Here is a 55375-nt window from a genome sequence, read left to right on the forward strand (position 1 = left end):
CCCGGAGGGCCTGAGCCCCTCCTCAGGGCTTGGTGGCGTCGTTGTCCGGCGGCGCGATCCCGAAGGCGTCGAGAATGCGGTCGAGCGCCTGCTCGACCGCCTCGGTGCCCTCTTCGTGGGTCTTCAACCGGGTCTCCAGCCGACGGATCTGCGGCTCGAATTTCGGCGGCACGGCCGGCTGCTCGTCGCCGAGATAGCGCGGTTCGGGCACGACCTCGGTGAGGACGCCGCGCAACTCGTGGCCGAGATGGTCGCGTACGGATTCCGGCAGGGGCGGGCTGTCGGAGGCGTTCTCGGGCGTCGGATCGGGCGTGGTCATCGTCTGTCCTGATCGGGGCGCGAAGGTCTCGGTCACTTCAACGATTGAAGACGGACAGCGTTGCGAGCGATCTCACCGGGACGATTTTGCAAAGGTGCGAGACGACACCGAAACGCGCAGGCTCGAACACTCGGCGTCGGTCGAACGGATACGAAAGGGCCGGCCTCCTCAACAAAACGGCCCCGGCACACAGGGTGCCGGGGCCGGATCGAACCGCACCAAGACGTGCGGCACATCATCGATCGTTAGTCGAGCACTTCGATGACCCGGTGGCGGCCATCGACCAGCACCGGCCGATCGTTCACGACGGTGTAGCGGGTGCCGCGGGTGACCTTGTACTCCGAGGGAACCTCGTAATAGGTCACGCCGGAATCGGGCAGGGTGCTGCCGACGGCGAGGCGACCGTCGTAATCGTAGGAGCGCACGTTGCGCTCGCGGACGTAGGAGCGGAAGCGCGGACGATCCTCGACGCCGAGAATGCCGCCGATCGTGCCGGTCGCCGCGCCGACCGCGCCGCCGACGATTCCGCCGATCGGGCCGGCCGCCGCCGCGCCGTCCTCGGCACCGCGCTCGGCACCGCGCAGGGTGCCCTGAGCCTGAGCCGCCATGGGCAGGGAGAGGGCGAGGGCAGAGGCGGCGAGAAGGGTCTTGATCTTCATTCGTGGATCTCCGTCGTTGCGACGTTCACCGCACCGTGAATGCGGCGAAGCATGCCCCAACAACGCCCGATCGGCGGATAGGGATGCACGAAAAGGTGAGAAAGGCCGAGATTGCTGCCGTTCCCACAAAGCGGAGATGAACCTTCGCGGATCGCCTCCTTGCAGCGGCGCGTATCTTTTCCGCTCAGGCGGGGCGCGTCCGCGCGAGGAACTCGGCCACGCGCGCCAGGGCGCTTTCGATGTTCTCGGCTGAGTTGGCGTAGGAGAGGCGCAGATAGCCCTCGCCGTGGATGCCGAAATCGGGTCCGCCGATCACGGCCACACCCGCGTCCTCCAGAAGCGCGGAGGCAAGTGCCTTCGCCTTCCAACCGGTCCCGGCGACGTTCGGGAAAGCGTAGAAGGCGCCCTTGGGCACGATGCAGGACAGGCCGGGAATGGCATTGAGGCCGTCCACGATGAGGCTGCGGCGGCGGTCGAAGGCAGCCATCATCTCGGTCACGCAGTCCTGCGGGCCGTCGAGCGCCGCGACCCCGGCCCACTGCGCGGCGGCGTTCACGCAGGAGAACGAGTTCACCGCGAGCTTGCGGGCGGCGTCGTAGAACGGCTTCGGCCAGACCGACCAGCCGAGACGCCAGCCCGTCATCGCGTAGGTCTTCGAGGCGCCGTCGAGGGTGATCAGCCGGTCGCGGATCTCGGGATAGCCGAGCAGCGAGACGTGCGCCTGCCCGTCATAGGTCATGGTGCCGTAGATCTCGTCCGAGAGCACGGCGAGATCCGGATGGGCCGCGAGGCCCTTCACCAGGGCATCGACTTCCGCCTTCGGCGTCACGCCACCGGTCGGGTTGGCCGGCGAGTTGACGATCAGGAGGCGCGTGCGCTCCGTGACGAGGGATAGGGTCTCCTGTGCCGAGACGGCGAAGCCGTTGGCCTCGCGGATCGGCACCGGCACCGGGGTGGCCCCGGTGAACTCGATCATCGAGCGATAGATCGGAAAACCGGGATCGGGGTAGAGAATCTCGGCGCCGGGCTCGCCGAACATCAGGATCGCCATGAACATGGTGACCTTGCCGCCCGGCACCACCATGACCGAATCGGGCGAAACCTCGACGCCGTGGCGCCGAAGGATGTCGCGCGCCACCGCCTCGCGGAGCGCAGGAATGCCGACGGCCGGGGTGTAGCCGTGATGGCCGTCGCGCAGCGCCTTGACGCCCGCTTCCACGATGTGGGGCGGCGTCGGAAAATCCGGCTGGCCGATGCCGAGATTGACGATGTCCCGGCCCTGGGCCGCCAGAGCGCCCGCACGGGCGAGGACGGCGAAGGCGTTCTCCTCGCCGATCCGGCCGAAGGCGGGGACGGTTCGCATCACGACCTGCGGCCCTCGCTCAGGAGCGCGGACGGGTGCGCGCCGCTTCAGGCCTGGGAGCGCTCGGCGAGCCGGCTCGCGGCGAAGGAGATCGCGCCGCCGACGACGAACAGGATCGCGAAGGTCTTGACCGAGGCCCAGAACAGGGCCGGCTCGATCCCCGTATCCAGGAAGAGCACGGCGAGGACCGCGCCGATGGGGAGGAGCAGCAGGGACAGGAGCGGAACCAGCGGGTTCATTCGACGACACTCGCGAAGCGTGAGGGGCCGCGGCGCGGCCCGAACGAAAATCAGGCAGCGGCGGTCTTAGCATCGCCGTTCCGCCGGAGGAAACTCCCGCCGGCTCAGAATCTCGACGCTCACGCTTCGACGACGGCCAAACAGGCTTCAGGCGGGGATCCGCACCGTCGCCCGCAGGCCGCCCAGCGGGCTGTCCTGCAGCGCGACATCGCCGCCATGCGCCCTGGCGATGTCGCGGGCGATGGCCAGGCCGAGACCCGAGCCGCCCGCATCCTGGCGCGCGTCGTCGAGACGCACGAACGGCTTGAACACCTCCTCCCGGCTCTCGACCGGGATGCCCGGTCCGTCGTCGTCGATCGAGACGAGGAAGGAGCGGTGCTCGCGCTTGCCCGAGATGGCCACGGTGTCGGCGTAGCGCGCGGCGTTGGCGGCGAGGTTGAACAGGCAGCGCCGGAAGGCGTCCGGCCGCACGGTCACCGTCGGGTGCCCGTCGAGCTCGACCGCCTCGACATGGGCGCCCAGCCGCTCCACGTCGCTGCGCAGATCCTCCAGCATGGTGCGCATGTCGGTCTCGGCGGCGGTCTCGGCGGAATCCCCCCGGGCGAAGGCGAGGTAGCCCTCCAACATCCGGCTCATCTCGTCCACGTCGCGCTGGAGATCCTCCACCTCCGGTGTCTGCTCGACCAGGGCGAGCGAGAGCTTGAAGCGGGTGATGATGGTGCGCAGGTCGTGGCTCACGCCGTTGAGCATGGCCGTGCGCTGCTCCATGGCGCGCTCGATGCGCCGCTTCATCTCGATGAAGGCATGGCCCGCCTGCCGGACCTCGCGGGCGCCGCGGGGCTTGAACTCGATCTCCCGCCCCTTGCCGAACCCCTCCGCCACCGCGGAGAGCCGCAGGATCGGCTTGATCTGGTTGCGCAGGAACAGGATCGCCACGCCGAGCAGCACCAGCGAGGAGCCGGTCATCCAGAGCAGGAAGATGTGCGAGTTCGAGGCGTAGGCTTGGTTGCGGCGGGCGGTGATCCGCATCACGCCCTCAGGAATCGCGACCCGGATCTCGATCAGGTTCGAGCGGCCCACGGTGTCGATCCAGAACGGCCGGCGGATCTGGCGGCGGATCTCGTCGGAAAGCACCTCGTCGAGGATCGAGAAGAACGGCCGCGGCCCCGGACTCGGCAGCTTGGCCCCCTTCAGGATGTCGAGATCGAGGTTCAGGCGCTCGCCGGCGATGCGCCCCAGCGTCTCGGCGTTCTTGTCCTGCGGATAGGACTCGTAGATGTCCATGAGTGCGGCGACATCGGCGGTGACGGCCGCCGAGAGGCGCCGCGTCACGAGCTGCCAGTGCCGCTCCATGAAGGTGTAGGCGATCACCGATTGCAGCAGCACCATCGGCGCGATGATGATGATCAGCGAGCGGGCGTAGAGGCCCTTGGGCAGCACGTCGCCGACGGCGCGGCTGACCCGCCGCCAGATCTTTCGGATCCGGCCGAACGGCCCCGTCAGGGCGCCGGTCGGGCGGGATGCGGTCGCGGAGGGGCCGGCGGGGGCCGCCATGGCATGCCTCAATCGAGGGCGAGGCGGTAGCCGACGCCGCGCACGGTGTGCAGGAAGCTCGGATTGGCCGGGTCCGGCTCGATCTTGCGGCGCAGGCGGTTGATCTGCACGTCGATGGTGCGCTCGGCCGCCAGACCGCCATTGCCGGCCAGGGTCTCGCGCTCGACATTGCCGCCGCGCGCCTGCGCCAGCATGGTCAGGATCTCCCGCTCGCGCTCGGTGATCTTCAGCGGCTCGTTGTCGCGGCGCAGCTCGCCCCGGTCCGCGCGGAAGCTGAAGGGGCCGAAGCTCACCGCCTCGTCGCCGATGGGGCGGCTCTGCGGCGCCGAGGCGTGGCGGCGGATGATGTTGTTGAGCCGAAGGATCAGCTCGCGCGGCTCGAAGGGCTTGGGCAGGTAGTCGTCGGCGCCGATCTCCAGGCCCGTCACCCGGTCGTTCGGGTTGGAGCGGGCCGTCAGCATCAGGATCGGCACCCGCGAGGTCTCGCGCACGGAGCGGGCGTAGTCGAAGCCGCTCTCGCCCGGCATCATCACGTCGAGCACCAGGGCGTCGAAGACGAAGCACTGGCCGCGCGAGCGCGCCTCGGCCGCGCTCGCCGCGGCGGTGACGCGGAAGCCCTGCTCGCAGAGGAAGCGGGAGAGGAGTTCGCGCACCCGGCGGTCGTCGTCGACGAGCAGGATGTGCGGCGCGTGGTCCGGCAGTTCCGGCCGGGCCCGGAGGGCATTCCCCGCCGACATCAGGCGCGCACCGTGGCGCGGCGGGCCATCAGACGACGGATGGCGGCGCGCTCGGCCGGTTCGATCATCGCGAGCAGGAAATCCTGGGCCGAGGCCGCGCGGGCGTCGCGGTTGCGCTCGCCCTCGTCCTCCTCGGCCGGCGCGTCGAGCGCCCGAACGATCCGGCGGACCTGGACGCGGGTGAGGTCGGCCGTCAGCGCCCGCCCGGACGGCGTGCAGAACAGGAGCCGCTGGCGCCGGTCGCTGGTGCCGGTCCGCTGCTCGACATAGCCCTGATCGATCAAGTCCTTCAGCACCCGGTTGAGACTCTGCTTGGTGATGCGCAGGATATCGAGGAGTTCGGCGATGGTGAGGCCGGGATAGCGATCGACGAAATGCAGCACCCGGTGATGTGCCCGCCCGAAGCCGTACTGCGCCAGGATCCGGTCGGGATCGGCGACGAAATCGCGATAGGCGAAGAACAGAAGTTCGATCAGGTCGTCGCTCTCGCCGCCCGCCTCCGCCAGGCCCGGGAACGGGTCCTCGCCGGCCGGCTGAACGGCCATCTCGGCGCTTCTCGTCATCACGCGGGTCACGTCGGGGACACCTCGGTCGGCGGCGGATGGAGGGGCTTCAGCCGGGTCGGGAAGATAAGTCAGTGTTGTTGACATATCTCAGCCTCGTTGCTACCCGTCAACCCGTCCGGCTATGCCCGCTCCCCGCGACGACGAGCGGCGGCGCGCCGGTTATCCGACCACCTGCGACCCTGCGGCCCTGGCTCCGCTGAAGGCCGCGCAGAGGAACTTCGAGAGATGTCCGTGATCCCGTTCGACGAGCGCGAGGGCACGATCTGGTTCGACGGTGCCATGGTGCCGTGGCGCGAGGCGAAGATCCACGTTCTCAGCCACGGCCTCCACTACGGATCGGCGGTGTTCGAGGGCGAGCGGGCCTATGGCGGCCGGATCTTCAAGAGCCGGGAGCATTCCGAGCGCCTGCGCCGCTCGGCTCAGCTGCTCGACTTCGAGATCCCGTTCTCCGTCGACGAGATCGAGGCGGCCAAGGCGCAGGTGCTGGCCACCAGCGGTCTGACGGACGCCTATCTGCGCCCCGTGGCGTGGCGCGGCTCCGAGATGATGGGCGTCGCGGCGCAGAAGAACACCATCCATCTCGCCATCGCCGCCTGGGAATGGCCGAGCTACTTCGACCCGGCGACCAAGATGAAGGGCATCCGCCTCGACATCGCCGATTACCGCCGCCCCGATCCGCGCACGGCCCCCTCCACCTCGAAGGCGGCGGGCCTCTACATGATCTGCACGATCTCCAAGCACCGGGCCGAGAACAAGGGCTACGCCGACGCGCTGATGCTCGACTGGGAGGACAACGTCGCCGAATGCACCGGCGCCAACGTGTTCTTCATCGCCGACGGCGTGATCCACACGCCTCAGGCCGACCGCTTCCTCGACGGCCTCACCCGCCAGACGGTGATCGAACTGGCCAAGCGCCGCGGCGTCCGGGTGGTGGAGCGGCGCATCCGGCCCGAGGAAATGGCCGATTTCTCCGAGTGCTTCATCACCGGCTCGGCGGCCGAGGTGACCCCGGTGGCCGAGATCGGCCCCTACCGCTTCACGCCCGCCGCCCTGACCAAGACGCTGATGGATGATTACCTCGCCGAGGTGCAGCCGCAGGCCGCGGCCGCCTGAGGCCGATCGAGGTTCCGGGTGGCGAGCCACGTGGAACCTCGCCCGCCGCGCCGCGTTCCTGGACAGAACATTCCATGAACGATGTGAGCGCGTCGATGACCGGCAAGACCACGAAGAATCAGGCTCAGGCCGAGAACCCGAAATCCGATCCGACGGACGAGTCGAACCGGATCAAGGATCCCGACGAGTGGACGACCGGGGCCGAACCGATGACCGGCGCCCAGGCTTCCTATCTCAAGACGCTGTCCGAGCAGGCGAAGTCCCCGGAGGCCTTCGAGGCCGATCTCGATAAGGCGGAAGCCTCCAAGCGCATCGACGCCCTGCGCAAGGAGACGGGCAAGGACTGAGGCCGCTTCACGAAACGCCCGGCGATGGTCACCCTCCGTCGCCGGCCCGCCGCACAGGGCTCGGAGGCGGCCCATCCTGAGGGCGATTGCCGCGATCCGGCTTTCCCCACGTTCGCGATGGTGTGAGCCAAATTTCGGGACGATGTTAAGCCCGTCGCAAGTTCAAGCCGGCAGTCTCGGCGGGTTGAAACCTTGCCGGAATGATGCGCCGTGCGTCCGCTCCCCTCAGTTCGGCGTCACGCGCCCCGCCTCTCGGTGCGAAACCTTCGGCGGTTCGTTCGGCACGAGGGCGGCGCGACCGCACTCGAATTCGGGTTGGTCGCCGCGTTCATGGCCATCGCGACCTTGGCGGCGATGAGCATCTTCGGCAACGCGCTGACCGAGTTCTTCGCCAAGCTCCCGCTGCTCTTCCCGTCGTAGCGGGCCGGGCTTCCTCGCCCTCGGACGGCGCGGCGGCGAACGACAGACCGATATTCCATCTGCCGGCCGACCCGGCCGCGAGAGCCGCCTTCTATTCTTTCGCGTCTATTCCTTGGTGCTGGGCCTGCGCTTCGGGGCCGGGACTTCCTTCGGAGCGGGCCGCTGCACGGCCGGTGCGGGCGGTGTCGCGGCCTCGCCTGAGGACTGACCCGCGGCTTGGCTGCCCTGGCTCCAGAAGGCGTCGAACACCTCCCTCATCGCCTTGACGTTCTGTTCCTGCACCTCGGCCCCCGTCTGGAGCATCTGCTGGATGGCATCCATCGAGGCTTTGCTCGCATCCGGCACCGCGCCGGTCTCCGGCTTCCGGCCGACGGCGCGCGGGTCCGGCCGACGCTCGGGGGCCGGGGGCGCCGACGGAATCGCCGCGGCGGTGAGCCCGTTCAGCCAATCCGTCCAGAGCGTCCCGACGGGATAGGGCGAGGACGCCGGCTGGGCGGCCGGGGCGGGGGCGGGCGCGTTCAGGAGCAGGTGGACGATGCCGGCCACGATCATCCCCGCCATGATCGGAAGCATCTGTCGCAGGGCCTGGGCGCCGACGCCGCTCGTCGACGCGGCCTGCTGGATCACCGCCTGCGACAGCATCGGTGAGCCGAACAGGCTCGTCAGGAAATCCGGCCCCGCGGGGGGCTGCGCCATGCCGCCTGCGCCGAGGCCGAACAGGCGCCCGAGCCCCATCGGGTCGGTCGCGGCGTTGCGCTGCATCCCCATGGTCAGGGCCGGCAGCAGGGCTTCCATGGCGCGGCGCGTCTGCTCGGGCGTCAGGCCGAATTGCTGCCCGAACGCCCGCACGCTCGCGTCGCCCTGGCTCTGCAGGATGTCGAACATGTTGAACATGGCCGGGCGCCTCACGGGAGCAGCAAAGGACCGGATGCCGGACGCTCCGGGGCTCCGTCATGGCATCGTTCGCATGACATGGGCCCGCTCTCGTCCCGGGCGGCGCCCACCGGCCCGTCCCGCCGCTGCCCGCACCCGGAGGCTCGCCGGAACGGCCTCACCTTACGAATGTGTCGCATCCGGCCGGGGCTGACCAGCCGAAAGCCCGATTTCGCGTCGATTTCCCTAGGGATAGCCGGCCTCATACCGCCTCGCGAGGCGAATCCGGGGCCTCAGAGCGACAGGCCGCTCGACGGGGCCGCCTGCACGGGCTCCTCGGCGGCCGGTCGTTCGGGTTTCGTCGCGGTCAGCGGCGGGGTGGCGCCCTCCAGGCGTCCCACGGTGCGGAAGGCGAAGACGAGGCCGGCGACGCCGAAGGCGATGGAGCCGAGACCCGTGCCCGCGATCACGCCCTCCGGCCCGTACCAAGCCGCGCCCGCCAGCGCGGGCGGAATGGTGCCGAGCGTCGCCCGGCCCCAATTCAGCCCGGTCGAGACGAAGGGGAAGCCGAGATTGTTGAACGCGGCGTTGGAGAGGAACAGCAGCCCGTTGAAGAACCAGATCGCCCCGCTGGCGAGGCAGAAGAAGCCGAACAGCTCGGCGGCCACGCCCTGGAGTTCGAAGGCGCGGGCCAGCGGCGCGCGGGCGAGCACGAGGATCAGCCAGACGGCGGCGACGTAGAGGGCGGTCAGCAGCGCGCCGCCGCGCAGCACGCCGCGCATCCGGTCGAACCGGCCCGCGCCCCAGTTCTGGCCGAGGATCGGCCCGATCGAGCCCGACATCGCGAACAGACCGCAGAAGGCGACCGGGGCGAGGCGCTCGATCACCACGTTGCCCGCGATGGCCGGGGGGCCGAAGCGCGAGAGCGCGTGGGCCACGAAGGCGCTCGCCACCGAGGGGGCGAGGTTGGTCAGCACGGCGGGCAGGGCGATGCGCGCCACCAGCGGCAGGTCTTCGAGGATCGCCGGCAAGCTCGGGGCCTGCAGCAACCGGTAGCGCCGCACCCCGGCCCAGCCGACGGCGATGAAGGCGACCCGCGCGACGCAGACCGCGAGCGCCGCCCCGTCCACGCCGAGGCCGAACCCGAAGATCAGCAGCGGATCGACGAACACGGTGATGACGGCGCCCGCAAGCGTCACGTACATCGCCTCCCGCGCCGCGCCGACGGCGCGCAGCAGGCCGGTGAACAGCATGCCGGGGCCGAGCAGCAGGTTGGTGGGCAGGCTGATCCAGAGGTAGCGCTTGGCCACCTCCAGGGTGTGCCCGTCCGCGCCGATCGCCCGCAGCAGCGGGTCGAGCAAGGCGAGCAGCAGCGCGGCCAGAAGCCCCGAGGCGATCAGCCCGTGCACCGTGACGGAGGTCGCGATCCGGCGTCCGCCGGCGCGATCCCCCGCGCCGATCGCCCGCGAGACGAGGGCGCCCGCCGCGATCATCAGCCCGATATTGATGGCGATGGCGAAGAACTGGACGATCGAGGCGAAGCCGACGGCGGCGGTAAGCGAGGGGTCGCCGAGCTTCGAGACGTAGAACAGGGACAGGAGATCGACGGCGAAGATCGCGAGCAGCCCGACCGAGCCGGTGGCGCTCATCACCACCACGTGGCGCAGGATCGATCCCGTGACGAAGCGCGCCGCGTCGTCTCCCGCTCCCGTGCCGGCCGCCCCGGCGGAGGCCGCCTCAGGCATCCGGCTCGGCATCCTCGTGTTCGAGCGCGCGGGCGGCGGATTCGTGGGGCTGCGCCGCGATCAGACCGCGGGTCTCGGCGCTGAGCGCGCGCGACGGGCTCTTGGGCGCCGTGAGCGGCTCGGGCCGCACCTCCGGCGTGCCGCGCAGCCAGCCCGAGCCGTCCGGCATCGCGCCCGCCTGCTGCAGCACGAGCCGGGCGACGTCGCGCTTGCGCACGTCCTCGGCCCGGCGCGCGGCGGCCTCCGCCGGCAGCCCGAGCCCCTCCAGGGTGGTGCGGCCGAAGGCGAGGGCGGATTCGACGGTCTCGCGAAGCTGGAAATCCACGTCCCGGTTCATCAGTTCGAGGGCGTGGGTGCGATCGTAGGCCCGCACATAGGTGCGTACGTTCGGGAATTCCTCGTGCACGATGTCCACGATCTTGAGCGCGGCCTGAGCGTCATCGATGCAGACGCAGATCAGCTCCGCCTTGGCGAGGCCTGAGGCGCGCAGCACGTCGAGCCGCGTGCCGTCGCCGTAGTAGATCCGGAAGCCGAAGCTCGTCGCATTGCGGATCTGCTCGACATCCTTGTCGATCACGGTGATGTTGATGCCCTCGGCCAGCAGCACCTGCGCCAGGATCTGCCCGAAGCGGCCGAAGCCGACCACCAGCACCCGGGCCTCGCCCGATTCGGTCGATTCCCCGACATCGCTGGGCGGTTCGGCCTCCGGCGAGCGCCGGGCGATCAGAGCGTCGAGTCCCTTGGCCGCGACCGGCCCGACCAGCATGGTCAGCGCGGCGAGCGCCACGCAGAAGCGGGTCACCTCCGAGCCGAGAATGCGCAGGTCGCCCGCCGCCGGCAGGATCACGAAGGCGAACTCGCCGGCCGGCGCCAGCACGGCGGCGCCGCGCAGGGCATCGAGCCAGGGCGAGCCGAACAGGCGGAACAGCAAGGCCACCAGCACGATCTTGACCGCGATCGCGGCGACCGTGGTGGCGATCAGCGCCAGCCAGTGGTTCGTGAGCAGGCCGCCATCGATCGACATGCCCACGCTCATGAAGAACAGGCCGAGCAGCATGCCGCGGAACGGCTCGATATCGGCCTCCAGCTGGTGGCGGAAATTCGATTCGGCGAGCATCACGCCGGCCAGGAAGGCGCCCATCGCCATGGAGAGGCCGGCCTTCTCCATCACCATGGCCGTGCCGAGCACCACGAGGAGCGCGGCCGCGGTCATGACCTCGCGCCCGCCGGCGGCGGCGAGCAGGCGGAAGAACGGATTGAGGCCGTAGCGCCCGACGATCACGACGCCGGCCACCGCGATCGCCGCTCGGGCGGTGGAGCGCAGGCCCTCGTCGAGCCAGCCGTCCTTCGGGGTGGCGCCGGCCGAGGCGAGCAGCGGCAGCAGCGCCAGGATCGCCACCACCGAAATGTCCTGGAACAGCAGCACCGCGAAGGAGCGCCCGCCATAGGGCGCGCCGAGATCGCCTCGTTCCTCCAGAAGCTGGAGCGCGACCGCCGTGGCCGAGAGCGCGATGGCGATACCGACGACGCCCGCCGCGGCCGGCGTCAGGCCGTAGGCGAAGGCCGCGCCCGCGATGACCAGCGAGCACAGGGCCAGCTGCGCGGCGCCGAGGCCGAAGATGTCCCGCCGCATCGAGACGAGGCGCGAGATCTCGAGTTCGAGCCCGACGATGAACAGCAGCAGCACCACGCCGATCTCGGCGACGCTCGCCGCGGTCTCCGGCTCGGCGATCAGGGAGAAGCCGGCCGGGCCGATCACCACCCCCGCCACGAGGTAGCCGAGCACCGCGCTCTGCCCGAGCAGCCGCACGAGCGGCACGCCGATCACCGCCGCCGACAAGAAGGTCAGCACCGGCGGCAGAAAGCTGGCGTGGTCCGTGGCACTCGCCATGAAAGCCCGTTGCCTCGCTGGTCCTGAAGGGGGAACGGCCTCCCCTTAGCCCGCCGCTCCCGCCATCGCGAGGCCGATTCGCGTGTCGTTCGTCACATGGCCCGGCCGGGGCCGGGTCTCATCCCCTCGTGAGAGAAAGGCGGCGGGGGTCACGCTGCGGCCCGAATGTGCTATGTAAAGGAGATGGACAGGCCGCAAGCCTGTTGCGGCTTTCGGGCTGGCCGCTGTTGACAGACCCGGCCATCCCTCTCCACATCCGCCGGATCATGAGCGCCGACACCATCAACCTCACCGCCGACCCGAACCGGGTCCCGCAGCCGGCCGTGACGGGGGAGAAGCCGCCCCTGGAGATCCTGCTGTGCGCCCCACGCGGATTCTGCGCGGGCGTCGTCCGTGCCATCGACGTGGTGGAGCGCGCCCTCGCGATCTACGGCGCGCCGGTCTACGTCCGCCACGAGATCGTCCACAACAAATACGTGGTCGAGACGCTCAAGCGGAAGGGCGCCGTCTTCGTGCGCGAGCTGGACGAGGTGCCCGATAGCGGCGCCCCCGTCATCTTCTCCGCCCACGGCGTCGCCAAGACCGTGCCGCAGAACGCCGTCTCGCGCGGGCTGACCACGATCGACGCGACCTGCCCGCTGGTGACCAAGGTCCACCGCGAGGCCGAGATCCATCACAAGCGCGGGCGCCACGTGCTGCTCGTCGGCCATTCCGGCCATCCGGAGGTCGTCGGCACCATGGGCCAGCTGCCCAAGGGCTCGATCACGCTGGTCGAGGACATCGACCAGATCGACGCGCTGAACCCGCCGGCCGATCAGGCGCTGGCCTGGGTGACGCAGACCACGCTGTCGATCGACGACACCAAGCACATCGTCGAGGCGCTGAAAGCCAAGTTCACCGGCATCCACGGCCCCCATAAGGACGACATCTGCTACGCCACAACCAACCGCCAGGAAGCGGTGAAGGAAGTGGCGCCGCGGGTCGACGCGCTGATCGTGGTCGGCTCCTCGAACTCTTCGAACTCTCAGCGCCTGCGCGAAGTCGCCGAGCGGGCCGGCTGCCCGATCACCCGCCTCGTCCTGCGCGCCGAAGAGATCGACTGGGACGCCTTCAAGGACGTGCGCCGCCTCGGCCTCACCGCCGGCGCCTCCGCGCCGGAAGTGCTGGTGGAGGAGATCATCGATGCCTTCGCCGCCCGCTTCGACGTGACGGTGGATCAGGTTTCGGTCACAATCGAGGACATGTCCTTCCCGCTGCCGCGCGAGCTGCGCAGCGAGGCCGCCGAGTAGCGCGGCCTCATCCGCCGGACGGAACCCGGCCGAACGACCATCAGGGGCGCCCTCGGCGCCCCTTTCCTTTGCGCGAACCGGCAGCAGCACCCGTGGCGGTCTACACCGACGTTTCCGACGAGGCGCTGCGCGCCTTCCTCCGCGAGTACGAACTCGGCGAACTGCTCTCCTGCAAGGGCATCGCGGAGGGGGTCGAGAACTCGAACTTCTTCCTGCACGCGGGGGCCGGCAACTTCATCCTCACCCTCTACGAGAAGCGGGTGAGCGAGACGGACCTGCCGTTCTTCATCAACCTGATGGGGCATCTGGCCCGGGCCGGGCTCGCATGCCCGCAGCCGGTGCGCAACCGCTCCGGCACCGCGCTCGGGCGCCTCTGCGGCCGGCCGGCGGCGATCGTGACCTTCCTGGAAGGCGTCTCTCTCAGCCGTCCGAACGCAGAGCATTGCCGGGCGCTCGGCGCGGCGCTGGCGGGCCTTCACGAGGCGGGCCGCGACTTCCCGATGACGCGGGAGAACAACCTCTCGGTGGCCGCTTGGCGCCCGCTCTTCGCGCAGGCGGAGGCCCAGGCCGATACGGTGGCGCCCGGCCTCGCGGCCCGCACCCGCGCCGATCTCGACCAGCTCGAAGCCTCCTGGCCGCAGGGCCTGCCGCGCGGCGTGATCCACGCCGACCTCTTCACCGACAACGTGTTCTTCATCGGCGACGCGGTGTCGGGCCTGATCGACTTCTACTTCGCCTGCACCGACAGCTTCGCCTACGATCTGGCGATCAGCCTCAACGCATGGTGCTTCGACGCCGACGGCCGCTTCCATCGCGACAAGGCGGGCGCGATGATCGCGGGCTACGACGCGGTGCGCCGGCTGGAGCCCGCCGAGATCGCCGCCCTGCCGGTGCTCGCGCGGGGTGCCGCCATGCGCTTCATGCTGACCCGGCTCGTGGACTGGCTGAACGTGCCACCCGGCGCGCTCGTCCAGCCCAAGAACCCGCTGGAATACGACCGGCGGCTCGCCTTCCACCGCACGGCCGAGAGCGCGCGCGACTACGGCTGGGTCGGGTAAATCCTTCCCCCCTCTGCGGTGGAGGGTGGCCCTCCCGTCAGCGAGGCGGGAGAGGGGGCGACGTTTCCGGAGAGGTCGCCCCCTTCACCCGACCCCCTTTCGGGGGCCACCCTCTCCCGCGCAGGGGAGAGGGCTCCGCTCGATCGCTCAGAGGACCTTGCGCTCAGAGGACCTTGAGCAGGGCCTCGGCGCCGGAGACCTCCGCCTTCGAAGGCGAGTCCTCGACGTTGAGCAGGCGCACGACGCCGTCGTCCACGAGCATGGCGTAGCGCTGCGAGCGCGGGCCGAGGCCGAAGCCGGAACCGTCCATCTCCAGGCCGATCGCCTTGGCGAACTCGGCATTGCCGTCGGCCAGGAACTCGATGCCCTCGGCGCCGCTCTGCTGCTGCCACGCATTGAGCACGAAGATGTCGTTGACCGAGGTCACGGCGATCGCGTCGATGCCGCGGGCCAGGATCTCGTCGCGCTTGCCGACATAGCCCGGCAGGTGGTTGCGGTGGCAGGCGGGCGTGAAGGCGCCGGGCACGCCGATCAGCACGACACGCCGGCCCTTGAACACGTCATCCGTCGTCCGCGCCTGCGGACCGTCCGGCCCGTTCACCCGAAAGGTGACCTGGGGCAGGTGATCGCCGACCTGTATCGTCATCCGTAGGGTCTCCTCGCAATGGCGCCGAACCGTTAGACCCGCCCAAGCTTCCTGTCGAGCGATGGCCGGTTCGCGCGCGCCTTTGGCTTATGGATCAATGCCCGCTGCCGGATTAGCATAGGGCCATGCAGACGCCCGAACCTCCGCTCACCGACACGGCCTATCTCGACGGCCAGTTCCTCCTGGCCATGCCGGGAATCGGCGACGAGCGCTTCGCACGCTCGGTCATCTATCTCTGCGCCCATTCGGCGGACGGGGCGATGGGCATTATCGTCAACAAGCCGGTCGCCGACCTGAGCATGCCGGATCTGCTGATCCAGCTCGACATCGCCAGCGAGGCGGACGCGATCCGCCTGCGCGAGCGGGTCGGGCACATGCCGGTGCTGATGGGCGGGCCGGTCGATGCCAAGCGCGGCTTCGTGCTGCACACCGCCGACTTCCACATCGATCAATCCACCCTGCAGATCGACGAGGGCGTCTGCCTCACGGCGACGGTGGAGATCCTGCGGGCCATCGCCGACGGGCGCGGGCCCTCGAACGCCGTGCTGGCGCTGGGCTATGCCGGCTGGCAGGCGGGCCAGCTCGAGAGCGAGATCCTCGCCAACGGCTGGCTCAACTGCCCGGCCGATCCGGAGCTGATCTTCGATCCCGGCCTCGGCAGCAAGTACGATCAGGTGCTCAAGGCCATCGGCATCGAGCCCGCGATGCTCTCCTCCGACGCCGGCCGCGCCTGAGGCATGCCCCCCGGTATGCGGGCTCAGACTCGGCCGTGGACGAGGTCGTGGATGAAGCCGAGCTTCGTCACCACCGCCGGGGCCAGCACGAAGGGATAGAGGTCGCCCTCGCCCATCGCCCGGCTGACGCTGTTCATGGCGAAGACGAAGGGCAGCCACGCGTCGATGATCCGCTCGACGGTCTCGGCCCGGTAGGGGTCGAAATCGACATGCGCCGCGAGTTCGCCCTCGACATCGGCCTTGGGCTTCACCTGCATCCCGAAGGCGCTCGCCATCTCCAGCGTATCGACGATGTGGAGGTAATGCGCCCAGGTCTCGGCGAAATCCTCCCACGGGTGGGTGGTGGCGTAGGCCGAGACGAAGGTCTCCTGCCAGTTCGGCGGCGGCCCCTGGTCGTAGTGGCGCTGGAGCGCCGCGCCGTAATCCTGCGAATCGTCGCCGAACACGGCCCGGCAGGGCGCCAGCTTGCCCGCGTCGCGCACGAGGATGTCCCAGTAATGGTGCCCGACCTCGTGCCGGAAGTGCCCGAGCAATGTCCGGTAGGGCTCGCCCATGGCGGTGCGGCGCTTCTCGCGCTCGGCCGGGTCGGCCTCGACCAGGGCAATGGTGATGATGCCGTTCTCGTGGCCGGTCATCACCTTGGGCGCGTCGGCGTTCGGCGGATCGGCCAGGAAATTGAAGATCAGGCCGTGCTCGGGATCCTCCGCGCGGGTCGTGAGCGGCAGGTTCCAACGCAGCAGGGTGTAGAACAGCCGGTGCTTGGCGTGCTCCATCTCGCGCCAGCGCTCCAGATTCACCGGGTCGCTCACATCCGGCACGGTGCCGTTGTGGCGGCAGGCGAGGCAGAAGGCGTCGGTGGAGCCCGGCGGCACTAGCCAGTTGCAGGTGTCGTGCGCGGCGTTGGTGCAGAGGAAGCTGGAGGTCCCGGGCGCCGCCAGCGGCGTCCAGGCGTTGTTGGCGCCCGCCGGCTCCAGGGCCGAGATCTGCCCGAGTTGCGGCAGGTAGGCGAGCCGGTGGCCGCAGCGCTCGCAGGTTCGGTTCTCGAAATAGAGAACGTTGTCGCAGGATTGGCAGCGAAAGAGTTTCATCGCGTCACGGGCGGTTGGCGTCCGACGCCCGCGCCCATGCAGTGTGCGTGCAGGGCCCGGACGGGGACGGCTCGGCGGCGGGCCGGGCAGGAGAGGAGATCGCGGCCAACCAAGCCGCGATCCGCCTCACCGTTCCGCGAGCGCAGAGCGATTTCTCCCGACAAGCGTGCGGCGATGTTATTCCGTCACGCCGCGGCGAGCGCCTCGGCGATGGCCGAGAGCGCGGCATCCGCGCCGGCCCCGTTCGGGCCGCCGGCCTGGGCCATGTCCCGCCGCCCGCCGCCGCCCTTGCCGCCGAGATGGCCCGCGCCGGCCCGCACGAGGCCGACGGCGTCGTAGCGCTCCGTCAGATCCTCGGTCACGCCGACCACCAAGCCGGCCTTGCCGTCGGGAGCGACGCCGACGATGGCGACGATGCCGGATCCGAGCCGGCTCTTGCCCTCGTCGGCCAGGCCCTTGAGGTCGCGCATCTCGACGCCCTCGACCACGCGGGCCATCAGCCGAACGCCGTTGACCTCGCGGGCCTCGTCGCCTCCGCCGGCCGAACCGCCGCCCATGGCGATCTTCTTGCGCGCGTCGGTCAGTTCCTTCTCGAGGCGGCGGCGCTCCTCGATGAGCGCGGACAGACGCTCGGGCACGTCGGTGACCGGCGCCTTGAGCAGGCTGGCGAGCTGGCTCAGTGTCCGGCTCTCGGCGGCCCGGTGGCGCCGGGCGTTGTGCCCGGTCATCGCCTCGATCCGGCGCACGCCCGCGCCGACGGCGCTCTCGCCGAGCACCGTGATCTGGCCGATCTCGCCCAGATGCGCCACGTGCGTGCCGCCGCACAGCTCGATCGAGAAGTTCGGCAAGCGTCCCTCGACCTCCTGGCCCTCCTCGTCCACGGGCCGCCCCATGGAGACGACGCGGACCTCATCGCCGTACTTCTCGCCGAACAGCGCACGCGCGCCCGACTCGATCGCCTCGTCCACCGCCATCAGCTTGGTCACCACCGGCGCGTTCTGCAGCAGCACCGCGTTGGCGATCTCCTCGACGCGGGCGAGTTCCGCCGCCTCGACGGGCTTGGGGTGGCTGATGTCGAAGCGCAGGCGCTCGGGCGCGACGAGCGAACCCTTCTGCGCCACGTGGTCGCCGAGCACCTGCCGCAGCGCCTCGTGCAGCAGGTGAGTCGCCGAGTGGTTGGCCCGGATCGCGGCGCGGCGGGCGTGATCGACCCGCATCTCCACGGCCGTTCCGAGGGAGAGCGAGCCCTCCTCCACCGTGACGTGATGCACGAACAGGTCGCCGAGCCGCTTCTCGGTGCCGGTCACCCGGGCCTTGAGGCCGGGAGCGATGATCGCACCGGTATCACCGACCTGACCGCCGGATTCGCCGTAGAACGGGGTCTGGTTGACGATGACGAGGCCGCTCTCGCCGGCCTTCAGCGCCTCGACCTCGGCGCCCTCGCGCAGGAGCGCGGAGACGACGGCCTCTGCGCTCTCGGTCTCGTACCCCAAAAACTCGGTGGCGCCGGTGCGCTCCTTGATGCCGAACCACACCGTCTCGGTGGCGGGCTCGCCCGAGCCCTGCCACGCGGCGCGCGCGGCCTGCTTCTGCCGCCGCATCGCCGCGGCGAAGGCCTCCGTGTCGACGCCGATGCCGCGGGCCTTCAGCGCGTCCTGGGTGAGATCCAGGGGGAAGCCGTAGGTGTCGTAGAGGGTGAAGGCGGTCTCGCCCGACAGGTTCTGGCCGGCGCCGAGGCCCGCGGTCTCGGTATCGAGGATCGCGAGGCCGCGCTCCAGCGTCTTGCGGAAGCGGCCTTCCTCCAGGCGCAACGTCTCGGAGATCAGCGCCTCGCTGCGGGTGAGTTCCGGGAAGGCCTGCCCCATCTCGCGCACCAGCGTGGGCACGAGGCGGTACATCACCGGCTCGCGGGCGCCGAGCAGCTCGAGGTGGCGCATGGCGCGGCGCATGATCCGGCGCAGCACGTAGCCGCGGCCCTCGTTGGAGGGCAGCACGCCGTCGGCGATCAGGAACGAGGTCGAGCGCAGGTGGTCGGCGATGACGCGGTACGAGGCCCGCGTGGCGGGCTCCGGCGCGCGCGACACCGCGTGGGCCACCGCATCGATCAGCGCGCGGAACAGGTCGGTGTCGTAGTTCGAATGGACGCCCTGGAGGATGGCGGCCATCCGCTCCAGGCCCATGCCGGTATCGATCGAGGGCCGTGGCAGGGGATTGCGGGAGCCCGGCTCGACCTGCTCGTACTGCATGAAGACGAGGTTCCAGAACTCCAGGAAGCGGTCGCCGTCCTCGTCCGGCGAGCCGGGCGGGCCGCCAGCCAGCGCCGGGCCCTGATCGATGAAGATCTCCGAGCACGGCCCGCAGGGACCGGTATCGCCCATCTGCCAGAAATTGTCCGAGGTCCCGATCCGGATGATTTTTTCGTCTGAGAACCCCGCGATCTTCTTCCAGAGGCCTGCCGCCTCGTCGTCGTCGGCATAAACCGTGACGAGCAGCTTTTCGGCCGAGAGCCCGAACTCCTTGGTGATGAGTTTCCAGGCAAGTTCGATTGCATCGGCCTTGAAGTAGTCGCCGAAGGAAAAGTTGCCGAGCATCTCGAAGAAGGTGTGATGCCGGGCCGTGTAGCCGACATTGTCGAGATCGTTGTGCTTGCCGCCCGCACGCACGCATTTCTGCGAGGAGGTCGCCCTGACGTAGGGGCGCTTCTCGACGCCGGTGAAGACGTTCTTGAACTGCACCATGCCGGCGTTCGTAAACATCAGCGTCGGGTCGTTCTTGGGCACGAGCGAGGACGAGGGCACCACCGCGTGCCCGGCATCCCGGAAGTAGTCCAGGAAGGTCGATCGGATCTCGTTGACGCCGCTCATCGTCCGGAAACTCGAATATGAGGTTTTGAACCGCACGCGCCCGCGGCGGCCGAGGCCTCCGCTACGCTCCCGCCCTCATAAGGGTCGATAGCCCACGAGTCATCCTTTGTCTCGTCGGAGCCCCGGCGAGGCGCGACCCGCGACCGAGTTCCACCATCTGACACTGTTATTTGGGAGCCGATACTGATCGAATGGCCGACGAGCGTGGTCTGGTTAGAAGTTTTAATTGGGGCGTCAAGCATAAAGCGGCGCAATCCTCGATTTTGCCGACTTTGAATTATAAAGATCAGCACGCTCGAGGCGCGTCGGGCTTCGAATGCGACATCACGTTACAAAATAGGCCCATCTGACAGTCTAAAGTTGCAAACTTGTGATGTTCAACAATATCCTGCGGCGGCGCCTGCCCGTTCGAATACGACGGGATTACGGCTACTTTCGTGGGAGGAGCATTCATGGTCGCGATGCGTGTTTTGATGCTCGTCGAGGATACGCGGCCCGTCGTGGAGGCGGCGGCGTCGGTGTCGCTGGCGATGTCGCCCTCTCCCAAGCCGCCCGTCCAATCAGCGGCCGGGCCCTTGAAGCTGTCGAAGTTGCCCAAGGAAATGCGGCTCGACGCGAATTTCCTGCCGGTCCCGCTTCTCGGCGACAGCGCGGCCCAGTCCCTGTCCGCGGCAGGCCTGTTCGCGATGGCTCCGGGACCGAAAACGCTCGGCACCGATGCTTATGTCGTCCGCGGCACGATCGACGCGGGTGATCTGGACGCGATCACCAAGAGCACCAGCGGCCCCGGTGGCGAGCCTCGCGTCTTCGCCGATCCGGGCATCGCCAGTTCCCCGGTCACCTGCGGCGGCACGCCGCCCGTCGGCAACGCCACGGATGTCGAGCGTCTTCTCCAGGTCGGGCGTCTGCGGCGCCTCGGCATGGATGGTGAGGGCGTCGCGCTTGCCATCGTCGACAACGGCATCAATCTCGATCATCTGCGAAGCCGCGGCCTGCTTCCCAGGCTGAACTTTCACGCGAGCTGGACGCCTCAGGTCGCGGTCCAGCCGGGTGCCGCTCCCGTCGATCATGGGACGATGTGCGCCTACGACGCCCTTCTCTCTGCCCCGAACGCGACGCTGCTCGACTACGCGATCCTGCGCTCCACCCGACGCGGGGGCTCGGTCATGGACGGCGTTCTCAGCGACGCGGTGCAGGCCTACGGTGTCCTGCTTCGGCTCATGATGCTGCCCGAGGAGGAGCGGTTCTTCCACTCCCTGGTCGTCAGCAACAGCTGGGGCATGTTCCACCCGGACTGGGACTTCCCCGCCGGCCATCCGGGTCGGTACTTCGACAACCCGCTCCACCCCTTCAATCGTGTCGTGAGCAGCTTGGCCAATGCCGGGGCCGACATCCTGTTCGCCGCCGGAAACTGTGGTCCGACCTGCCCCGACGGCCGCTGCCTGCCGATCCCGACCAATCAAGCGGATCGCCGCATCAGCGGAGCGAACAGTCACCCCGACGTGCTCACCGTTGCCGGCGTCGACACCCAGCGCAATCTGGTCGGTTACTCGTCGCACGGGCCGGGCGCGCTCAGCCACGACAAGCCGGATCTCGCCGGATATACCCATTTCCTGGGGTCGGAAGCCTTCGGCGCAGGCCAGCCGGATTCCGGCACGTCGACGGCCTGTCCCGTGGCGGCCGGTGTGGTGGCGGCCCTGCGCTCGGCCTATCCCTACGTATCCGGCAACATCAATCGGCAGCCCGCTCAGATCAGGTCCTATCTGCGGCAGACGGCGACGAAGACCGGGACGGCGGGCTGGGATGCCCAGTTCGGTCACGGGATCATCGACTGCGCCCAGTTCGACATGGCCGGGGCGGTACTGAAATAATAAGTCTGGTATGCCGATATATGATAGGGATTGAGGGTTCGATATCGGAGGCTGCGATGGACGGAGCGATGATGACGCTGGATTGGCCGTCGGGCCGGCCGAGCCTGCCCGAGGTCGCGCAGGCATTGAATGTCAGGCCATCCGATTTGGACAGTGCGTTCGGTGTCGTGCTGATCGATCCTCGGAGCAACACCTACACCGTTCAATGCCGAACATCGGCCTGCGCCTCCGCCGCCGAAAAGCCCGGTGTTGAAGGCCCGTTCTCGAATCCCGGCATCGGCGGGTTTGGGCCGCTCCGGTCGCAGCGCTGATACGACGGAGCCGCCGAACGCTCGTTCGGCGGCCCCGGTTCATTTCCGCGAATCCCGCTGCTCCGCCGACGGATTACGCCTCGCCCTCGTCGAGGTCCTCGGCGGTCGGCTTGGCGTTCTCCAGGATCCGGTCGGCGACCAGACCCGAATTCTGCCGGATCGACGCCTCGATCTTGTTGGCGATATCGGGATTGTCGCGCAGGAAGCCCTTGGCGTTCTCGCGGCCCTGGCCGAGGCGCTGGCTGTCGTAGGAGAACCACGCGCCCGCCTTCTCGACGATGCCGGCCTTCACGCCGAGATCGACCAGCTCGCCCACCTTCGAGACGCCCTCGCCGAACATGATGTCGAACTCGACCTGCTTGAAGGGCGGCGCGACCTTGTTCTTGACGACCTTGACGCGGACCTGATTGCCGATGGCCTCGTCGCGGTCCTTCAGGGTCGAGACGCGGCGGATGTCGAGGCGCACCGAGGCGTAGAACTTCAGGGCGTTGCCGCCCGTGGTCGTCTCGGGGCTCCCGTACATCACGCCGATCTTCATCCGAATCTGGTTGATGAAGATCACCATGCAGTTCGAGCGCGAGATCGAACCGGTCAGCTTGCGCAGGGCCTGGCTCATCAGGCGGGCCTGGAGGCCCGGCTGGCTCTCGCCCATCTCGCCCTCGATCTCGGCGCGCGGGGTCAGCGCGGCGACCGAATCGACCACGAGCACGTCGATGGCGCCGGAGCGCACCAGCGTGTCGGTGATCTCGAGGGCCTGCTCGCCGGTATCGGGCTGCGAGATCAGCAGGTCGTCGAGGTTGACGCCGAGCTTGCGCGCGTAGACCGGGTCGAGGGCGTGCTCCGCATCCACGAAGGCGCAGACGCCGCCCTTCTTCTGGGCCTCGGCGATGGTGTGGAGCGCCAGCGTCGTCTTGCCCGATGATTCGGGGCCGTAGATCTCGACCACGCGGCCGCGCGGCAGGCCGCCGACGCCCAGCGCGATGTCGAGACCGAGCGATCCCGTCGAGACGGTCTCGACCTCCTGCACCTTGTCGTTCTTGCCAAGGCGCATGATCGAGCCCTTGCCGAAGGCCCGCTCGATCTGCGTCAGCGCAGCCTCGATCGCCTTCGACTTGTCCTTGTCCGCTGCTGCCATTGTCGAGGATTCCACCATCTTCAGCGCGGGCTGGGCCATCGCTCGGCATCCTTATGCATGGGAGGGGCGCGGCGCTCAATCCGCCGGAGCCGATGCATTTCGTACCTGTTTTGTTCTCATCATGCAAGCCGGACCGCGCAAAATGGGGAGCGGCCGCTTCTCCCGCGCCTCCGGCTCGGCGCGAGCCCGACCGGCCGGCCGGTCCGCTGGACGACATGCGCTTCGGCGTCGCGTCCAGCGGCGAATCAGAGCGTCGAAAAACGATGTCAGGTCGGGATATGTTCGATATCGTGCCGACGTTTGGCCCGTGCGAGGACCTTGCGCTCGTTTCGTGAAGAATTGAATTCAGATTTCGGTTAACACGGAAGCGAAAAAACTGCGAATGGGCCGTCGCGAGAGGGGCGATGAGGGCCGAAAATTTCGATACTCGTTCAGCCCGGTACGTCTATGACACAAGACCGCACCTTAGTACCTAAAGGTCGCTCTAGCCGTGCGACGCGTGCCATGGTTCTATCGCGCGCACCAAAGGCGGTCCCGATGCCGAACGGTCTCGAAGAATTGCGGGTCATCGAGCGGCTTCTCTGCCAAGCGGAAGCACGATTGGGCTCACAGGGGACCTTTCGCCAGCGCACCCTCCTGCAGATGACGCTGTTCGAAGTCCGGCGCGGTCTGCAGGCGCCGCGGCGCAGCGATGAGGTACAGCCACCGATTGAGGCCAAGGACGACGCGGCGAAGCGATGACGCGCGGACCCGGTGACGGAAGTGACGCTAGGGCACGCCGCGGACGCTTCGCCATTCGCTGAACGCCCGCTGGCGCTGTTCGAAGGCGCGACGGAGCGGGCTTCCGGCCCGTCCCCTGAATTCGGACGACACCAGTTCGTCGTCCTCCACGACGCGACCCAGGGCCTGCCCGACTTCGTGGCGCCATTCCGCGTCGGCGAGGGCGAATTCCACATCCGTCACGATCGTGCGGTCGTCGTCGAGATCGTGACCGTGCACCCGCCCATCTCCGTCTTGGGTCGCGCCGCCGACCACGCGTCAGACTTGGCCACGGCGAAAAAAGTTAACTTACAGCAACTTCCTCCGCCCGTCACCGCAGATCGCGCCGCCCGCGCGCCAGCGCCGATCACATTCTCGAAAGTCTGCCCCGTTCGATTGAAACGAACGGCGATCAGCCGGCCATCGTCTGCTTCACGGTCTCGACGAGTTGTTTGAGGCTGAAGGGTTTGGGCAGGAAGTTGAACGCCTCGCCGTCGGGTAAGTTCTTGCGGAACGCATCCTCGGCGTAGCCCGAGACGAAGATCACCTTCAGGTCGGGGTAGTGCTTGCGCAACTCGCGCAGCAGGGTCGGGCCGTCCATCTCCGGCATGACCACGTCGGAGACCACCACGTCGATGCCCTCGGCGTGCTCCTCGATCAGGCGCAGGGCCTCGACGCCGGAGGCGGCCTCCAGCACCGTGTAGCCGCGGGCGGACAGGGCCCGCGAGTTGACCGCACGCACCGGATCCTCGTCTTCCACCAGGAGCACGGTGCCCTGGCCGGTATGGTCGGCGGCAGGCTTCGGCGGTTCCGGCGCGCGGGCCGGGCGAGCAGACTCCGACCCGGTGCCGTCCGAGGCTGCCTCGCCCTCCCCGGATGCCGAACGTTCGTCCGTCTCCGATCCCGCGGCGGCCGACTTTGCCGAAGCAGTCGGCAGCGCGGGCGGCAGCGACTCGGGCAGGCTCTCGATGCCGGGCACGTGGCGCGGCAGGTAGATGCGGAAGGTGGTGCCTTCGCCCACCGTCGACTGCACGTCGATGGCGCCGCCCGACTGATTGACGATGCCGAACACCGTCGAGAGCCCGAGGCCGGTGCCCTTGCCGATCTCTTTCGTCGTGAAGAAGGGCTCGAAAATCTTCTGGCGCACCTCCGGCGGAATGCCCTCGCCGGTGTCCGTCACCTCGATCATGACGTGGTCGCCCGCCGGGATGCCGACCGGGCGCTCGGCATCGACCGCGCAATTGGTGGTGCGGATCGTCAGGCTGCCGCCGCCCGGCATGGCGTCGCGGGCGTTGACCGCGAGGTTCACGATCACCTGCTCGAACTGGTTCACGTCGGCCTTGATCGGCCAGATCTCGCGGCCGTGGCGGAAATCGAGCTGCACCCGCTCGCCGAGCAGGCGCTTGAGGAGAAGCGTCAGGTCGGAGAGCGCTTCCCCGACATCCATCACCTCCGGCCGCAGGGTCTGGCGGCGGGAGAAGGCCAGCAGCTGGCGCACCAGGGATGCGGCCCGGTTCGCGTTCTGCTTGATCTGCATGATGTCTTGGAAGGCGTGGTCGGTCGGCCGGTGGCTCGCCAGCAGCAGGTCCGAGTAGCCGATGATCGCCTGGAGCACGTTGTTGAAGTCGTGGGCGATGCCGCCCGCGAGCTGGCCCACCGTGTCCATCTTCTGGGTCTGGGCGATCTGCTGCTCCAGCTGGCGCTGGGCGGTGGTGTCGAGGGCGTAGAGGATCACCCGCTCGCCGTCGCCGCCGGTCTCGCCCTCCGCGTCCGGGCTCTGCGTCCCGTCCGCGTCGGCCGGGCTCATCCAGACGCGGGCCGAGCGGTCGCCGGGACCCGACAGCTCGACCTCGATCGGGTCGAGGCCGCCGAAGCCGTTGGCCGCCCGCGCAAGCGCCCCCTCGATGGCACCGCGGTCGCGCTCCAGCACGGCGTCGCGCATCATCGGATCGGGCGCCTCGCGACCGGCTTCGGCCGCGGGCTGGCGCGGCATGCCCGCGAACAGGCGCACGAAGGAGGCGTTGGCGCGAATCACCCTTCCGTCGCGGTCGAGCGTGGCGATGGCGATCGGGCTGTTGTTGAGGAAGCGGGCGAGCCGCACCTCCGCCGCGCGCTGCGGCTCGTCGGCATCCGAGCCGGCGGAGCGGTTGAGCACGAAGGTGCGCGAGGGGCCGGGCGCCCCGTCCTGCCCGTAGGCGACGCGGTGGTAGAGCCGGGTCGGCAGCGGCTGGCCGTTGCGGCGGCGCAGGTCGATGTCGAAGCGGTCGGTGCGCACCTCGCCGGGAAGGCCCGGCGCGGCGGTGAGCACGTCGGCCCCCGGCGCGATCTCGAGGAGCTTGAGCCCGCCCGAGCCGACGGTGGCGAGATCGTAACCGAGCCAGGAGGCCAGGGTCGCGTTCATGTAGACGATCGACCCGGCCGCATTGATCGAGAGGAAGCCCGCCGGCGCGTGGTCGAGATAGTCGATCGCGTGCTGGAGTTCCTGGAAGACGTTCTCCTGGCGCTCGCGCTCGTGGGTGATGTCGCTCACCGTCCAGAGCGCGGCGGAGCCGCGGTGGCGCTGGATCGGCCGCACGGCGATCCGGTACCAGGCGAAGTCGCGGTCCGCCGCGCCGCCGGGCGGCGGCGACATCCGGATTTCCTCGGTGTAGGCGCGCTCGTCCCGCGCGGCTTGAGCCAGCCGATAGACGGCCTCGGAGACTTCGGGCGCGCCCACGAAGATGCGCTCGATCGAGCGCAGGTTCGAAAAGCTGTCGCCGCCGGCCAGCCGCATATAGGCCTCGTTGGCATAGATCATCCGCCCGTTGTCCTCGACGACGAGCTTGCCCGCAGGGGCGGCATCGACGATGGCGCGGGTGATGTCGTCGCGGGAGGCGGGGCCGGCGAGCTGGAGCGCGCCGATGGCCAGCGCGAACAGGAAGAACACGCCCGCCATGGCGAGCAGCGCCAGCAGGGCGAGGATGAGCGGCTGCGCCTGCTCGTTGGCGACGAAGGAAAGCCCCACCGCCGCGCCGACGAGGAGACCCGCCAGCATCAGCAGAAGGCCCACCCGGCCCGGGCGCTCCGAACGATCGATCGAACCGGACGCCGGCACCCCTGGTCCGCTGACCTCAGCCATCAGGCCCTACCCATCCCCTCACACGCCGCTTCCGTGCGCGTCATGACCGTCACGCCGACTTCGGAGCGTTGGCCGGAGCATTGCCGGACAATGGTGCATAAACCGTGGCGCCTGAGGGACTTCGCCGTCCCTCATCGAGCCCGCTCCGGTTCTCAGGCCGCCCGGCGGCGCAGGCGAAGCACGAATCCGATGACCTCCGCAACTGCGCGATAGTGCTCGGCGGGAATCTCCTCGTCGACCTCGACGGTTGCGTGCAGCGCCCGGGCGAGCGGCGGATTCTCCATCACCGGCACCGCGTGCTCGGCGGCGACCGCGCGAATGCGCAGGGCCAGCGAATCGACGCCCTTGGCGACGCAGACCGGGGCGGCCATGCCGGCCTCGTAGCGCAGGGCCACGGCGAAATGGGTCGGGTTCGTCACCACCACCGTGGCGGTGGGCACGGCGGCCATCATCCGCTTCTTCACGCGGGCTTGGCGCAACTGCTTCATCCGGCCCTTCACCTCGGGGCTGCCCTCGCTCTCCTTGTGCTCCTGCTTCATCTCCTCCTTGGTCATGCGCAGGCGCGTGTGCCAGCGATGGCGCTGGTAGAGCGCGTCGCCGAGCGCGATCACCGCGTAGGCCGCGAGCATGCCGCCCATCATCTTGAGCGCCAGGGTCAGCGTGCCGTCGAGCGCGGCACCGGGTTCGAGCTGGGCGAAGGATTCGGCCCGGTCGTGCTCACTCCACAGGATGGCGCCCGCGACGATGCCGACGAGCGCGATCTTCACGAGGCCCTTGCCGAAATTGACCCAGGCATCGACGCCCAGCAGGCGCTTGGCGCCGGCCATCGGCGAGATGCGCGCGAATTTCGGCATCAGGCTCTCGGCGGTGAAGATCGGCCGGTGCTGGATCAGGCCGGCGGCGAGTGCCGCGAGCATCGCCATGCCGAGGGGCACCGCGAGCGCCTTGAGACTGACCAGGGCGGCGCGGAAGGCGATGCCGAGATAGCTGGCAGGGTCGGAGGGCAGCCCGCCCGCATGTTCGAGGAAGCCGCGCATGTCGCGGGTCAGCCCCTCGGCGGCGGGGCGCGCGGCGAGCAGCAGGGCCAGGGTGAAGGCGGCCAGGATGAAGAAGGTGTTGATCTCGGGAGAGTTCGGCACATCGCCGCGCTCGATCGCTTGCTCGATGCGCCGCGGGGTCGGGTCTTCGGTCTTGTCCTCGTCGTCGCTCTCGTCGGCCAAGGGCTCAGGCTCCCGTCTCTCCGGTCAGCGCCCGAGGAAGGCGCCGAGATAGCGGCCGAGATCGTCCAGGAACAGCCCCATCACGAGGCCGAGCACGGCGATGAGCAGCATCATGCCGATCAGCACCGAGGCGGGCACGGCGAGAAAGAACACCTGAAGCTGCGGCATCAGCCGGGACAGCACGCCGAGCCCGAGATTGAACAGGATGCCGAAGACGATGAACGGCCCGGAGATCCGCACCGCCAGGGCGAAGCCGCGGGAGAAGGCGTCCAGCGCCAGCTTGGCCGCGTCCGCCATGCCGGGCACGCCGTTGGGCGGCAGCACCATGTAGCTGCGCCCGATCGCCTCCAGGGCGAGGTGATGCAGGTCGGTGGCGAGCACCAGGGTGATGCCCAGGAGCGACAGGAAGTTGCCGAGCGCCGCCTGCTGCCCGCCCATGGTCGGATCGACGGTCATGGCGAAGGACAGGCCGAGCTGCTGCGAGATCACCACGCCCGCCGTCTGCAGCGCGGCGACCACCATGCGCACCGACAGCCCGATCATCAGGCCGATCAGGATCTCCCCGAACAGGAGACCGATCAGCACGGGCGCCGCCAGCGCGGCGTTGCCGGTGGGCAGGAGCGGCCGGACGGTGGGAAACAGCACCAGGGTGACGAGGAGGGCGAGGCTGAGCCGCAGCCGGCCCGAGATCATCTGCTCGCCCAGCCCCGGCATCAGCATGATCAGCGTGCCGACCCGGGCGAAGGTGAGGATGAAGGCCGCCGCGAAGGCGGGCAGCAGCAGGTCGAGCGGCGTGTTCATGCCGGCCCATCCTACAGGCTCGCCGCGCCGCGCGCTGTCTCCCGCTCGTCATCCCCCCGCCGCGATGCGCGCGGCGATCCGGGCCATGTAGGCGGCCATGGCGTCGCCCATGAAGGGCAGCATCAGCAGCATCACCCCGAAGACCGCGACGATCTTGGGCACGTAGATCAGCGTCTGCTCCTGGATCTGCGTCAGCGCCTGGAACAGCGAGACGATCAGGCCGACCACGAGGGCCACGATCATCAGGGGACCGGCGACCTTCAGGAAGACGAAGATGCCGTCGCGGGAGAGGTCGAGGATGGCGAGGCCGGTCATGGCTCTGGGGGGCTTTCGTCGATCGTCGTCGTTGCGAGGCGGAGCCGAAGCGATCCGGCGCGCCGCCCGATCCGGAAAAGTCGCGTCGCCGGATCGCTTCGCGTTCGCTCGCCGTGACGGAGAGCGAGGCAACCGATGCGATCGAACGCGGGTGGATGAGGGCCGGCCTCACGGTCCAGCGCCCCGGTCGGGAGCGAAGCGGACCGAATCAGATCGGCATGCGCATGATCTCCTCGTAGGCGGAGATCACGCGGTCGCGCACGGCGACGAGGGTCTGGAGGGCGGTCTCGCTCTCGGCCACGGCGGTGACCACGTCCACGACGTTGGCCTTGCCGGTGGCGGCCGAGAGCGCTGCGCGGTCGGCCTGAGCGCCGGACTGGGCCACGGAATCGAGGCTCTGCTGCAGGAAGCCGGAGAAGCCGGCACCCGCCGAGGCCATGCCCTGGACGGGTTTCGGGGCGCCGGGGCGGGCGACGCTCTGGGCGGCGGCGTAGGCGCCGGCGGCGAAGGCGGAGGTCGTCATCGGCTCACGCCTTCAAGATTTCGAGGGTGCGGGAGATCATCCGCCGCGTCGCGGTGACCATGTTGAGGTTGGCCTCGTAGGAGCGCTGGGCCTCGCGCATGTCCATGTTCTCGATCAGCCCGTTGACGTTGGGCATGCGCACTTCGCCGCGGGCATCGGCCGCCGGGTTGCCGGGATCGTACTTCGTGCGGAACGGCGTCGGATCGCGGCGGACCCGGCCCGCCTCGACGAGATTCGCCCCGAGTTCCCGGTCGAAGCGGCTCGTGAAGCTTGGGACCTTGCGCCGGTAGGGATCGCCGCCGGCCGTCGGCGCGGCGGAATCGGCGTTGGCGATGTTCTCGGCGATGATGCGCATCCGGCCGGACTGGGCCTTGAGGCCGGAGGCGGCGATGCCGAGGCTCTTGAGGAAATCCATGGCGGTCTCCGTTCAGCGGCTTCAGCGCTTGCCGACGGCGATCTTCAGCGCGTCGAGGCTCTTCTGGTAGAGCGAGGCGACGAGCTGATAGTCGGACTGGTTGTCGCCGGCCTTCATCATCTCCTCCTCCAGGTTCACCCCGTTGCCGGAGGGGCGGACCTCGAAGCCCTTGAAGCGGCGCGGGTCGGCGTTCGGGCCGGACTGGGCGGAGAGCCCGATATGCCCGGCATCGGTGCGGGCGAGGCCGTCGCCGCCGACGGAGGCGCCGAGCGGGGCCGCGAGCGCGCCGCCCCGGCCCGCCGGTTCGGCGAAGTCACGGGGGCGAAAGCCCGGCATGTCGGCGTTGGCCACGTTCTCGGCGAGCAGCCCCTGGCGGGCTTGGTGCCACTGCATCCGGGTGCGCAGCATGCCGAGCAGGGGCAGGTCGGTGAGCGACATGGTGCCTCGGGCGGCCGGCGCGAGGGGCGGAGGGAAGCTGCGGGCCGGACCCGGCAGAATTTGCCGTTCGCATGGTTAAGGAGCCGTTAACCGGGCAATTCCTGCCGGGCATCCGCAAGCCGCGGCGAGCCCGGCGAGACAAAGCGTGCGGACCGGCTCAGCGAGTTGTTAACGGAGCGTAAGCCTTTGTTGCGGGGGGCTCGGACCACGGCGATAATCGAACCTAGTATTGCGTAGGGTCGGGATGGCGTCTCCCGTCGGCACCGGTCCCGGCCGGAAGCTTCGCGGCACGCCATCGCAGCCCCGACACAGAAAGACGCCGGTCTTGCAAGCGTTCTTCAGTTCCGAGGGCTCGGTCGCCCTTCAGTTCCTGGTGATCTTCCTGATCATCCTGGCGCTGTTCCTGATCGCGGCGTTGCTGTTCGTGCGGCTCTCGGGGCGCGGGCTGACCATCGCGGCGCGGCCTGGCCAGCGGGGACGCCAGCCCCGGCTCGGCATCGTCGACATCTACGAGCTCGACCGGCAGCGGCAGCTGATCCTGCTGCGGCGGGACAACGTCGAGCACCTGCTGCTGGTCGGCGGACCCAACGACGTGGTGGTCGAGCGCCATATCCAGCGCGGTGCCGGTGCCCGCTACGCCCCCGAGGGCGGCACGAGTGCCGAGGACGGGAGCGCGGCCGACGCGGCGCCCGAGCCGCCGCGCATCGACCCCTTCCTCGACAGCCCGAAGCCGCCGACCTTCGCCATGCCCGAAATCGTGCCCGCGCCCGGCCCCGGCCTTCAGCCCCATGCCGAGCGGGCGCCGCCCCTGGATTCCGGCCTGTTCGAGCCCGAGGAGCCCGAGGTCGAGACCAAGCCGCGAGCCGCGTCGCCGGTGAGCCGGCTGATGCGGCGCACGCTGCCGCCCCTCGTCACGCCCCGGCCCGAGCCCGCCTCCGAGCGCGCCGCGCGACCGGAGGAGGCGGCCCCCAGCGCCGCCCCGCCGCCCGCGGAACCGCCGCCGGTCATGGCCGCCCGCGGCCCGCGATCGGTCGATCCCGCCGTCCTGTCCGACATGGCGCGCCAGCTTCAGGTCGCGCTGAAGCGCCCCTCCTCGGCGGTGACGCCGCCGCCGACCGCAGCAGCAGCCGCGGTTTCTCCCGCGGCGGCCGACGCTCCGCCGGTCGAAGCGCCAGCTCCGATCGAAGCACCCGCTGCGGCTCGTCCCGATCCGATCGCGCAAGCGATGGCCGCGCCGCCTTTCCCCCCGCCGCCGCCGAGGGCCGCCGCCCCCGCGCAACCGGCCCCGTCCCCGGTCGCGTCCGATCCGGTGAAGCCCGAGCCGGTGCCCGTTCCCGCCCCCGTCCCGCTGCCGAAGCCCGCGCCTCTTCCGCCCGCGGAGAAGCCCGCGGTGGCCCGGCCGGAGCCCGCGCCCCGGTCCGAGCCCGCCAAGCCGGACCCCGTCCGGCCCGAGCCCGCCAAGCCGGACACCCCCGAGGCTCCGCAGGGACAGAACCCCTTCTCGGTGGAGGAGATCGAGGCCGAGTTCGCCCGTCTCCTCGGGCGCCCGCTCGACAGCAAGAGTTGAACCCCCGCAAGAAGGACGGATCGTTCATCCGCCACCCGTGGTGAGGCATGGAAGCGCTCGTCGTCGGAGCGGGAGTGGTCGGGCTCGCGGTCGCGCGGGCGCTGGCCCTGCGCGGGGCCTCGGTGATTGTCGCCGAGGCGGCCGAAGGCATCGGCACCGGCGTCTCGGCCCGCAGCTCCGAGGTGATCCATGGCGGGATGTACTACCCGCCGGGCTCGGTCCGTGCCCGCCACTGCGTCGAGGGGCGCCGCCGCCTTGTCGCGTTCTGCGACGGACACGGCGTGCCCTACCGGCTCTGCGGCAAGCTCATCGTCGCCACCCGTGAGGAGGAGCGCGCCGCCCTCGAAACGATCCTGTCCCGCGGCCTCGCCAACGGCGTCGAGGGCTTGGCCTGGATGGAGGGGGACGAGGCGCGGCGTCTGGAGCCGAACCTCGCCTGCGTCGCCGCGCTCCACTCGCCCGCCACCGGCATCGTCGACAGCCATGCCCTGATGCTGGCGCTCCTCGGGGACATCGAGGCGGCCGGCGGCGTGCTGGCCCTGCGCACGCCGATCGAGGCGGCCGAGCGGCGGGACGGCGGCTGGCAGGTCCGCTTCGGCGGTGAGACGCCCGACACGGTGCGGGTCGACGCCCTCGTCAACGCCGCGGGGCTCGGTGCGCAGGCCCTCGCCCGCCGCTTTGCCGGGCTGGCGCCGGAAGCGGTACCGCGCCAAGTGCTGGCCAAGGGCAGCTATTTCGGCTGCACCGGCCGGCCGGCCTTCTCGCGGCTGATCTACCCCGCCCCGGTCGAGGGCGGATTGGGCATCCACCTCACCCTGGATCTGGCCGGGCGGATGCGCTTCGGCCCCGACGTGGAATGGGTGGAGGCGGCCGATTACGGGGTCGATCCGGCCCGGGCGTCGTCCTTCGCGGCGGCGATCCGGCGCTACTGGCCCGGCCTGCCGCAGGGGCGCCTGACGCCGGATTATGCCGGCATCCGCCCGAAGCTCACCGGGCCCGGCGAGCCGGCGGCGGATTTCCGCATCGACGGCCCGGGCGAGCACGGCTTGCCGGGTCTCGTGCAACTCTTCGGCATCGAGAGCCCGGGGCTGACGGCCTCGCTTTCGCTCGCGGAAGAGGTGGCCGACCGGCTGACGGCCTGAGCCGACGGCCGGGTGCCACCTCAGGCCGCGCGCATCAGGCCGGCCGGCGCGGTCTCCGTCACCTCGTCGGTGTGGACCTCGAACCGCACCAGCCGCGCCGCGCCGAAGCTCGTCGAGATCGCGCAATCGGTGGCGTCCCGACCCCGGGCCATCACGATCCGGCCGATCCGCGGCGTGTTGTGGCGCGCGTCGAACGTGTACCAGCGCCCGCCGAGATAGACCTCGAACCAAGCGGAAAAATCCATCGGATCGGGCACCGCCGGCACGCCGATATCGCCGAGATAGCCCGTGCAGTAGCGGGCCGGGATGTTCATGCAGCGGCAGAAGGCGATGGCCAGATGCGCGAAGTCGCGGCACACCCCGACCCGTTGGACGAAGCCGTCATGCGCGCTGCGGGTGGCATCCGCCTGCATGTAGTCGAAGCGGATGTGCCGGTGCACGTAATCCACGATCGCCTGAACCCGCGCCCAGCCCTCGGGCGTCTGGCCGAAGAGCTGCCAGGCGGTCGCGGTGAGCTTGTCCGTGTCGCAGTAGCGGCTCGCCATGAGGTAGGTCATCACCTCGTCGGGCAGTGCATCCACCGCCGCCTGGGTGGCCTGCGGCGCCACCGCGTCGGGCAGGCCCGAATCCGCGATCAGAAGGTCCGACGAGATCGTGATCCGGCCCGGCGGCGCGACGATGCGCGTGCAGACGTTGCCGAACGCGTCGAGCGTCTGGCGCTGCGGGATCGGTGGATCGAAGCGGATCACCTCGGGGCTGCGCAGGTCGTTCCGGCGCGAGGGATGCACGCTGAGAAGCAGCGACATCGGTGTCGGGGCCGTGGTTTCGAACGCGATATCGTAACCGGTCCTGATCAGCATGTGATGGCCCATGACTTCGGTCGTAGGGTCCGGCCAATAGAATTGAGCCGGATAGGCCATTAAGAAGCGAGAGTTCGGACCGTTCCGGCGCTGCGCTGCACAAATGTTTCGCAATGCGCCAGCTTGATCGCCAGGGTGGGGCCGGGACCATGACGCGCATTGCTGCTGCAGCGCACTAAGCGATATGGAGACGCCCCATGTGGACCGCTCTCTGGAACCGCCTCGCCCATCCGGGCCACTTCCTGCGCTGGTCGGGCGCGGCCCTGCCCTGGCTCGCCGCGACCTCGGCCGTGCTCGTCGCCGCGGGGCTCTACCTGACCTTCTTCGTCGTGCCGCCCGATTACCAGCAGGGCGACACCGTGCGGATCATGTACGTCCACGTGCCCGCCGCGATCCTCGGCATGGGCTTCTACGCGGCGATGACGCTGTCGGCGATCGGCACCCTGGTCTGGCGCCATCCGCTCGCCGACGTGTCGCAGCGCGCCGCCGCGCCGATCGGGGCGGCCTTCACCCTGATCTGCCTCGTCACCGGCTCGCTCTGGGGCAAGCCGATGTGGGGCACCTACTGGGTCTGGGACGCGCGGCTGACCTCGATGCTCGTGCTGTTCCTGATCTATTGCGGCATCATCGCCCTGTGGCGGACGATCGAGGACCCGAGCCGGGCCGCCCGGGCGGTTTCGATCCTGACGCTCGTCGGCGCGGTGAACCTGCCCATCATCAAGTTCTCGGTGAACTGGTGGTCCACGCTGCATCAGCCGGCCTCGATCCTGCGCATGGGAGGCGCCTCGATCGATTCCTCGATGCTCTACCCGCTGCTCGAGATGGTGCTGGCGATGACCCTCCTCGGCATCACCCTGCATTTCCAGGCCATGCGCACCGAGATCACCCGCCGCCGGGTGCGCACGCTGCTGATCCGGCAGGCCGAGCGGCTCGATGCGGGCGCGCAGGAGATCGCCCAAGAGATCGCACCCGTGACCCGGGGCGCCGCGCCGCTTCCCATGGGCCAGGCGATCTGAGGCGGAGGATCGGAACGATCATGGAATTCGGACCCTACGCTTCCTTCATCGCCGGCGCCTACGGCTTCGCCGCCCTGGTGCTCTGCGCGCTAATCCTCAACGGCTGGCGCGACGGGCGGGCCCAGCGCCGGCTGCTGGCCGAGCTCCAGGACGAGCGGGGAGGGCGGCCATGAGCGCACAGCCTCCCGGGACGGCCGCCCCCGAGGGCCCGGATCGCCGCCGCCTCTCGCTGCTCGCGCTCCTGCCGGTCGTCATCTTCGCGGTGCTGGCGGTGACGTTCTTCGTGCGGCTGCGCTCGGGCGCCGACCCGCAGGCGCTGCCCTCGGCGCTGATCGGCAAGCTCGTCCCGGCCTTCGCCCTCGGACCGGTTCCGGGGCTGGCGGTCGATGGCCGACCGGTGCCGGGCCTGTCGAGCGCCGACCTGAAAGGGCAAGTGACGGTGGTCAACGTCTTCGCCTCGTGGTGCGCCCCCTGCCAGATCGAGCATCCGATGCTGATGCGGCTGGCCCAGGAGCGCGACGTCCGCCTCGTGGGCATCGACTACAAGGACCCCGGCGATGCCGGCCGGCGCTGGCTGGAGCGCAACGGCGTCCCCTTCGCGGCGGTCGGCGCCGACCCGACCGGCCGGGCGGGCATCGATCTCGGCGTCTACGGCGTGCCGGAGACCTTCATCGTCGGTCCCGACGGGGTGATCCGCGACAAGCTCGTCGGCATCCTCACGCCGGAAAACTACGCCAGCGTGCTGGGGCGCATCCGCGCCGCCGGCCGGGCCGCCCCCGTGACGAACTGACCCCGGAGTGGGGCCTGCGCTTGGAAACCCGGGACCGGAGGCGTATGCAGCCTGAGCCGGCTTGAAACCGTTCCAAGGTGGACCAGCCGCGCACTCGGCTGAAACCGCGATTCAAAGAGCGCCATGCGGATCGGGCTTTTCGTCCCCTGCTACGTCGATGCCTTCGAGCCGGAGGTCGGCATCGCCACGCTGGAGTTGCTGGAGCGCTTCGGCCTCACCGTCGACTATCCCTACGATCAGACCTGCTGCGGCCAGCCGATGACCAATACCGGCTGCCACGGGGAGGCCGCCGCAACGGAGGCGCTGTTCGTCAAGAACTTTTCCGGGTTCGATTACGTCGTCGCCCCGTCCGGCTCCTGCGTGCATCAGGTGCGCGAGCACCTCACCGCCATCCCGCAGACCGACGAGGTCAAGCACGTGCGGGCCAGGACCTTCGAGCTGGTCGAGTTCTTGCACGACGTGCTCAAGATCGAGGAGCTGCCCTGGGCGGCGTTCCCGCACAAGGTCGCCTACCACTCGAACTGCAACGCCCTGCGCGGCATCGGCCATGCGCGCCCGACCGAGCTGAACCGGCCGTTCTTCTCCAAGCCGTTGAATCTGCTGAAGAAGGTGAGGGGGCTGGAGGTCGTCGATCTGACCCGGCCCGACGAGTGCTGCGGTTTCGGGGGCACGTTTTCGGTGTTCGAGCCCGCGGTCTCGGCCAAGATGGGCTACGACAAGGTGACCGATCAGGCCCGCGCCGGCGCCGAGTACGTGGTCTCGGCCGATTCCTCCTGCCTGATGCACCAGAAGGGCTGCGCCGAGCGCCTCGGCGTGCCGCTGAAATACATCCACATCGCCCAGGTGCTGAACGGAGCCGCCGCATGAGCGCCGACGACCTGACCCCGCGCCAGACCGGGGACGTGCTCCACCGCGAGGTGCGCGCGCCCTCCGACGAGAGCGAGCGCGGCCCCGGCGGCGAGCGGCTCCAGCACGCGGAGGCCGCCTCGAAGCCGATCCGCGCCGACGCGCCCCGTGAGCCGCAGCCCCGCGGCGCCAAGGTGCGTGGGAATCGGCCGATCGATCAGGCGGAAGCCGCCGAGCGCTTCCTCGCGGCGCCGCTGCACCAGAAGGCCCATGACGAGCGCCTCTGGGACGTTCGTCGCAAGCGCGATGTCGCCGCCCACGGCATCCCCGAATGGGAGGAGCTTCGCGAGCTCGCCTCGCAGATCAAGACGCACACGCTGACCCATCTCGACCGCTACCTCGAACAGTTCGAGGCGGCGGCCCGCGCCAACGGCGTCCACGTCCACTGGGCCGAGGATGGGGCGGCCCACAATCGCATCGTGCTCGATATCCTCCAAAAGCACGGCGCCAAGTCGCTGGTGAAGTCGAAGTCGATGCTGACCGAGGAGTGCGGCTTCCGTCACTTCATGGCGGCCCACGACATCGAGATCATCGAGACCGATCTCGGCGAGCGCATCCAGCAGCTCGACGACGAGGAGCCGAGCCACGTGGTGATGCCGGCGGTCCACAAGACCCGCATCGACGTGGCCGAGGTGTTCGCCCGGACGCTCGGCACCGACCCCGACAACGACGACGCCCACTACCTCGCCGAGAGCCAGCGCGAGACCACGCGTCCGCTGATCCTCAAGGCGGATGCGGGCCTGACCGGCTGCAACTTCGCCATCGCCGAGACCGGCACGGTGGTGACCTGCACCAACGAGGGCAATGCCGACCTCTCCGGCAACGTGCCGCCGCTGCAGATCCACTCCATCGGCATCGAGAAGCTGATCCCGCGCGTCGAGCATCTCGGCGTGTTCATCCGCCTGCTCTCGCGCTCGGCGCTCGGCTCGCCGATCACCCAGTACACCTCGCATTTCCGCGCTCCGCGGCCCGGCACCGAGATGCACATGGTGCTGGTCGATAACGGCCGCTCCGAGCGGTTGGGGATGGAGGAGTTCTGGACCTCGCTCAAATGCATCCGCTGCGGCGCCTGCATGAACACCTGCCCGGTCTACCGGCGCTCGGGGGGGCTGTCCTACGGCGCGACCTATTCAGGGCCGATCGGGCTCATCATCGACCCGACCTTCAACAAGCGGAAATACTCGACCCTGCCGTTCTCCTCGACCATGAACGGCTCCTGCACCAACGTCTGCCCGGTGAAGATCAACATCCACGAGCAGATCTTCGCTTGGCGCAAGGTGCTGGCCGAGGAGCACCAGATCCCGCTGCTTAAGCAGGGCATGATGAAGGCGGCGGGCGCCGTTCTCAGCCGCCCGGCCGCCTACCGCGCCGCGATCCAGACCGCCGACTCGGCCCTGCGCGTGCTGCCGCGTTTTGCCGTCTACAACCCGGCCAACACCTGGGGGAAGAAGCGCGAGATGCCCCACGCGCCGCGCCAGAGCTTCCACGCGTGGTACCGGCAGAACCGCATGAAGAAGGGGAGCGACGCGTGAGCGCCCGCGACGCCATCCTCGGACGCTTGCGCGCAAACCGCCCCGCGGGCGAGTTCCCGCTGCCCGACGTGCCGACCTTCGCGCCCCTCGTCGGCGACGACCTCGTGGCCGAGTTCGCCGAGCGTCTGGGCAAGATGGGCGGGCGGGTCGAGCAGTCCGGCGGCGCCGACCCGTTCGCGACCGTGCGCTCGCGCCTCGACGGGGCGCAGGTGATCGCCTCCGCCGTGCCGGAATTCGTCGGAAACCGCGATCTCAGAGCCGTTCGCAAGCCCGGAGACTTGGCCGACGTGGACGTGGCCGTCGTGCGCGCCCGCTTCGGCGTGGCCGAGACCGGCTCGGTGCTGTTCACGGAAGGCGACCTGATCGTGAATTCCGTGGCCTACCTCGCTCAGCACCTGATCGTGCTGCTCGATCCCGCCGACATCGTCGTGAACATCCAGGCGGCCTACAAGCGGCCGGACTTCGCGCACGCGGCCTACGCCGTGTTCCACACCGGGCCGTCGGCCACCGCCGATATCGAGGGCGTGCTGATCCACGGAGCGCAGGGCGTCCGCTCGCTCACCGTGCTCCTGTTGCAGCGCAAAAAACAGGCAGCCTGAGACCGGAGCCCGCGGGTCTCCCGCGCGTTTGCGGCCAAACGCCTCGCTGGTGCGTGGCCGCGATCCCCCGCGAAGACCCGGAGACCTCCCCGTGCGGTTCAAGCTCGGCTGCAGCCTCGCCTACGAGGTGATGAGCCCGACCACCTTCATCTTCAACGTCGAGGTGGCGCGCCTGCGCAGCCTCGAGATCCTCAGCGAGACCCTGACTCTGGCGCCCGATCCGGTGCGCCGGGTCTACGACAATCCCGATCTCAAGAACCGTTATCTCGGCGTCACCGTGCAGTCGGGCCCGTTCTCGCTGCAATACGACGCCGAGGTCGCGCTGAGCGTGACCCGGGCCGATCCGGCCACGATCCGCGAGACGCCGGTCGCGGAGCTGCCCCTCGACATCCTGCCCTTCCTGCTGCCGAGCCGCTTCGTCTCCTCCGACCGGCTCACGCCCTTCGCCCAGGCCGAGTTCGGCCACCTTCCCAGGGGGCACGAGCGGGTCGGCGCGATCTGCAACTGGATCCACGACCACATCGCCTATCGCCGCGGGGCCAGCGACAGTGAGACCACCGCCGACGAGACGCTGCTGATGCGGGCCGGCGTCTGCCGCGACTTCGCGCATCTCGGCACCGCCTTCTGCCGGGCGCTCGGCATCCCGGCGCGCTTCGTCAGCTGCTACGCCTACGGCCTCGTGCCGCGCGACTTCCACGCCGTGTTCGAGGCCTATCTCGACGGGCGCTGGTGGCTGTTCGACGCGACCCGCCAAGCCCATCTCGACGGGCTCGTGCGGATCGGCGTCGGGCGGGACGCGGCCGAGATCGCGTTCTCGACACCCTTCGGCGCGATGGAGCCGACCGGTATGGAGATCCGCATCGACCGGGCCGACGGCGATCCCGAGCCCGCGCAGCGCACCGTCGACGCGATCTCGACCGAGGCGCCCGCACCCCATGCCGGCGCGGTCTGACCGCCGCCGGCGACAGCGGGCCGAGCCCGCATGAAAAAAATCTCGAATTTTTTCGAAAGGCGCGGATTAACCGGCAGGATCGTTCGTCTGTCTTGATGTTCGGGTGATCCGGACGAATCTCCAACTTCGCCCGCCCGGTTCAGGCCGCGGCGGGCTTTTCTTGTCCGCGGCAGACCCCGCCCGGAACGGCCTTCCTTCCGATCGACGCGACCGGTCGTGTGTGGTATCCAAATACCGCAAAGGTAAACGCGTTCGTTTCATTGCGGTTTTCTCGGCGCAGCACGAAGGTCGTGCCTTGACGGCCCGGCGAATCCCCCCTAGTGACCCTTCCCACACGCCGCTGCGTCCTCATCCGACGCGGCGGCGCCTTGTTTCAAACGTCACCGGCACGGGAATCGGCCATGAAGACCACTTCGCTGAAGCCCGCCGACGTCGACAAGAAGTGGGTCGTGATCGACGCCGAGGGCCTCGTCGTGGGCCGTCTCGCTTCGATCGTGGCGATGCGCCTGCGCGGCAAGCACAAGGCCGCCTACACGCCCCACGTCGATTGCGGCGACCACGTCATCGTCATCAATGCGGACAAGGTGAAGTTCACCGGCCGCAAGTACGACCAGAAGGTCTACTACCACCACACGGGCTATCCGGGCGGCATCAAGGAGCGCTCGGCCAAGTTCATCCTCGAGGGCCGGTTCCCCGAGCGCGTGGTCGAGAAGGCCGTGGAGCGCATGCTGCCGCGCGGCCCGCTCTTCCGCCAGATCCTCGGCCACCTGCGCGTCTACAAGGGTGCCGCGCATCCCCACGAGGCCCAGCAGCCGCAGGCGCTCGACGTCGGCTCCCTCAACCGTAAGAACGTGAGCGCTTGATCATGGCGACCCTTCAGTCCCTCGCCGATCTCAATCGGGCGAACACCCAGACGAGCAACCCCGAGAACGAGGCGCCCGTCCACGTCCAGAAGCTGGACGCGCAGGGCCGCGCCTACGCCACCGGCAAGCGCAAGGACGCGGTTGCCCGCGTCTGGATCAAGCCCGGCAACGGCACCGTCGTGGTCAACGGCCGCCCGGTCGAGACCTACTTCGCCCGCCCGGTGCTGCGCATGATCCTGCGCCAGCCGCTGGAGATCGTCGGCCGCGTCGATCAGTACGACATCAACGTCACCGTGAAGGGCGGCGGTCTCTCCGGTCAGGCCGGCGCCGTGCGCCACGGCCTGTCCAAGGCCCTGACCTACTACGAGCCGGAGCTGCGCTCGCCGCTCAAGCGCGAGGGCTTCCTGACCCGCGACCCGCGCGTCGTGGAGCGCAAGAAGTACGGCCGCAAGAAGGCCCGCCGCAGCTTCCAGTTCTCGAAGCGCTAAGGCGTTTCGGATCGAGCGAACCATTGGGGGCGGGGCCGCGAGGCTCCGCCCTTTTTCGTGTGTGACGGCTCTGTCGGAGAATGCCGCATGGCAGGACGGGAAAGCCCCGGGCGCTCCGTTGCCCCCGCGCCGACGGGCGACCGCCGCGCCGCCGTCGCTCAAGCCCTCGCTCGCCTCGCGCCCCGCCTGCCGGACTTCGAGGCGGAGGCGGCGCTCGACCGTGCCCTGCGCAGCCCGGGCCTGCGCGGTGCCGCTCCGGAAACGGCGGCATGGCTCGCGCTCACGGCGTTGGCGCGCCACGCCTTCACCGATTACGACGACCTGCTGGAAGAGGGCTACGACCGCGACAGCGCCCGCCACTTCGTCCTCGACGACATGAACGCCGTGCTGGCCGAGTGGGGCTGTCTCCGTCAGGTCTCGGATGAGATGCCTGAGACGGACGAGCTTCCGCCGGACGACCTCGCCGCGCTCTGAGGCGGAGAGAGGCCGCCGCTTGCCGGCCTTTCACGGCTGAGGCAGAGGGGTGCCCTCACACAATAGGAACCTCCACCATGAAGCTCAGCGCGCGCAACGTTCTCAAGGGCAAGATCGTCGCGGTCGAGAAGGGCGCGACCACGGCGCATGTGAAGATCGAGATCGCCAGCGGGCAGACGGTGACCTCCGCCATCACCAACGAGTCGGTGGATGCGCTCGGACTCAAGGTCGGCGGCGAGGCCTATGCGGTGATCAAGAGTTCCGACGTCATCATCGCCGTCGATTGAGCGTCTCCCACGAAACGCCCGACGCCGGGCGTTTCGTGGTGCGGCTCACCCTTCGATCGCCAGCGCGATCCCGTGCCGGGCGGTCGCACCCGGTGCGAGCAGGCGCTGCGAATCCCGCTCGGCCAACGCGCCCTCGAAGCCGGCCCAGTCGGCATGGCCGGTCCAGGCTTCGAGGGACAGGAACGGCGCCGTCGGCTTGGTCCAGACGGCCAGGTGCGGAAAGTCCTGCATCCGAAGGGCGATGGCCCGGCCGCCCGGTGCAGAGAAGCGCATCGCCCGGCTCCGGGCATTCAGGAAGACCAGGGCCTCGGTGAAGAGCTCGGGATCGAGGTCGAGGCGCGTTCCGTCGAGGGCAAGCGCCCGCTCGCTGCGCACCAGCAATCCGCCCGGCCCGACCTCCGGCACGAAGGGCCGCTCCGCCGCCTCGAACACGACCGCGTAGCCACCCCCCGCGCGGCGCTCTCCGTCGGCGAAGGGCCAGGGGAAGGCGGGGTGGAAGCCGAGCGCGTAGGGCAGGGGCGCCTGTCCCGGATTGGTGACCCGGATCTCGAATGCGAGCCCGTTCACGGAGATGCGGGCGTCGATCTCGAGCCGGAACGGGAAGGGATAGTGCGGTCGGGTCGCCGGGCCGTCCGTCAGCCGCAGGCCAACCGAGTCCTCGGCGTGGGCCACCACATCGAAGGGCAGATCCCGGGCGAAACCATGCTGCGCCATGGGGTAGCTCTGCCCGGCCACCCGCACGGCTCCGCCGGCCGAGGCCCCGACCACCGGGAAGAGCCAGGGCGCATGCCGGTTCCAGTGCTCGGGATCGCCGCTCCAGAGGTATTCCCGGCCCCCGACCTGCCAGGAGACCGGCTCGGCCCCGTGCCGGGCGATGCGGGCGCGGCTGCCGTCGGACCCCCGGATCACGATCGTGTCGTCGGTCGCCATGCTGACGCCTGCCTCCCTGTCCTCTTGGGCTCGATAGCCGGGGGCGAACGGTCACGCTAGCGCGCGGCGGCCACGAACGGCGGCGCGTCGATCGGCTCGGAAATCACGTCGGCGGGGGGCCGGAGGCGACGATCCGCCCGTCCTCGAGGACATGGACCGTATCGGCCCGGCGCAGCGAAGTGAGGCGGTGGGCGATCATGATGATCGTGCGCGTGCCGCCGAGCGCCCCGAGCGCGCCCATCACCGCGGCCTCGGTCTCACCGTCGAGGGCGCTGGTCGCCTCGTCGAACACGATCACGTCGGGGTCGTGGTAGAGCGCGCGCGCGATGCCGATGCGCTGGCGCTGGCCGCCGCTCAGGCGCGCGCCCCGCTCGCCCACACCCGTCTCGTAGCCGTCGGGCAGGGCGGCGATGAAGTCGTGCGCACCCGCGAGCCTGGCGGCGCGCTCCAGGGCCGCGCGGTCGAGGGCGTCGGGCTCGATGCCCAGGGCGATGTTCTGCGCCACGCTCCCGTCGATCAGGAAAACGTCCTGCGGCACGTAGCCGATCCGGTTCTGCCAAGCCGGCAGGTTCCCGGCATCGAGCGGCGTGCCGTCGATCAGGACACGGCCCGAACTCGGCGTGAGGATGCCGAGGATCAGGCCGACCAGGGTGGACTTGCCCGATCCCGTTCGCCCGACGAGCCCGACGGTGGTGTGGGCCGGGATCGTCAGGTCGATGCCCCGCAGCGTGGAGCGGCCCGCTTCGTAGTCGAAGCTCACGGCCTCCAGGCGGATCGTCTCGTCGAAGGGCAGCCGCGCGGCCGTGCGCGCCCGGCGCGGGCGCTCGCCCTCCAGGGCATCCACGATCAGGCGCACGCCGGGCAGGTGGAAGCGCAGCTGCGAGACGGAGGTGAAGATGTTCTGGAAGGCCGGCAGCATCCGGTAGCCGGCAAAGGCGAACAGGCCGAGCAGGGGCAGCATGCCGGCGGTGTCGATGCCCTGGGTGAGCGCGTACAGCACCACGGCGATGACGCCGCCGAAGGCGAGCGATTCGATGACGAAGCGCGGCAGCTGTCCGGTCAGGAGGCTGGCGGCCAGGGCGTGGGCGTAGGAGCGCGCCGGCGCGTCGAAGCGCGCGGCGAAGGTGTACGCCCGGCCGTAGAGCTTGAGTTCGGTGAGCGCGCCGAAGGTTTCCTGCACCACGCGGTAGCGCCCCTCGTTGCCCGCCACCGCCCGGCCGCCCAGGCGCGAGAGCCGTGCCCGCATCACGAGGTAGATCGCGACGTAGAGCCCCCCGAAGCCGCCCCCGAGGATCAGGGCGAGGCGAGGCTGGTAGGCGATGAGGAAGATCACCACCGCGAGCGCCGAGGCGCCGCGGGAGGCGATCACCATGGCCGGGGTCAGCACGCCGGCGACGAGCCGGTCGGTTTCGCTCAGAACGTTCTTGGCCAGCTCCGCGCTGTTGGCGTGCGCGAAGAACAGCCGCTCGCGGTCGACGTATCGCGCGAGCAGGCGCCGGGCGAAGCCGTAACCGGTCAGATGAGCGAACAGGAGCTGCGCGAAGGCGAAGCCGGCATTCACCAGGCTCGTGAGCAGGATCGCGGCGAGTGCGGCGAACCCCGTGGCGAGCAGGAAGGCGCGGTCGTCGGTGAGCCCCAGGGCGTCGCGCAGCCCCGTGAGATAAGGAACCCGCGCCGCCGCCCCCGGATCACCGACCAGGGTGAGGAAGGGCAGAACCGAGGCGACGCCCACGACTTCGAGGAGTGCGGCGATCCCGAGGCCGAGGCCGAGCAGAACGAGGCGCCGCCTGTCGCGCTGGCGCATCACCCGCAGGAGATCGAGGAGCGTCCTCAAACGGTCACCGGGCGCAAGGGAGATAAGGGCCGGACCGATGGGCGGCGGATGACGCCGTGATGCCGCTAAGTGGTTGACGGCAAAAGAGAGCGGTCGGCCGATCCGCCCTGCCGGATTGGGTCTCTAGCACGCTGCCACGAGGGGGCGTCAAGCGCGGGCGGCAGGGGCACGGGGCGTCGCGGCCTCACGACGTGTCCGGCGCGGGGCCGCAGGCCGGATCGTTCGCGGGGGCGCTTCGTTCAAGCCGGGATGGTCTTCCGCCTCCCTCCATGGCCGACCGCACGGAGGATCGGCGGCGGTGACGGCCGAGCGAGCTTGCGGCAGGTATTCGCCCGCTCGCAGCCGCGGAACCGGAACCTTGGCGGTACGTTCTGCGAGTATGGAACACTACAGATCCGTCTTCGCGACCACCGCCGTCATTGTTTTAGGTCTCGTCGCGACCTCTCCGCTCTTGCAACGGCAGGATTCGGCCGGCTCGCAGCCGAAGACGAATCTGATCATGGCAAGTGGCGTTGAGAACGCCGACAGTAAGGGGTGGTCCGATCCGCCGCGCCGGGTCGATCCGGCCGCGACCGCGACAGCGACGGCAACTTCCCTGGAGGGACAGGACGACGGTCTCGGATCGCCGAGGCCGGCTTCCTTCACCCTTCTGCCGCCTGAGACGGCCGCGCTTCTGACGGCGAGCAGCGCCTTCGCGTCGTCCGAGCCGGCCCAGCGGGTTCAGGCCGTCCGGCGCCATCGGGCCGCCAAGGTCGCGAGCCGGAACCGTCTCGACGTGACGGCGCGGGTTCCGACGGCCGAGGTCCCGGCGCAGAACCAGCCTTCGGCGCCCCAACCGCAGCGGGCCGCCGGGATCGATCCCATCGGCGATCTCCTGAGAGGTCTCGGCATCGGCCGGGACAGCTGAGGCAGGCGGTGCTTCAGATCGTCCGCGCGTAGGGCGGCGCCTTCGGCACGCCAATCTGCCGCACGGCACACGCCACCTTTTCGGCTCGTTGGTCTTCAGGACATCGCCGGACTGCGTCGTGGAGATCACCGCCGTGTTACTCGCAACCGCCATCATGTTCGCCGGCGCCGTCGGCGCCATCGTTCTGACCCTCGCCGCAAGGCCGAGCGCCGACCGCTTTCTGAAGTGGTGAGGCCGGTCCCGGCTCCTCCATCGCGAGCCCGTGCCCATCCTCCGGGCCGATTTGATGCCGCGCGCATGCGGATCCGCCTGAACTGAGAGGGCCGCTTTCGAGTTGTGACTCGACAGGGTTGGTCGGAGGCGGGTTCGTGGCGGCAATGGTGATGATGGCGGGCGTCTTCGGCGCGGCGGGAACGTTGATCTGCCTGATGCCCCGGCTCGACTCGTTCTTCGAGTGGTAGGGGCCTCTTACGCCGGACTGCGGCGCGATGGGCGCAACTCCGGTGCGCGCTCGATCCGTAAGGAGCGGTCTCCTCGCTCGCCTCTGGTCAGAGGAGTGCTCTCGCACGCCGAGCCCAGCGGTCGGCTGCGACGGCAGTGCGACCATCCGTCGATTGCGTGGGTCTGATCGAGGGATCGAGCCGTTGGTGCGGCTTCAGAAATCAGATGGTGCCCAGGGACGGAGTCGAACCGCCGACACTGCGATTTTCAGTCGCATGCTCTACCAACTGAGCTACCTGGGCATCGGCCGCTTCGCTCTGCGTCAGCGGCAGGCGGGGGTATAGTGAAGGCCCCGGAGCCTGTCCAGCCTCCTGTTGGGGCGGGGCCACGCTTTTTTGCCGGGCACCGTTTCGGCGCTCAATGGAAGCGCTCGTCGTCCTCCCGGCTTGGAGGAAAGGGAATCTCCTCATCCTCCGGTCCGGGAATGACGTAGCGCTCGCCGAGCCAGCGACCGAGGTCGATGTCGGCGCAGCGGGGCGAGCAAAACGGCTTGGTCTCGGGCTCGGCCGGCTTGCCGCAGATCGGGCAGGGCGGCAAACGCTTGGGTGCCGGCGCCGCGCTCACGAGGCGGCTCCCCAGGCTCCGCGCACGGGAAAGCCTTCGCCTTCCAGGAGACTCATCGTCTCGTAAAGCGGCAGGCCGACCACCGCGCTGTGAGAGCCGACGAGCTTCACCGCGAAGGCCGCCGCCAAGCCCTGGATCGCGTAGCCGCCGGCCTTGCCCCGCCACTCGCCGGAGGACAGGTAGCCCTCGATCTCGCGGTTGGAGAGGCGCTTGAAGCGGATGCGGGTCTCGACCATGCGCTCGCGGCGGCGGTCCTTGGGAGAGAGGATGCAGACCGCCGTGTAGACCCGGTGCGCCCGCCCCGAGAGCAGGCGCAGGCAATCGGCCGCCTCGTCGAGCAATTCGGCCTTGGGCAGCACCCGGCGCCCGACCGCCACGACCGTGTCGGCGGAGACGAGATAGGCCTCGCGCAGCTCGTCCCGGCGCCGCGCCGCGGCCTGGGCCGCCTCCAGCTTCTCGCGGGCCAATCGGCGCGCGAGATCGCGGGGCGATTCGGACTTGCGCGGCGTCTCGTCGATATCGGCCGGCAACAGCGCGTCGGGCTCGATTCCGACCTGCTGCAGCAGCGCGAGGCGGCGCGGCGAGGCCGATGCGAGCACGAGGGGCGGCCGGGTCCGCAGGCCGGGCTCCCGCGGCTCGGGGACATTGAGGTGAGGCAGATCGTTCATTGGCAAGGTCTTACGCATAAGCCCGGTGGCACCGCAACGCAGTGGGTGGTCGGACAAGCCGTCCGAGGCTTGCCAAGGCGAGGGTGTGCGTCTAAGACCCGGCTCGTTCCGTCAGGCCGCGCCACGTCCGGCCGGAGGCGACGCCGCAATAGCTCAGCTGGTAGAGCACCTCATTCGTAATGAGGGGGTCGGGGGTTCGAATCCCTCTTGCGGCACCAGCTTCTTCAAGCTCTGAGTCCTCCCCCTGTTCGAACATTGTTCCCGATGCTGCGCCGTGTGGCTGCCGCTGCGCGTCTCTCATGCCGGCGCCCTGACCTACCCGATGCTCCTGATGCCAAATTGGTCTCCGCGTCACGGGTAACGATTCGGCGCTGGCCGCCGCCGCGAGCCATCGGAAGACCCGTCACGTTTCGCAGGGGCGACCATCGAGACCGAATGGATAGCTAACCCTTGCGGGCTCAGTAGCGGCGGCACACCGTCGAGGGTGCGTTGTGCCGATCGCAATCCACGTCTCGTTGCTCCCATCTGATCTATATCAATGTGCTTCATGACGTGATGCGCTTCCCTGTTGGGGTGGTCGTGACCGGCGACATCAGCCGAAATGGCGGAAACATCGGGCGTTGATGCCGGCGTAGCCTCCTTATTTATGAAGGTGTTGCGCACAAATATTCGGAAATACCAGATCGATAATGGAGGGGAGGGCAGGAGAATCGCCTACCCTCCATTGGATAAGCGAAATTGTGTGTAAGGCCGTCCGCTCCACCGGACGACTTGTCCGAGTGCCGGGCATTGCGGGCGAGACGGCCGATCCGGGCCTCGTTATCGCCGAGGTCGATGCCCGACGCTCGGCACCGTAGCGACGTCGATGGTCGTCGGATCGTCGCAGATGCCTGCGCGCAACGTGGCCCGCCATGGGCCGCCCGTTCTGGTTCGAACGCAAGCCGTACTTCGTCACTCTCGTGAATCGAGTGTCAGGAATGTTGGCCGACTACCTCCCCAGCGCCCTCGATCTGGCTCGAAGCCAATTCGCCTTTACGGTCGTTTGGCATTTCCTGTTCCCGGCCTTCACCATCGGGCTGGCCAGCTTTCTTGCGGTGCTCGAAGCATGTTGGCTCGCCACGGGACGCGCCGTCTATCTCGATTCCTACCGGTACTGGCTCAAGATCTTCGCCATCGCCTTCGCCATGGGCGTCGTCTCGGGGCTCGTCATGAGCTACCAGTTCGGCACCAACTGGTCGGTCTTCTCCGACAAGACGGCGCCGGTTCTCGGCCCGCTTCTCGGCTACGAGGTGTTGACGGCCTTCTTCTTGGAGGCGGGCTTTCTCGGGGTCATGTTGTTCGGGCTGGAGCGCGTGGGCCCGCGCCTCCATTTCCTGGCCACTTGCCTCGTCGCGCTGGGCACACTGACCTCGGCCTTCTGGATCCTGTCGGCCAATTCCTGGATGCAGACGCCGGCGGGCTACGTGCTCGACGCCAACGGCCATTTCGCGCCCCAGGATTGGTGGGCCGTGATCTTCAACCCGTCCTTCCCCTTCCGTTTCGCCCACACCGTCACCGCCGCCTACCTGACCACCGCGATGATCGTGGGCGCGGTGGGGGCGTGGCATCTCCTGCGCGACCGGTCGAACCCGCGCGCCCGCTTGATGTTCTCGATGGCGATGTGGATGGCGGCCATCGTCGCCCCCGTCCAACTCGTCCTGGGCGACCTGCATGGGACCAACACCTACCACTACCAACCCGCCAAGGTCGCGGCGATGGAAGGCCATTTCGACAGCGAGCGGCGCGCGCCCTCGATCCTGTTCGGCTGGCCGGACGCGCAGGCCGAGACGACGCGTTGGGCGATCGGCATACCGGGGCTCGCGAGCCTGTATCTTGCCCACGACCTGAACGCCGAGGTGCGCGGGCTGAAGGCGCTGCCGCGCGACACCTGGCCGACAAACCTGCCCCTGGTGTTCTGGGCCTTCCGGGTCATGGTCGGGCTCGGCTTCCTGATGATCGCCTTGGGCGTGGCCTCCCTCTATCTGCGCTGGAAAGGACGGCTCTACACGTCGCGATGGCTGCACCGCTGCGCGGTCGCGATGGGCCCGTCCGGCCTCATCGCCGTCACGGCGGGCTGGGTGGTGACGGAATCCGGGCGTCAGCCCTTCACGGTCTACGGGCTGTTGCGCACGGCCGACAGCGTCTCGCCCATCGCCGCCCCCGCGGTCGCGGCCTCGCTCGCCGCCTTCGCCGTGGTCTACTTCGTCGTGTTCGGGGCCGGCATCTGGTTCCTTCTGCACCTCTTCAATCAGCCACCGCGACCGCACGAGGCGGGTCTGCCCGCCGGTCAGCCGGTGCGCACCGCCGGCATTACCCCGGCCCCGGCGCTTGCCGCCGGCTCGAATGCCCAACCCGCTGAGTGAAGGAAGGGGTTTCGATGTCTCTCGACCTCACGCTGATTTGGGCGGTTCTGATCGCCACCGCCGTGTTCCTCTACGTTGCGATGGACGGGTTCGATCTCGGCATCGGCATCCTGTTCCCGGCCGTGTCCGCCAAGGCCGATCGGGACGTCATGGTGAACTCCGTCGCCCCCGTGTGGGACGGCAACGAGACTTGGCTGATCCTCGGCGACGGCGGGCTCTTCGCGGTCTTCCCGCTGGCCTACGTCACGATCCTGCCGGCGCTCTACATGCCGCTGATCCTGATGCTGCTCGCCCTCGTCTTCCGGGGCGTCGCCTTCGAGATGCGCTTTCGCATGGTGACGGTCCGGAGTCAGCTCTGGTGGGACCGGGCTTTCTCCTGGGGCAGCTACGTGGCGGCCTTTTGCCAGGGCATCGCACTCGGCGCCCTCGTCCAGGGCATCCGCGTCGAGGGGCGGGCCTATGCCGGCGGCTGGTGGGACTGGCTCACCCCCTTCTCTCTGCTGACCGGCGTGGCGCTGGTGGTGGGCTACGCGCTCCTGGGCGCATGCTGGCTCGTCTGGAAGACGGGGGGCGAGTTGCAGATCCGCGCTTACCGCCTCGCCCGCCCTCTGGGCTTCGCGACCTTGCTCCTGATCGCCATCGTCTCGCTCACGATGCTCGTCCTCAGCGCTCCCTTCCGCGAGCGCTGGCTCTCGTTCCCCGGCATTCTCGTCGGTGCGCCGGTGCCCGTGCTCGTCGGGCTGCTGGCGCTGCGCTTCCAGCGTTCGCTGGAGCGGCGGGAGGAGATCGTGCCCTTCCTCTGCGCGCTCGGCTTCTTCCTGCTCTCCTATATCGGGCTCGGCATCAGCCTTTGGCCGATGATCGTGCCGCCGGACATCTCGATCTGGGCCGCGGCCACGCATCCGAGCAGCCAAGCCTTTCTCCTCGCCGGCGCGGCGGTCCTGGTCCCGATGGTGCTGGGCTACACGGCCTACGTCTACTGGCTGTTCCGCGGCAAGGTCACACCGGAATCCGGGTATCATTGATGGGTCTTCATCAGCCGGCGGCGGAGCCTGCCCTCGTGCTCGACGCCGCACGCATCCGCAGGGTGAAGATCACCGGCACGTTCCGTCGGATCGCCTGGTTCGTTCTGCTCTGGACGATGAGTGTCGTGAGCCTGACGCTCATCGCCCTCCCGCTTCGATGGCTGCTGAAATCGACCTGATCGGCGCTTCGAGCGGGGGCGCGGACCGACCCCTTTGGCTCGCTGCGCGACCGACGGGCTGAAGGGCGCGGTCGCTCTGAGGACGTGAGGGAGCACCGGCATTGGCTGGGCGATCCCAGACGACGGCGTTCGTGCAGCGGCACGCCCGGCCTCGCTGCAGGCGCCGGAGCACTCGACGCGGTTCACTGGCCAAGCCAGGGCCGCGATCACACGAAACGCTCGCCCATTCTTCGGGGCGTCGTCACTCCAACAGCTGCAGGTGGACATGACGATGTCCGGCACAGGCAAGTTACCAGCGTGGGTGGCCGCCGCAACGCTCTACGCATGGTGCCTGCCCGCGATCCCGGCGGCGTTCGCGCAGGCCGAACCGACGGCCCCCCCGGTCGTCGGCATCGTCGCCGCGCGCAAGGAGCCGATCACCCAGACGGAGCAGTTCATCGGCCGGATCGAGGCGAAGCAGCGTGTCGACATCGTCGCGCGGGTGACGGCGTTCATCGAGAAGCGGCTCTTCGTCGAGGGCACGGACGTCGAGGAAGGAACGCTCCTCTATCGTCTCGAGCAGGCTCCGTTCCAGGCAGCCGTGGCCGCGCAGAAGGCGCAGATCGCGCAGGTCGAAGCGCAGTTGGGAAACGCGCGACTCACGACGCAGCGCGCTAGAATCCTGCTCGGCGGGCCCGCCGGGCAGCAATCGACCTACGACGCGGCTCTCGCGAACGAGCGTGCCTTGGAGGCGCAACTCCAAGCCGCTCAAGCCCAGCTCGACACGGCACAGATCAATCTCGGCTACACGGAGATCTGGGCGCCGATTGCGGGCCAGATCGGGCGCACGTCCCTGACGATCGGCAACGTGGTCGGGCCGAGTTCCGGGGTGCTGACGACGATCATCAGCCAGGACCCGATGTTCGTCACGTTTCCGGTGCCGGTCCGTGAGGCGATCAATCTCCGAACGCGCTATGCGCCGAAGGGCGGCTTCGGAGCCGTGCTGATCCGGGCCCAACTACCGGACGGCCGCTTCTACGAGCACACCGGGACGCTCGATTTCGTCAACAACACCATCGCGACGAATACGGACACGATCCTGCTTCGCGGCGTGCTGCCGAACCCTCCGATCTTCGGTCAAACCCGCACCTCGGTCACCCTTCGTGAACTCACGGATGGCGAGTTCGTGACCGTGTTCCTTGAGGGCGTCGAGCCGGTCGAGGTGGTCGCGATTCCCCGTGCCGCCGTCCTGGCCGACCAGCGGGGCAGCTACGTCTACGTGATCGGACCGGGAAATCGGGCCGAGGAGCGTCGGATTCAGCTTGGCCAGTCGAGCACGACGCTCGCGGCGGTGACGGGCGGCCTCAAGGTCGGAGAACAGGTCATCGCCGAAGGCCTGCAGCGGGTCCGCGCGGGCGAGACGGTCCTGCCCAAACCCGCCGACGCCATTCTGCAGAGGATGATGCGGAATTCGGCCGTGAACGAGGACGGCGCGGGGCCGGCCGGCCGCACGGCCCCGGCCGCGTCCGTCTCGCCGCCGGCCGGACGGCCTCCGACCGGAGGGGCCAGCGGCGCCGGCCCGGCCAGCCGGCGCTAGCGCAGCATGCGACGTCCCACCCCTTGCTCCGTCCCGTCTTCCGCTCCGCGGCTCCCCGTCCCGGATCGAACTTCGTTTGTCGCAGGCGACCGAGCCCGAGGCGCGCCATGATCTCATCCCTCTTCGTGGACCGCCCCCGGCTCGCGATCGTCATCGCGCTGATTATCACGATCGCGGGCGGGCTCGCGCTGCTCCGGATCCCGGTCGCGCAGTTTCCGGACATCGTCCCGCCGCAGGTGAGCGTGTCGGGGATGTATCCGGGGGCCTCTGCCGAGGTCGTCGAGGCGAGCGTCGCCCAGCCGCTCGAGGCGCAGGTCATCGGCGTCGACCGCATGATCTACATGAAGTCCACGAGCGCCAATGACGGCAGCTACAGCTTGGCGGTGAGTTTCGACCTCGGCTCCGACCCGGATATCAATACGGTCAGCGTCAACAACCGCGTCCAGTCGGCCCTGTCGCAGCTCCCGTCCGAGGTGCAGCTGCAGGGGCTCAAGGTGCAGAAGAAGTCCTCCGCGATCCTGCTGTTCGCCGTCCTCTACAGCGAGACCGGCGCGCAGGACCCGCTCTTCATCACGAACTACGCCATCATCAACGTGCTCGACGAGATCTCGCGCACGGCCGGAGTGGGTCAGGCCAACCTGTTCGCGCGGATGAACTACTCGATGCGCATCTGGTTCGACACGGATCGCCTGACGAGCCTGAATCTCGCGCCGTCGGACGTGGTGGATGCCATCCGGGCGCAAAGCGTTCAGGCACCGGTCGGCCGCATCGGTGCGCCGCCGATCACGAGCGAGCAGCAGATCCAGATGAACGTGCAGACGCAGGGTCGCCTGTCGACGCCTGAACAGTTCGGCGCGATCGTCCTGCGGACGAATCCCGACGGCTCCGTGGTGCGCATCCACGACGTCGCCAGGGTGGAGCTTAGCGCGCAGAGCTTCGACAGCGAATCCCGGCTCGACGGCCGCTCCGGCGTCCCCGTCGCCATCTATCTCGTGCCCGGTGCCAACGCGGTGCGGACCGCGACCGCCGTGAAGGCCACCCTGGACCGACTTTCGGCGCGCTTCCCGGCAGGATTGCGATACGCGGTCGTGCACGATTCCACGACCTTCGTGAAGGACACCATCTCCGAGGTGCTGCGGACGCTGGCCGAAGCCTTCGTCCTCGTCGTGATCGTCGTGTATCTGTTCCTCGGGAGTCTGCGGGCGACGGTGATCCCCGCCATCGCCGTGCCGGTGAGCCTCATCGGCACCTTCGCGGTGCTCTACGTGCTCGGCTACTCGGCCAACACCGTGTCGCTCCTGGCGATGGTGCTTGCCATCGGCATCGTGGTCGACGACGCCATCGTGGTCGTCGAGAACGTCGAGCGGGTGATGGGGGAGCATCCGGAACTGTCGCCGGCCGAGGCGACGAAGCTCGCGATGACGCAGATCACGGCGCCCATCATCGCCATCACCCTCGTCCTCCTGTCCGTCTTCGTTCCGATCGCCTTCATCCCGGGCGTATCGGGCACGCTGTTCCGACAATTCGCCGTCACGATCAGCGCCGCGATGCTGATCTCGGCGATCAACGCGCTGACCCTTTCGCCCGCGCTCTGCGGCGTGTTCCTGCGTCCCGCGCGCGCGCGGCGGGGCATCATGGGCCGGGTGCTCGGCGGAATCGACTGGGTGCGGGACCGCTATGCCGCGGGCGTCCGCCGCCTCGTGCGCGTCTCCGCGCTCTCGCTCGGGCTGGTTCTCCTGTTCGCCGGCGGCATCGTCGGCCTCGCGCGGATCACGCCGGCCGGTTTCCTCCCGGAGGAGGATCAGGGCGCCTTCTTCGTCTCGGTCCAACTGCCCGACGGCGCGTCGGTGGCCCGCACGAGTGCGGTCGCGACGGAGGTCGAGAGGCTCCTGAAGGACATGCCCGGCGTCAATCAGGTGCTTTCCGTCATCGGCTTCTCGCTTCTGGACGGGGCGGCCGAGCCGAATTCCGCGTTCCTGCTGGCGCAGCTCAAACCCTTCGCCGATCGCCGGAGCGCGGCGGAATCGGCCCAGGCCCTGATCGAGCGCGCTGACGCGGCGGCCGCGACGATCGGGCAGGCAACGGTGCGGCCCTTCAATCTTCCGCCCATCGTCGGACTCTCGACGAGCGGCGGCTTCGAATACGTGCTCGAGGCACGGGAGGGCCAGGACCCGGCTGCGATCGACGCGGTCGTGCGCGGCCTCGTCGCGGCGTCGAACCGCGACCCGCAGCTCGCCCGCGTCTTCTCCACCTTCACGGCGTCGAACCCGTCGATCTTCCTCGACATCGACCGCACAAAGGCCCAGGTGCTCGGACTGGCGATGAGCGACGTCTTCAGTTCGCTCCAGGCCACGCTCGGCGGGGTCTACGTCAACAATTTCAACCTCTACGGCCGCACCTGGCAGGTGAACGTCGAGGGCGAGGCGGACAGCCGGGGCGACATCCGCGACCTCTGGAACATCTATGTCCGCGGCGCCTCGGGCCAGATGGTGCCGCTGCGTTCGGTCGCGAGCGAGCGCATCGTGCTCGGGCCGCAGGTGCTCACCCGCTACAACAATTTCCGCGCCGTGAGCGTGAACGGCAGCCCAGCGCCCGGCATCTCCTCCGGCGCCGCGATGGCCGCGATGGAGCAGATCTCGGACCGGACCCTGCCGGAAGGCTACAGCTACGAATGGACCGGGACCGCTTACCAGGAGCAGCAGGCGTCCGGGCAGACCTGGATCGTCCTCGGCCTCGCCTTCCTGTTCGCCTACCTGTTTCTCGTTGCCCTCTACGAGAGCTGGACGATCCCCATTCCGGTCCTGCTGTCCGTCGTGGTCGGCGCCTTCGGCTCCTACCTTGCCGTCAAGCTCGCCGGCCTCTCGCTCGACCTCTACAGCGAGATCGGGCTCGTGGTGCTGAT

The 55375-nt window shown here is 69.2% G+C and carries 56 protein-coding genes and 2 tRNA genes (2 of these 58 cut by a window edge); 30 read left to right on the plus strand and 28 right to left on the minus strand.

The annotated features are described in order from the left end of the window. Window positions 1–14, plus strand: the end of a protein-coding gene (mscL, locus tag ACPCJR_RS00750) for a large conductance mechanosensitive channel protein MscL (protein ID WP_391511151.1). The gene continues 412 nt to the left of window position 1, outside the view; 14 of the gene's 426 nt are visible here — the last part of the coding sequence; the start codon falls outside the window, past its left edge; it ends in the stop codon at window positions 12–14. 8 nt (window positions 15–22) lie between these two features. Here mscL and ACPCJR_RS00755 read toward each other — a convergent pair whose 3' ends face one another. The 7 genes from ACPCJR_RS00755 to ACPCJR_RS00785 all read right to left on the minus strand — a co-directional run bounded on the left by ACPCJR_RS00755 (window position 23) and on the right by ACPCJR_RS00785 (window position 5416). Next, window positions 23–319 (minus strand): hypothetical protein, encoded by a 297-nt coding sequence (locus ACPCJR_RS00755; protein WP_391511150.1) that lies wholly within the window; start codon window positions 317–319, stop codon window positions 23–25. A 245-nt stretch (window positions 320–564) separates the two neighbouring features. After that, complete coding sequence (locus tag ACPCJR_RS00760) at window positions 565–978, minus strand: DUF1236 domain-containing protein (RefSeq protein WP_391511149.1); 414 nt, start codon at window positions 976–978, stop codon at window positions 565–567. Between the two features lie 184 nt (window positions 979–1162). Beyond that, window positions 1163–2344, minus strand: coding sequence for a pyridoxal phosphate-dependent aminotransferase (locus ACPCJR_RS00765; RefSeq protein ID WP_391511148.1), 1182 nt, complete (start codon window positions 2342–2344; stop codon window positions 1163–1165). 44 nt (window positions 2345–2388) lie between these two features. Next, on the minus strand, window positions 2389–2580 hold the full coding sequence (locus ACPCJR_RS00770; RefSeq protein ID WP_391511147.1) for a hypothetical protein: 192 nt from the start codon (window positions 2578–2580) through the stop codon (window positions 2389–2391). Window positions 2581–2727: 147 nt separating this feature from the next. Continuing rightward, window positions 2728–4134, minus strand: a complete 1407-nt coding sequence (locus ACPCJR_RS00775; protein WP_391511146.1) for an ATP-binding protein — start codon at window positions 4132–4134, stop codon at window positions 2728–2730. An 8-nt stretch (window positions 4135–4142) separates the two neighbouring features. Beyond that, on the minus strand, window positions 4143–4871 hold the full coding sequence (locus tag ACPCJR_RS00780) for a response regulator (RefSeq protein WP_391511145.1): 729 nt from the start codon (window positions 4869–4871) through the stop codon (window positions 4143–4145). Then, a complete protein-coding gene (locus ACPCJR_RS00785) occupies window positions 4871–5416 on the minus strand; it encodes a MarR family winged helix-turn-helix transcriptional regulator (RefSeq protein WP_391511144.1) in 546 nt (181 codons plus the stop codon). Before ACPCJR_RS00785 ends, ACPCJR_RS00780 begins: the two co-directional genes overlap by 1 nt. Before the next feature lie 246 nt (window positions 5417–5662). On the opposite strand from ACPCJR_RS00785, the gene ACPCJR_RS00790 reads away from it, so the two are divergent. From ACPCJR_RS00790 to ACPCJR_RS00800, 3 genes are all read left to right on the plus strand, one after another. After that, window positions 5663–6550 carry a branched-chain amino acid aminotransferase gene (locus tag ACPCJR_RS00790; RefSeq protein WP_391511143.1) on the plus strand — a complete coding sequence of 296 codons (888 nt, stop codon included), beginning with the start codon at window positions 5663–5665 and terminating at the stop codon, window positions 6548–6550. 74 nt (window positions 6551–6624) lie between these two features. Further along, window positions 6625–6897: a DUF3072 domain-containing protein gene (locus ACPCJR_RS00795; protein ID WP_391511142.1), complete on the plus strand. Its 273-nt coding sequence runs from the start codon at window positions 6625–6627 to the stop codon at window positions 6895–6897. A 255-nt stretch (window positions 6898–7152) separates the two neighbouring features. Then, window positions 7153–7317 carry a Flp family type IVb pilin gene (locus ACPCJR_RS00800; protein WP_391516784.1) on the plus strand — a complete coding sequence of 55 codons (165 nt, stop codon included), beginning with the start codon at window positions 7153–7155 and terminating at the stop codon, window positions 7315–7317. A gap of 105 nt (window positions 7318–7422) precedes the next feature. On the opposite strand, the gene ACPCJR_RS00805 is transcribed toward ACPCJR_RS00800, so the two are convergent. The 3 genes from ACPCJR_RS00805 to ACPCJR_RS00815 form a co-directional block, all read right to left on the minus strand. After that, on the minus strand, window positions 7423–8211 hold the full coding sequence (locus ACPCJR_RS00805; RefSeq protein WP_391511140.1) for a DUF937 domain-containing protein: 789 nt from the start codon (window positions 8209–8211) through the stop codon (window positions 7423–7425). A 272-nt stretch (window positions 8212–8483) separates the two neighbouring features. Then, complete coding sequence (locus tag ACPCJR_RS00810; RefSeq protein WP_391511139.1) at window positions 8484–9935, minus strand: MATE family efflux transporter; 1452 nt, start codon at window positions 9933–9935, stop codon at window positions 8484–8486. Continuing rightward, window positions 9928–11826, minus strand: coding sequence for a monovalent cation:proton antiporter-2 (CPA2) family protein (locus ACPCJR_RS00815; RefSeq protein WP_391511138.1), 1899 nt, complete (start codon window positions 11824–11826; stop codon window positions 9928–9930). Before ACPCJR_RS00815 ends, ACPCJR_RS00810 begins: the two co-directional genes overlap by 8 nt. A 266-nt stretch (window positions 11827–12092) precedes the next feature. Here ACPCJR_RS00815 and ispH point away from each other — a divergent pair, with 266 nt between their 5' ends. Next, entirely contained in the window at window positions 12093–13115 is a 1023-nt protein-coding gene (ispH, locus tag ACPCJR_RS00820) for a 4-hydroxy-3-methylbut-2-enyl diphosphate reductase (protein ID WP_110350216.1), read from the plus strand. Between the two features lie 92 nt (window positions 13116–13207). Further along, complete coding sequence (locus tag ACPCJR_RS00825) at window positions 13208–14173, plus strand: homoserine kinase (RefSeq protein WP_391511137.1); 966 nt, start codon at window positions 13208–13210, stop codon at window positions 14171–14173. A 163-nt stretch (window positions 14174–14336) separates the two neighbouring features. Here the strand turns inward: ACPCJR_RS00825 and ACPCJR_RS00830 are convergent, their stop codons facing one another. Then, the gene (locus ACPCJR_RS00830) at window positions 14337–14819 is read right to left on the minus strand and encodes a peroxiredoxin (protein WP_391511136.1); all 483 of its coding nucleotides are present in this window, start codon (window positions 14817–14819) and stop codon (window positions 14337–14339) included. 125 nt (window positions 14820–14944) lie between these two features. Here ACPCJR_RS00830 and ACPCJR_RS00835 point away from each other — a divergent pair, with 125 nt between their 5' ends. Beyond that, on the plus strand, window positions 14945–15553 hold the full coding sequence (locus ACPCJR_RS00835; RefSeq protein WP_391511135.1) for a YqgE/AlgH family protein: 609 nt from the start codon (window positions 14945–14947) through the stop codon (window positions 15551–15553). A 23-nt stretch (window positions 15554–15576) separates the two neighbouring features. On the opposite strand, the gene ACPCJR_RS00840 is transcribed toward ACPCJR_RS00835, so the two are convergent. Further along, a complete protein-coding gene (locus ACPCJR_RS00840; RefSeq protein ID WP_391511134.1) occupies window positions 15577–16641 on the minus strand; it encodes a zinc-binding metallopeptidase family protein in 1065 nt (354 codons plus the stop codon). A 185-nt stretch (window positions 16642–16826) separates the two neighbouring features. Then, window positions 16827–19505: an alanine--tRNA ligase gene (alaS, locus tag ACPCJR_RS00845; protein ID WP_391511133.1), complete on the minus strand. Its 2679-nt coding sequence runs from the start codon at window positions 19503–19505 to the stop codon at window positions 16827–16829. A gap of 452 nt (window positions 19506–19957) precedes the next feature. Between alaS and ACPCJR_RS00850 the strand changes: the two genes are divergently transcribed. Together ACPCJR_RS00850 and ACPCJR_RS00855 are read left to right on the plus strand one after the other, a co-directional pair. Continuing rightward, a complete protein-coding gene (locus ACPCJR_RS00850; protein ID WP_391511132.1) occupies window positions 19958–21376 on the plus strand; it encodes a S8 family peptidase in 1419 nt (472 codons plus the stop codon). Window positions 21377–21432: 56 nt separating this feature from the next. Then, window positions 21433–21687: a hypothetical protein gene (locus ACPCJR_RS00855; protein ID WP_391511131.1), complete on the plus strand. Its 255-nt coding sequence runs from the start codon at window positions 21433–21435 to the stop codon at window positions 21685–21687. A 73-nt stretch (window positions 21688–21760) separates the two neighbouring features. On the opposite strand, the gene recA is transcribed toward ACPCJR_RS00855, so the two are convergent. Then, window positions 21761–22861: a recombinase RecA gene (gene recA, locus ACPCJR_RS00860; protein WP_391511130.1), complete on the minus strand. Its 1101-nt coding sequence runs from the start codon at window positions 22859–22861 to the stop codon at window positions 21761–21763. Between the two features lie 498 nt (window positions 22862–23359). Between recA and ACPCJR_RS00865 the strand changes: the two genes are divergently transcribed. Continuing rightward, window positions 23360–23563: a hypothetical protein gene (locus tag ACPCJR_RS00865; RefSeq protein WP_391511129.1), complete on the plus strand. Its 204-nt coding sequence runs from the start codon at window positions 23360–23362 to the stop codon at window positions 23561–23563. A 27-nt stretch (window positions 23564–23590) separates the two neighbouring features. Here the strand turns inward: ACPCJR_RS00865 and ACPCJR_RS00870 are convergent, their stop codons facing one another. The 8 genes from ACPCJR_RS00870 to flgB form a co-directional block, all read right to left on the minus strand. After that, complete coding sequence (locus ACPCJR_RS00870) at window positions 23591–23821, minus strand: hypothetical protein (protein WP_391511128.1); 231 nt, start codon at window positions 23819–23821, stop codon at window positions 23591–23593. Window positions 23822–23993: 172 nt separating this feature from the next. Continuing rightward, entirely contained in the window at window positions 23994–26699 is a 2706-nt protein-coding gene (gene cckA / locus ACPCJR_RS00875; RefSeq protein ID WP_391511127.1) for a cell cycle histidine kinase CckA, read from the minus strand. A 152-nt stretch (window positions 26700–26851) separates the two neighbouring features. Next, the gene (gene flhB, locus ACPCJR_RS00880; RefSeq protein WP_391511126.1) at window positions 26852–27919 is read right to left on the minus strand and encodes a flagellar biosynthesis protein FlhB; all 1068 of its coding nucleotides are present in this window, start codon (window positions 27917–27919) and stop codon (window positions 26852–26854) included. A 24-nt stretch (window positions 27920–27943) separates the two neighbouring features. Further along, window positions 27944–28720 (minus strand): flagellar biosynthetic protein FliR, encoded by a 777-nt coding sequence (fliR, locus tag ACPCJR_RS00885; protein WP_391511125.1) that lies wholly within the window; start codon window positions 28718–28720, stop codon window positions 27944–27946. Window positions 28721–28768: 48 nt separating this feature from the next. After that, window positions 28769–29035 (minus strand): flagellar biosynthesis protein FliQ, encoded by a 267-nt coding sequence (fliQ, locus tag ACPCJR_RS00890; protein WP_110350202.1) that lies wholly within the window; start codon window positions 29033–29035, stop codon window positions 28769–28771. A gap of 208 nt (window positions 29036–29243) precedes the next feature. After that, a complete protein-coding gene (gene fliE / locus ACPCJR_RS00895; RefSeq protein WP_391511124.1) occupies window positions 29244–29558 on the minus strand; it encodes a flagellar hook-basal body complex protein FliE in 315 nt (104 codons plus the stop codon). Window positions 29559–29562: 4 nt separating this feature from the next. Then, window positions 29563–29973, minus strand: a complete 411-nt coding sequence (gene flgC, locus ACPCJR_RS00900; protein ID WP_110350200.1) for a flagellar basal body rod protein FlgC — start codon at window positions 29971–29973, stop codon at window positions 29563–29565. Window positions 29974–29994: 21 nt separating this feature from the next. Next, window positions 29995–30411 carry a flagellar basal body rod protein FlgB gene (gene flgB / locus ACPCJR_RS00905; RefSeq protein WP_391511123.1) on the minus strand — a complete coding sequence of 139 codons (417 nt, stop codon included), beginning with the start codon at window positions 30409–30411 and terminating at the stop codon, window positions 29995–29997. 325 nt (window positions 30412–30736) lie between these two features. On the opposite strand from flgB, the gene ACPCJR_RS00910 reads away from it, so the two are divergent. After that, window positions 30737–31978 (plus strand): hypothetical protein, encoded by a 1242-nt coding sequence (locus tag ACPCJR_RS00910; protein WP_391511122.1) that lies wholly within the window; start codon window positions 30737–30739, stop codon window positions 31976–31978. A 47-nt stretch (window positions 31979–32025) separates the two neighbouring features. Continuing rightward, a complete protein-coding gene (locus ACPCJR_RS00915; RefSeq protein ID WP_391511121.1) occupies window positions 32026–33120 on the plus strand; it encodes an NAD(P)/FAD-dependent oxidoreductase in 1095 nt (364 codons plus the stop codon). 20 nt (window positions 33121–33140) lie between these two features. On the opposite strand, the gene ACPCJR_RS00920 is transcribed toward ACPCJR_RS00915, so the two are convergent. Continuing rightward, entirely contained in the window at window positions 33141–33980 is an 840-nt protein-coding gene (locus ACPCJR_RS00920) for a transglutaminase-like domain-containing protein (RefSeq protein ID WP_391511120.1), read from the minus strand. Between the two features lie 197 nt (window positions 33981–34177). On the opposite strand from ACPCJR_RS00920, the gene ACPCJR_RS00925 reads away from it, so the two are divergent. The 11 genes from ACPCJR_RS00925 to ACPCJR_RS00975 all read left to right on the plus strand — a co-directional run bounded on the left by ACPCJR_RS00925 (window position 34178) and on the right by ACPCJR_RS00975 (window position 41887). Then, a complete protein-coding gene (locus ACPCJR_RS00925) occupies window positions 34178–34996 on the plus strand; it encodes a heme ABC transporter permease (protein ID WP_391511119.1) in 819 nt (272 codons plus the stop codon). 20 nt (window positions 34997–35016) lie between these two features. Beyond that, the gene (gene ccmD, locus ACPCJR_RS00930) at window positions 35017–35169 is read left to right on the plus strand and encodes a heme exporter protein CcmD (protein WP_391511118.1); all 153 of its coding nucleotides are present in this window, start codon (window positions 35017–35019) and stop codon (window positions 35167–35169) included. Then, a complete protein-coding gene (locus ACPCJR_RS00935; protein WP_391511117.1) occupies window positions 35166–35786 on the plus strand; it encodes a DsbE family thiol:disulfide interchange protein in 621 nt (206 codons plus the stop codon). The genes ccmD and ACPCJR_RS00935 overlap by 4 nt, the downstream gene beginning before the upstream one ends. 123 nt (window positions 35787–35909) lie before the next feature. Next, complete coding sequence (locus ACPCJR_RS00940; protein WP_391511116.1) at window positions 35910–36653, plus strand: (Fe-S)-binding protein; 744 nt, start codon at window positions 35910–35912, stop codon at window positions 36651–36653. Further along, complete coding sequence (locus tag ACPCJR_RS00945; protein ID WP_391511115.1) at window positions 36650–38224, plus strand: lactate utilization protein B; 1575 nt, start codon at window positions 36650–36652, stop codon at window positions 38222–38224. The genes ACPCJR_RS00940 and ACPCJR_RS00945 overlap by 4 nt, the downstream gene beginning before the upstream one ends. After that, a complete protein-coding gene (locus tag ACPCJR_RS00950; protein ID WP_391511114.1) occupies window positions 38221–38823 on the plus strand; it encodes a LutC/YkgG family protein in 603 nt (200 codons plus the stop codon). The genes ACPCJR_RS00945 and ACPCJR_RS00950 overlap by 4 nt, the downstream gene beginning before the upstream one ends. 91 nt (window positions 38824–38914) lie before the next feature. Further along, window positions 38915–39775, plus strand: a complete 861-nt coding sequence (locus ACPCJR_RS00955) for a transglutaminase-like domain-containing protein (RefSeq protein WP_391511113.1) — start codon at window positions 38915–38917, stop codon at window positions 39773–39775. 401 nt (window positions 39776–40176) lie between these two features. Further along, window positions 40177–40638, plus strand: a complete 462-nt coding sequence (gene rplM, locus ACPCJR_RS00960; protein ID WP_110350189.1) for a 50S ribosomal protein L13 — start codon at window positions 40177–40179, stop codon at window positions 40636–40638. Window positions 40639–40640: 2 nt separating this feature from the next. Then, the gene (gene rpsI, locus ACPCJR_RS00965) at window positions 40641–41126 is read left to right on the plus strand and encodes a 30S ribosomal protein S9 (protein WP_110350188.1); all 486 of its coding nucleotides are present in this window, start codon (window positions 40641–40643) and stop codon (window positions 41124–41126) included. A gap of 87 nt (window positions 41127–41213) precedes the next feature. Continuing rightward, window positions 41214–41600, plus strand: coding sequence for a DUF2293 domain-containing protein (locus tag ACPCJR_RS00970; RefSeq protein ID WP_391511112.1), 387 nt, complete (start codon window positions 41214–41216; stop codon window positions 41598–41600). 77 nt (window positions 41601–41677) lie between these two features. Beyond that, window positions 41678–41887 carry a TOBE domain-containing protein gene (locus ACPCJR_RS00975; RefSeq protein WP_391511111.1) on the plus strand — a complete coding sequence of 70 codons (210 nt, stop codon included), beginning with the start codon at window positions 41678–41680 and terminating at the stop codon, window positions 41885–41887. A gap of 45 nt (window positions 41888–41932) precedes the next feature. Here the strand turns inward: ACPCJR_RS00975 and ACPCJR_RS00980 are convergent, their stop codons facing one another. Next, window positions 41933–42817 (minus strand): aldose 1-epimerase family protein, encoded by an 885-nt coding sequence (locus ACPCJR_RS00980; RefSeq protein WP_391511110.1) that lies wholly within the window; start codon window positions 42815–42817, stop codon window positions 41933–41935. A gap of 103 nt (window positions 42818–42920) precedes the next feature. Further along, entirely contained in the window at window positions 42921–44651 is a 1731-nt protein-coding gene (locus ACPCJR_RS00985) for an ABC transporter ATP-binding protein (RefSeq protein WP_391511109.1), read from the minus strand. A gap of 499 nt (window positions 44652–45150) precedes the next feature. Here ACPCJR_RS00985 and ACPCJR_RS00990 point away from each other — a divergent pair, with 499 nt between their 5' ends. Beyond that, window positions 45151–45558, plus strand: coding sequence for a hypothetical protein (locus ACPCJR_RS00990; protein WP_391511108.1), 408 nt, complete (start codon window positions 45151–45153; stop codon window positions 45556–45558). Window positions 45559–46225: 667 nt separating this feature from the next. Here ACPCJR_RS00990 and ACPCJR_RS00995 read toward each other — a convergent pair. The 3 genes from ACPCJR_RS00995 to ACPCJR_RS01005 all read right to left on the minus strand — a co-directional run bounded on the left by ACPCJR_RS00995 (window position 46226) and on the right by ACPCJR_RS01005 (window position 47291). Further along, window positions 46226–46301 (minus strand) — tRNA-Phe (locus ACPCJR_RS00995). A 115-nt stretch (window positions 46302–46416) separates the two neighbouring features. Beyond that, a complete protein-coding gene (locus tag ACPCJR_RS01000; RefSeq protein WP_391511225.1) occupies window positions 46417–46638 on the minus strand; it encodes a DNA gyrase inhibitor YacG in 222 nt (73 codons plus the stop codon). Next, a complete protein-coding gene (locus tag ACPCJR_RS01005) occupies window positions 46620–47291 on the minus strand; it encodes a Maf-like protein (RefSeq protein ID WP_391511107.1) in 672 nt (223 codons plus the stop codon). The genes ACPCJR_RS01000 and ACPCJR_RS01005 overlap by 19 nt, the downstream gene beginning before the upstream one ends. Window positions 47292–47433: 142 nt before the next feature. Here ACPCJR_RS01005 and ACPCJR_RS01010 point away from each other — a divergent pair. The 6 genes from ACPCJR_RS01010 to ACPCJR_RS01035 form a co-directional block, all read left to right on the plus strand. Then, window positions 47434–47509, plus strand: a tRNA-Thr gene (locus ACPCJR_RS01010). Between the two features lie 759 nt (window positions 47510–48268). Next, on the plus strand, window positions 48269–49693 hold the full coding sequence (locus ACPCJR_RS01015; RefSeq protein ID WP_391511106.1) for a cytochrome ubiquinol oxidase subunit I: 1425 nt from the start codon (window positions 48269–48271) through the stop codon (window positions 49691–49693). Between the two features lie 14 nt (window positions 49694–49707). Further along, window positions 49708–50718, plus strand: coding sequence for a cytochrome d ubiquinol oxidase subunit II (gene cydB / locus ACPCJR_RS01020; protein ID WP_391511105.1), 1011 nt, complete (start codon window positions 49708–49710; stop codon window positions 50716–50718). Between the two features lie 35 nt (window positions 50719–50753). After that, window positions 50754–50897, plus strand: a complete 144-nt coding sequence (locus tag ACPCJR_RS01025) for a DUF2474 family protein (protein ID WP_391511104.1) — start codon at window positions 50754–50756, stop codon at window positions 50895–50897. Window positions 50898–51162: 265 nt separating this feature from the next. Then, complete coding sequence (locus ACPCJR_RS01030; protein ID WP_391511103.1) at window positions 51163–52473, plus strand: efflux RND transporter periplasmic adaptor subunit; 1311 nt, start codon at window positions 51163–51165, stop codon at window positions 52471–52473. A gap of 107 nt (window positions 52474–52580) precedes the next feature. Next, window positions 52581–55375: the 5' portion of an efflux RND transporter permease subunit gene (locus ACPCJR_RS01035; protein WP_391511102.1), read on the plus strand. It continues 337 nt past the right edge of the window; 2795 of the gene's 3132 nt are visible here — the first part of the coding sequence; the start codon lies at window positions 52581–52583; its stop codon lies beyond the right edge, outside the window.

This window comes from Methylobacterium sp. NPDC097929 (assembly GCF_049543375.1).
In the GTDB taxonomy this organism is placed as follows: Bacteria; Pseudomonadota; Alphaproteobacteria; order Rhizobiales; family Beijerinckiaceae; genus Methylobacterium.

Excerpts from the sequence above, each read along its gene's own strand:
- ACPCJR_RS00755 (WP_391511150.1), bottom strand. The coding sequence starts at position 319 with ATGACCACGCCCGATCCGACGCCCGAGAACGCCTCCGACAGCCCGCCC.
- ACPCJR_RS00760 (WP_391511149.1), bottom strand. The coding sequence starts at position 978 with ATGAAGATCAAGACCCTTCTCGCCGCCTCTGCCCTCGCCCTCTCCCTG.
- ACPCJR_RS00770 (WP_391511147.1), bottom strand. The coding sequence starts at position 2,580 with ATGAACCCGCTGGTTCCGCTCCTGTCCCTGCTGCTCCTCCCCATCGGC.
- ACPCJR_RS00775 (WP_391511146.1), bottom strand. The coding sequence starts at position 4,134 with ATGGCGGCCCCCGCCGGCCCCTCCGCGACCGCATCCCGCCCGACCGGC.
- ACPCJR_RS00780 (WP_391511145.1), bottom strand. The coding sequence starts at position 4,871 with ATGTCGGCGGGGAATGCCCTCCGGGCCCGGCCGGAACTGCCGGACCAC.
- ACPCJR_RS00785 (WP_391511144.1), bottom strand. The coding sequence starts at position 5,416 with ATGGCCGTTCAGCCGGCCGGCGAGGACCCGTTCCCGGGCCTGGCGGAG.
- ACPCJR_RS00790 (WP_391511143.1), top strand. The coding sequence starts at position 5,663 with ATGTCCGTGATCCCGTTCGACGAGCGCGAGGGCACGATCTGGTTCGAC.
- ACPCJR_RS00795 (WP_391511142.1), top strand. The coding sequence starts at position 6,625 with ATGAACGATGTGAGCGCGTCGATGACCGGCAAGACCACGAAGAATCAG.
- ACPCJR_RS00805 (WP_391511140.1), bottom strand. The coding sequence starts at position 8,211 with ATGTTCAACATGTTCGACATCCTGCAGAGCCAGGGCGACGCGAGCGTG.
- ACPCJR_RS00810 (WP_391511139.1), bottom strand. The coding sequence starts at position 9,935 with ATGCCTGAGGCGGCCTCCGCCGGGGCGGCCGGCACGGGAGCGGGAGAC.
- ACPCJR_RS00815 (WP_391511138.1), bottom strand. The coding sequence starts at position 11,826 with ATGGCGAGTGCCACGGACCACGCCAGCTTTCTGCCGCCGGTGCTGACC.
- ispH (WP_110350216.1), top strand. The coding sequence starts at position 12,093 with ATGAGCGCCGACACCATCAACCTCACCGCCGACCCGAACCGGGTCCCG.
- ACPCJR_RS00830 (WP_391511136.1), bottom strand. The coding sequence starts at position 14,819 with ATGACGATACAGGTCGGCGATCACCTGCCCCAGGTCACCTTTCGGGTG.
- ACPCJR_RS00835 (WP_391511135.1), top strand. The coding sequence starts at position 14,945 with ATGCAGACGCCCGAACCTCCGCTCACCGACACGGCCTATCTCGACGGC.
- ACPCJR_RS00840 (WP_391511134.1), bottom strand. The coding sequence starts at position 16,641 with ATGAAACTCTTTCGCTGCCAATCCTGCGACAACGTTCTCTATTTCGAG.
- alaS (WP_391511133.1), bottom strand. The coding sequence starts at position 19,505 with ATGAGCGGCGTCAACGAGATCCGATCGACCTTCCTGGACTACTTCCGG.
- ACPCJR_RS00850 (WP_391511132.1), top strand. The coding sequence starts at position 19,958 with ATGGTCGCGATGCGTGTTTTGATGCTCGTCGAGGATACGCGGCCCGTC.
- ACPCJR_RS00855 (WP_391511131.1), top strand. The coding sequence starts at position 21,433 with ATGGACGGAGCGATGATGACGCTGGATTGGCCGTCGGGCCGGCCGAGC.
- recA (WP_391511130.1), bottom strand. The coding sequence starts at position 22,861 with ATGGCCCAGCCCGCGCTGAAGATGGTGGAATCCTCGACAATGGCAGCA.
- ACPCJR_RS00865 (WP_391511129.1), top strand. The coding sequence starts at position 23,360 with ATGCCGAACGGTCTCGAAGAATTGCGGGTCATCGAGCGGCTTCTCTGC.
- cckA (WP_391511127.1), bottom strand. The coding sequence starts at position 26,699 with ATGGCTGAGGTCAGCGGACCAGGGGTGCCGGCGTCCGGTTCGATCGAT.
- fliR (WP_391511125.1), bottom strand. The coding sequence starts at position 28,720 with ATGAACACGCCGCTCGACCTGCTGCTGCCCGCCTTCGCGGCGGCCTTC.
- fliQ (WP_110350202.1), bottom strand. The coding sequence starts at position 29,035 with ATGACCGGCCTCGCCATCCTCGACCTCTCCCGCGACGGCATCTTCGTC.
- fliE (WP_391511124.1), bottom strand. The coding sequence starts at position 29,558 with ATGACGACCTCCGCCTTCGCCGCCGGCGCCTACGCCGCCGCCCAGAGC.
- flgC (WP_110350200.1), bottom strand. The coding sequence starts at position 29,973 with ATGGATTTCCTCAAGAGCCTCGGCATCGCCGCCTCCGGCCTCAAGGCC.
- flgB (WP_391511123.1), bottom strand. The coding sequence starts at position 30,411 with ATGTCGCTCACCGACCTGCCCCTGCTCGGCATGCTGCGCACCCGGATG.
- ACPCJR_RS00915 (WP_391511121.1), top strand. The coding sequence starts at position 32,026 with ATGGAAGCGCTCGTCGTCGGAGCGGGAGTGGTCGGGCTCGCGGTCGCG.
- ACPCJR_RS00920 (WP_391511120.1), bottom strand. The coding sequence starts at position 33,980 with ATGCTGATCAGGACCGGTTACGATATCGCGTTCGAAACCACGGCCCCG.
- ACPCJR_RS00925 (WP_391511119.1), top strand. The coding sequence starts at position 34,178 with ATGTGGACCGCTCTCTGGAACCGCCTCGCCCATCCGGGCCACTTCCTG.
- ccmD (WP_391511118.1), top strand. The coding sequence starts at position 35,017 with ATGGAATTCGGACCCTACGCTTCCTTCATCGCCGGCGCCTACGGCTTC.
- ACPCJR_RS00935 (WP_391511117.1), top strand. The coding sequence starts at position 35,166 with ATGAGCGCACAGCCTCCCGGGACGGCCGCCCCCGAGGGCCCGGATCGC.
- ACPCJR_RS00940 (WP_391511116.1), top strand. The coding sequence starts at position 35,910 with ATGCGGATCGGGCTTTTCGTCCCCTGCTACGTCGATGCCTTCGAGCCG.
- ACPCJR_RS00945 (WP_391511115.1), top strand. The coding sequence starts at position 36,650 with ATGAGCGCCGACGACCTGACCCCGCGCCAGACCGGGGACGTGCTCCAC.
- rplM (WP_110350189.1), top strand. The coding sequence starts at position 40,177 with ATGAAGACCACTTCGCTGAAGCCCGCCGACGTCGACAAGAAGTGGGTC.
- rpsI (WP_110350188.1), top strand. The coding sequence starts at position 40,641 with ATGGCGACCCTTCAGTCCCTCGCCGATCTCAATCGGGCGAACACCCAG.
- ACPCJR_RS00970 (WP_391511112.1), top strand. The coding sequence starts at position 41,214 with ATGGCAGGACGGGAAAGCCCCGGGCGCTCCGTTGCCCCCGCGCCGACG.
- ACPCJR_RS00975 (WP_391511111.1), top strand. The coding sequence starts at position 41,678 with ATGAAGCTCAGCGCGCGCAACGTTCTCAAGGGCAAGATCGTCGCGGTC.
- ACPCJR_RS00980 (WP_391511110.1), bottom strand. The coding sequence starts at position 42,817 with ATGGCGACCGACGACACGATCGTGATCCGGGGGTCCGACGGCAGCCGC.
- ACPCJR_RS00990 (WP_391511108.1), top strand. The coding sequence starts at position 45,151 with ATGGCAAGTGGCGTTGAGAACGCCGACAGTAAGGGGTGGTCCGATCCG.
- ACPCJR_RS01005 (WP_391511107.1), bottom strand. The coding sequence starts at position 47,291 with ATGAACGATCTGCCTCACCTCAATGTCCCCGAGCCGCGGGAGCCCGGC.
- ACPCJR_RS01015 (WP_391511106.1), top strand. The coding sequence starts at position 48,269 with ATGTTGGCCGACTACCTCCCCAGCGCCCTCGATCTGGCTCGAAGCCAA.
- cydB (WP_391511105.1), top strand. The coding sequence starts at position 49,708 with ATGTCTCTCGACCTCACGCTGATTTGGGCGGTTCTGATCGCCACCGCC.
- ACPCJR_RS01030 (WP_391511103.1), top strand. The coding sequence starts at position 51,163 with ATGACGATGTCCGGCACAGGCAAGTTACCAGCGTGGGTGGCCGCCGCA.